Below are 57,671 nucleotides of genomic sequence, written 5' to 3' on the forward strand. Positions count from 1 at the left end.
GCGCAAGTTCGGCTGCCAGACCGACATGGCGATGGACCTGTTGATCCTCGCGCGCGACCTGGGCCTGGTGCCTTATGGCGTGTCGTTCCATGTAGGCTCGCAGCAACGTGACATCAGCGTATGGGATGCCGCGATCGCCAAGGTAAAAGTGATTTTCGAGCGCCTGAAAGAAGAAGACGGCATCGAACTCAAGCTGATCAACATGGGCGGTGGCTTCCCGGCCAACTACATCACCCGCACCAACAGCCTGGAAACCTATGCCGAGGAAATCATCCGCTTCCTCAAGGAAGACTTCGGCGATGACCTGCCGGAAATCATCCTGGAGCCGGGCCGTTCGCTGATTGCCAACGCTGGCATCCTGGTAAGCGAAGTGGTGCTGGTGGCCCGCAAGTCGCGTACCGCGGTGGAGCGTTGGGTGTACACGGATGTGGGCAAGTTCTCGGGCCTGATCGAAACTACCGACGAATCCATCAAGTTCCCGATCTGGGTGGAGAAAAAGGGCGAAGTGGAAGAAGTGGTGATCGCCGGGCCAACCTGCGACAGCGCCGACATCATGTACGAGCATTACAAGTACGGCCTGCCACTGAACCTGGCCAGCGGCGACCGCCTGTACTGGCTGTCCACCGGTGCCTACACCACCAGCTACAGCGCTGTGGAATTCAATGGCTTCCCGCCGCTGAAGTCCTACTACCTCTAAGCTTCGCTCGAAGCAGCTTCGGCCCAGCGCGCCGCCAACGCCCGAATTTCCGGCTGGCACGCCTGGGCCAACGCTTCGGCGGCTGTGCGGCGAAACCGCTCGTGACCACCGAGGCGGGCCTTCTCCAGCCAGGCCATGCCTTCTTCCAGCCTGCCCTGGGCAATCAGCACACCGGCATGGCTGAACTGCCCGCGAAAATCCCCGTTCTCGGCCGAACGCTGATACCAGCGATGAGCGGCTGCAACGTCCCGAGGCAATACATTTCCTTCTTCGAGATATCGGCCATACAGGTTCATGGACTTGGCATGCCCTTGCTCGGCCGCGCGGCGGTAACACGCCAGGGCGGCGGCTTCGTCTTTAAGCACGCCGCGCCCGGTGGCCAGCAGGTTGGCCAGGTTATACAGCCCCCAATCCAGCCCTTTTTCAGCACAGTCGCGGTACTCCGCTGCCGCCCGGGCCAGGTTTGGCACGCAGCCCCAGCCGTGTTCGCAACAACGCCCCAGCATGTTCCTGGCCATGAGGTGCCCGGCATCGGCGGCGATCTGGAACCAACGCAGCGCCAGGGCGGGGTCGCGCTCGATGCCACGGCCGTCCAGCAAGATCTGCCCCAGCAGCGCTTGCGCTTCCACGGCACCCGCACTCGCTGCAGCCAGGATGGCCTGTGCCGCGCGGGCAGGTGTATCCGCTAACTGGTCTTTCAACTGGGCGGCATCGAGGGTGTCTTCGCGGCGAAGCGTCCAGCTGCTCACACGTCCACCCAGCGGCGCAGGAGGTTGTGATAGCTGCCGGTCAGCCGAAGCAGCGCGGGATGGTCCGGCACGTCGGCGGTCAGGGACTGAATGGCGCCGTCCATCTCGAACAGCAATGCCCGCTGGGCATCTTCGCGCACCAGGCTTTGCGTCCAGAAGAACGCCGCATAGCGCGCGCCTCGGGTCACCGGCCGAACCTTGTGCAAACTGGTACCGGGATACAACAGCATGTCCCCGGCCGCCAGCTTGATGGCTTGGGTACCGAAGGTGTCCTGTATTTCCAGCTCGCCGCCGTCGTAGTCGGCGGGGTCGCTTAAAAACAACGTGGAGGACAGGTCGGTACGCAGGCGCTCGCCACCGCCTCGCGGCTGGCGCACGGCGTTATCAATGTGGAAATCGAAACTGCCGCCATCTCGGTAACAGTTGATCAGCGGCGGGAAAATCTTGTGGGGCAACGCCGCGGACAGGAACAGCGGATGGGCCCACAGCCGTTCTAGCAAGGCGGCGCCTATCTCCCGCGACAATGGATGGTCTTCGGGCAACTGAAGGTTGTGCTTGGCCTTCGCAGACTGGTACCCGGCCGTAAGCTTGCCATCCGCCCAATCGGTGGCGGCAAGCGCCTTGCGGATGCGGGCGACCTCATCCGGGGCAAAAACGGCGGGTATTTGAATGAGCATGGCGGCGCCTCGTGCGAACAGGGCGCAATGATATTGATTCCCAGTTCACAACCGCAAGCGGTCTCGCAGGGTGAAGCGTTTCGGAGGTTTCTGCTCAAAATGTAAAGAATGTAAATTTTTGACAAACAATATCTTTTCTCAATTGTTACAAATAATCATTTGACCTATCCTCCGCCGCCTCAAGACCCGGGGAGGGAATCCAATGTCACGCCATTTCAAACCATTCCAAGGCTCGCCACGGCTGATCGCCTCTGCAGTCGGGGTCGCTATTACGTCCCTTTCCGCCGCGCAAATGGCGCAAGCCGCGGAAGCTGAAGACAACGCAGTCACCCTGGGTGCTACCTCGGTTACCGAGAAGGCTCAAAGCGATTCGTATCAGGTGGAACAGTCGGCGTCGCAAAAGTATACCGCCCCCCTCCGTGACACCCCTCGGTCCGTCACTGTTGTTCCGCAGCAAGTCATCAAGGATACCGCTGCCTCTACCCTGCAGGACGCCTTGCGCACCGTGCCGGGCATTACCTTCGGCGCAGGCGAAGGCGGCAACCCTCAAGGGGACCGCCCAATCATCCGGGGCTTCGATGCCCAGGGCGATACCTACATCGACGGCGTACGGGATGCCGGCGCTCAAAGCCGCGAGATCTTCGATATCGAATCCATCGAAGTCAGCAAGGGCCCAAACTCCGCCATGGGCGGCAGGGGTAGTGCCGGCGGTAGCTTGAACCTGATCAGCAAGCTGCCCAAGGACTATGATTTCCTCGATGGCGGCTTCGTTTATGGCTCGGACCAGACCCGCCGTTACACGCTCGACGTGAACCGCAAATTCCTGGATACCGCAGCTTTCCGCCTGAACCTGATGAGCCACGAGCAAAACGTGGCCGGCCGCGATGCAATCGATTACGACCGTTGGGGCGTGGCGCCTTCTCTGACCTTTGGCCTGGGCACTGAAAACCGGCTGAACCTCAGTTACTACCATATGGAAAGTGACGATCTGCCGGACTCCGGCATTCCCTATGGCTACGCCTCTCCCACTGCTACGGCCCATGGTCATGACAAGCCTGATGACGGCGGCGACAGCAGCAATTTCTACGGGCTCAAGGACCGCGACTTCCGCAAGACCCGCGCCGACATCAGCACCATTGCCTTCGAACATGACTTCAGCGACACCATGACGCTGAAGAACACCCTTCGCCATGGCAACACCGGCCAGGACTACTTCCTGACCCAGCCTGATGACAGCAAGCGTAACGTGAGCCAGTACGGCACCGTGTGGCGCCGCGCCAATAGCCGTGTTTCGGTGACCGAAACGACCACTAACCAGACAGACCTGTTCGGCGAATTCCACGCACTGGGCTTCAAGAACAATTACTCCACCGGCCTGGAAATCACTCGGGAAAAAACCCGGGTCAGCGGCTACACCTACAGCACCAGCGGCCTGACCAATTGCTCCCCCACGGGTAACGGCAACAGTGTTGCTGGCAACTGCACCTCGTTGAGCGATCCCAATCCGAATGACGCCTACGGCGGCAGCATTACCCGCAACCGGGTAACCACCGAGACCGCAGCCAACACGCGCTCGCTGTATGCCTTCGACACCATCGAGCTCGACCCCCAGTGGCTGCTCAACCTGGGCGCGCGTTACGACAGCTTCGATACAACGGCCAATTCGCCAACCGCTCATGCGACCAACGACAGCAACTTCTGGAACTGGCAGGCAGGTATAACCTTCAAGCCAACGGAAAACGGCAGCATTTATGCGTCGTTTGCTACTTCGGCTACCCCGCCCGGCGGGCTGGTAGGCGATGGCTCCGAAGGCAACCCGCTCAGCGCCGGCACCGCTTCCAGCGAACTGGAACCGGAAACCACAAAGAACTATGAAATCGGCACCAAGTGGGATCTGTTCAACGAGCGAGTATCGCTGGCGGCCGCGATCTTCCGCACAGAGAAGGACAACACGCGCGTTCTGGTGAGCACCAACAGTTACCAAAACGCGGGCAAATCCCGAGTGGACGGCGTGGAGCTGTCCGCCAGCGGCAAGATCACCGATAAATGGCAGGTGTTCGCGGGCTACAGCTACCTGGACAGCGAACTGGTGGACGCAGGGCTGACCGGCCGTAACGGGGCCGTCACAGCAGGCGCCGCGCAGGCTTCCGGTAACGAGATGCCCAACACCCCGAAGAACAGCTTCAGCCTGTGGACAACCTACGAGCTGATGCCGAAACTCACCGTGGGTGGCGGTGCGTTTTATGTTGATGATGTGTACGGCGATACAGGCAATACCGTGTACATTCCTTCGTACACCCGTTACGACGCCATGGCAGCCTACAAGCTCAACAAGACCGTAGACTTCCAGGTGAACGTGCAGAACCTCACCGACAAAACCTATTACGACAAGGCCTACGCGTCGCACTTCGCCACGCAGGCCGCCGGCCGGACGGTATTGTTCAGCACAAACGTCCACTTCTAACTCAACCCGGCGAACCACCCCGCTCACTTCGGTCAGCGGGGTTTTTGCTGTTCGGGCCATTCGCAAATTGCAGCCAGCAGGCAGGCGTCGTGTTCAAGAAAACCATTTTTCAACTTCACTGGCTGTTCGGTATTACCGCAGGCCTGGTGCTTTCACTGATGGGCCTTACCGGCGCGTTGTATTCCTTCCAGGAAGAGATACTGCAGGCGCTGAACCCTGATACCTCGCAAGTACAGGCCCGGGAAACAGGCCTATTGCCCGCTTCCGAGCTGGTGCAGCGGCTTGAAGCCGAGGGCGCCGGCAAGGTCACCGGGATGTGGGTACATATCGGCACCGGGCCGGCATCACAGGCCTTCTACGCCCCGGCGCCCGGCCAGCGGCGCGGGCCCATGCGGTACTTCGACCCTTACACCGGCGAGCTGCAAGGCCGTGTAGTGGGCCAAGGCTTCTTCGGCTTTGTACTGCAGCTGCATCGCTTCCTTGCCATCGGTGAAACCGGCAAGCAAATCACCGCGGCCTGCACGCTGATACTGCTGTTCTTTTGCCTCTCCGGGTTGTACCTGCGCTGGCCGAAAAACCCGCTGCGCTGGCGTACCTGGCTCACGTTCAACTGGGCGAAAAAGGGCCGGGCCTTCAACTGGGACCTGCACGCGGTGGCAGGCACCTGGTGTTTGCTGTTCTATCTGATTGCAGCTGTTACCGGGTTGATCTGGTCTTACGACTGGTTCCGCGATGGGGCCTCACGCGTGATGACCGGTGCGGTGATAGCGCAACGTGGTGGCGAAGCCCGAGGCCGCCCTGCCCCGGGCCCCGCGCCACAAGTGAACTGGGATGCGATCTGGGCTTCGATCCAGCAGGCCGGTGGCCCCCACACAAGCAGCATCAACCTGCGCCTGCCGGCAGCGCCCGGCCAGCCCGCGAATGGCTTCTATCTGCTGACGACTTCACCCCATGACCGTGCCTTCAACCAAATGGTACTGAACCCGGTCACCGGTGCGGTGCTCAAGCATGAACGCTATGCCGACAAACCACTTGGGGAGCAGTTGTTTTCGAGCAACTACGCGGTACACACCGGCGCCTTCTTCGGCCTGCCTGGCCGGCTGTTGATGACCGCCGCCAGCCTGTGCATGCCGCTGTTTTTCATCACCGGCTGGCTGTTGTACCTGGACCGCCGACGCAAGAAGCGCCACATCCGCCTCAGCCAGCAAGGGCTGGACGGCCACCGGGAAGGCTGGCTTGTTGTGTTTGCCAGCCAGAGTGGCTTCGCCGAACAGCTGGCATGGCAGGCAGCGGCCAGGCTGCAGGCCGGAGGCCAGGGCGCGCGCGTTGTAGCACTGGCGGCCGTAAGCGAGAGCGACCTCAAAAGCGCGCAACGGGCGTTGTTTGTGGTGAGCACATTCGGCGACGGCGAGGCCCCGGACTCGGCTCGGCTATTCGAAAAGCAGCTGGCGGTACGTCAGTGGCCGTTGCCGCAACTGGAATATGCCCTGTTGGCGCTCGGCGACCGGAGTTACCAAAACTTCTGCGGTTTTGGCCGCAGGCTCGCAGGCTGGCTCGACGCCCAAGGCGCGCGGGCGCTGTTCCCAACGGTTGAGGTGGACAGCGGCAGCCCCGCGAACCTGGAGCAATGGAGCACTCACCTGGCGGCGTATTGCGCGGCCGACGCCACACAAACAGGGCCCGCCCCATGGCAACAGTGGCGGCTGGCCCAGCGTACATTGCTTAACCCCGGCAGTGCTGGCGCCCCGCTGTTCGAGCTGGAACTCGCGCCGCCTGCGCAAGCCACATGGCAGGCCGGTGACGTAGTGGAAATCCTGCCACCAGGCCAGGCGCTGGCTACCCAACCCCGGGCCTATTCCATTGCGTCGTTGCCGAGCGAAGGCTGCGTGCGACTGCTGGTGCGCCAGCATAGCCTGAGCGACGGCCGCCTGGGCGTGTGCTCCGGTTGGCTCACTACAGCAGCGCCTTTGGGCGCCGTGATAGAGGCCCGGGTACGGCGCAACAGCAATTTTCATCTACCCGAGGATGACCGGCCGGTGATCCTGATCGGTAACGGCAGCGGGCTGGCCGGTTTGCTGGGGCTGGCCAAGGCGCGTATCCAGGCTGCCCAGCGCCGTACCTGGCTGATCTTCGGCGAGCGCAACAGCGCTACGGATTTCTTCCATGAGGCCCAGCTCAAGGGCTGGCACGCCAGTGGCGATCTGGCTCGCCTGGACACAGTGTTCTCCCGCGATCAGGTGCAGAAACGCTACGTGCAGCATGTGGTGCGAGAGGCCGCCACCGGCCTTCGCCATTGGATTGCAGACGGCGCCTCGATCTATGTATGCGGCAGCCTGGAGGGCATGGCCCAAGGCGTTGACGCCGCCCTGCGTGAAGTACTGGGCGACGCCGAGGTAGATGCGCTCATCGCCAGTGGGCGGTATCGGCGGGATGTGTACTGATACCTGCCTCTGAGAAGCAGGCACTGCCCTAGAACTGGGTAGGCTGGAGTATAGGGGCGGTGCTTGCTTGACATACCACTTACAGGGCCTAAGGCATGCAGCCTTCGGCCGGGCCTGCAACGAATGATCGGAGTAGGTTGCTGCTGGCCCTCATACGGTTTTCCAACCGCTAACAATCTGGCTAGCATCGTTCATTGAAAACACCCACTCATTACCATATTTCTTCTTGCTAAAAAGCTTCAGGTCAACAAGGCCATTCAGCACCGCCGCCGCCGTATTATAGGCGCACCCCAGATTTTCTTTTACATTTGTTATGGTAAATTCCTGCGCAACTCCTGATTTCGCGACATTGAATACCACCCTCTGCTTCTCCGAAAGTTTTGAATACAGCCCGGACTGATAGAGAAACGCATTGAAATTCGCCATGCCTTCAACTGCCTTCTCATATGCAGTTCGGAATTGCGTTACCGCTCTGACGATAATCCTACATTGGTAATCTATAAAATAGGTCAGATCCATGTCGTCGGTTTCGGTATACAGATAACTCTTTCCATACTGTATCGGCGCAGACTTTAACAACGAACTGATAGCGATGTACCTGAAAGCACCAAAGCCACTCTTGAACAAATACCAATAAAAAAGTGCTCGCGCTACGCGGCCATTACCGTCATTAAATGGGTGCTCGTAGCCAATAATGAAGTGGATGACGATTGCCTTCACCAAAGGGTGAATGTAATGCTTGGTGTTCATATCCGTATGATTGAAATTTATCCACTCAATGACCGCAGCCAAGCGGCCGTCAAGGTTCGACACCGGTGGCGGTTGGTGAGCGATACCCCCGCTCCCATCCCCGACGACCACATCATCGTCAGTCTTGAATTCTCCCGGATGGTATTTCTCATCATCAATGCCTTCCACCCCCGTCTGATGAAACTCGGCTATCAATTCCAACGTAAGATCTTTGTTACGCGCCTCCCATGCGCAGTTCATCATTTTGAAATTTCCCAGGATCATTTTTTCGTCAGGAGTTCTAGGTCCTTTCGTTCTTTTCAATAGATCCTTGGCCGCCTTTGTTGTAGTTGCGGCGCCTTCAAGCTGACTACTACTTATAGCTTCGTCCTCAACGAGATCATTCAGCAAATATTGTATATGCTTGCGCTCACCAATATTAGAGCACATCCATTCCAAAGCGGCTGTGGTTGTATGCTGGTCGCATGCCGATATAGCCATATGAGTAGCGGGAGTATATAAAAAATTACACATCCGAGGGGGCTCACCCAGCTCTAATATCGGTGAAAGCTGTTGCCGCCTAGCCATCTTCGTAATAGACCAAGCAAGCTCTACATCGATATCCTTCTTGACCTTGAACCTAAATCTGTCGAAATGGAGATACCGACCCTTTGAGTCAAGGGGATGGCTAAATTCCATGTACTCCCCTAGCCGGCCCGGATACTTTTCCAGTAGCACACTGAAGGGGTTACCCAGTGGCGGTGGTGGCGATTTGATCAAGCTCATCTCAAAAATCCCTCGGTTTGAGACAGCGTAAGGCATAGCATTTCAATTTTCTAGAAAATTGAGACAGTGATTTGGGAACAGACTCGGCGCTACAAGCTTGGGCCGTAGGTGGTTTTGGAGCGCTGGGGGAGTGGGGTCTTCCGCCTTTACAGGCGGTCGACGCTGCATCCAGCTGCGCAATCAGGGAGGCTACTGATTCACGCGGGTTGCAATCTCTGCTCGAACACTGCCACGCCGTCCAGGTCGCGCAGGGTGACCGTAAGCTCGCCGCTCTGGGCTTCTATGTTCACTTCGCCGAAAAACTGGTACCCGGCAAAGGGCGAGGCGTTTTGTTTCGCGGGTGCCTTCTGAAACACCACTTCAGGGCCGAAGGTGAGGTCCAGCGGGTTGGGGCCGAAGCTGCCAGCGTTCAACGGCCCCGCCACGAACTCCCAGAACGGGTCGAAATCCTGGAACGCCGCGCGATCGGGGTGGTAGTGGTGGGCGGCGCAGTAGTGCACGTCGGCCGTCAGCCATACGGTGTTCTTCACCTGCTGTTGGCGCAGGTGGCCGAGCAGTTCGGCCATCTCCAGCTCTCGCCCCTTGGCCGGCCCGTTGTCACCGTTGGCGATCGCTTCCCAGCGCCCTACCCCGGGGCTTACCTCACCATCAGGCACACCCAGGCCAATCGGCATGTCGGCGGCGACCACCTTCCATTGTGCGCGGGATGCTGCCAATTCTGCCTTGAGCCAATCCAGTTGCTCGCGCCCCATGAACGCACTGTCGGCATTCATGGTTTCGCCCAGGTTGGCATCGTTGCCGCCGCGGTAGCTGCGCATGTCCAGCACGAACACATCCAGCGTAGGCCCGTACGGGATACGCCGGTAAACCCGCCGGCCCCCATCGCCCCGCTGCGGGCGCATGGGTGAATATTCCAGCCAGGCCTGGCGTGCCGGCGCCACCAGCTGCTGGATGTCACGCGTGCGGTAACGCTCGTCAAGCTGCTTGCTGGGTGACCAGTTGTTCACCACTTCGTGGTCGTCCCACTGCCAGATCTGCGGCACCTCGGCGTTGAACCGGCGTACGTTCTCGTCCATCAAGTTGTAGCGATAGTTGCCGCGGTAATCGCCCAGCGTTTCGGCCACCTTGCTCTTGGCTTCGCTGGTGAGGTTGCGCCAGATGCGCCCGTCTTCCGTGGTGAGCTGCGCGGGTACCGGGCCGTCAGCGTAAATGGTGTCGCCGCTGTGAATAAAGAAATCCGGCAGCCGCAGCCGCATGGCTTCATAAATGCGCATGCCGCCGATATCAGGGTTGATCCCGAAGCCCTGCCCCACGGTATCGCCGCTCCACACGAAACGAATGTTTCGCGGCTGGGCAGGCACGCTGCGCAAGTGCCCGAACCATGGCTCGCTGGCTACACCGGTGTTGCCGTCCTCGAACCACAGCCGATAGAAGATCGCCTGCCCCGCCGGCAGCCCGGTCAATTCCACGCGGCCAGTGAAGTCGCTGCTGGCATCTACCAACGCCGAGGTCACCCGCCTCGGCTGGCTGAACACGCTGCGGGTATCCCACTCCACCACGAGTTTGGCGGGGCGGTCGCAGCGGCTCCAGATCATGGCCCGATCACCGAGCGGATCGCCCGACTGCACCCCATCTGTCAGCTGCGGCCGATCCTTGACCGATGCCAGTACCGCCGGGGCGAGGCCAGGCAGCAGCAAGCCCGCGCCCACGCCTTGGAGCAGACGACGGCGGGCAATGGGGAATTCACTCATGGGGGTGCTCCTTCACGGGGTATGAAGGAGCCTAATTAACGGCACAAAGATGACAGCAACATGTACGGCCGGCCCAGGCTCGCCCAGGCCGGCCGTGGTTCATGCAGCTTCAGGCACTACCAAGGGGGCCGTTTCGGCTTTCTTGAGCAGCGCGTACACCACTGCGGTCAGCAGGCTGCCCGCCACGATTGCCAGCAGGTACAGCAGGGCGTGGTTGATAGCGTTGGGAATCAACAACACGAACAAACCGCCATGCGGCGCTACCAACTTGCAACCGAAATACATCGACAGCGCGCCGGTAAGCGCCCCGCCCAGCATCGAAGCCGGGATAACCCGCAGCGGGTCCTTGGCGGCAAACGGGATGGCGCCTTCGGAAATGAAGCACAGCCCCAGAATAACCGCCGCTTTGCCCGCCTCCCGTTCAGCCTGGGCGAACTTGCTGCGCGCCAGCAGGCTGGCAAGGCCCAGGCCAATCGGTGGCACCATCCCGGCGGCCATGGTCGCTGCCATCGGGCCGGTGGTCTGCCCGGCCAGCAGCCCCACGGAGAATGCATACGCGGCCTTGTTGATCGGGCCGCCGAGGTCGACGCACATCATCCCGCCCAGCAGAATGCCCAGCAGCACCGCGTTGGTGGTGCCCATGCTGTTGAGGAAGTCTGTGAGGGCATGGAGCATACCGGCCACCGGCGCGCCCACCACGTAGATCATGACCAGGCCGGTAAACAGGCTCGCTAGCAAGGGGATGATCAAGATGGGCTTGAGCGATTCCAAACTGGCCGGCAAGCGCGCCGCCCGGGTGATCCCCTTGGCGCTGTACCCGGCAATAAAGCCCGCCAGGATGCCGCCGATGAAGCCAGCGCCGAGCGTGCTCGCCAACAGCCCACCGATCAGGCCTGGGGCAAGGCCGGGGCGGTCCGCAATGGACCATGCAATGTAGCCCGCCAGCAACGGCACCATGAGGGTGAACGCGGCATCGCCGATCTGTTTCAGGGCTGCCGGAAGCGTACCCGGCTGCTTGAAGGCCTCGATCCCGAACACGAACGACAGCGCGATCAACAGGCCACCGGCCACCACCATCGGCAGCATGAACGACACGCCCGTGAGCAGGTGTTTGTACACGCCGCGTTTTTCCTGGCTGGCAGGCGCGGCGCCACCGGCCGCTGCGGTACCTTCCACCCGCGCTTCGGCCAGGGCCTTGTCCAGCATGGCCTTGGATTGCTTGAGAGCGATACCGGTACCACAGCGGAAAATCCGTTTGCCGGCGAAGCGCTCCGTGGCCACCTCGATATCACAGGCCAACAGCACCACGTCCGCCGCCGCTATATCCTCGGCGCTGAGCGGGTTACGCGCGCCCACCGAGCCTTGGGTTTCAACCTTCAGCGAATAGCCCAGCTGCGTTGCCGCCTGTTGCAGCGCCTCGGCGGCCATGAACGTATGCGCTACACCGGTAGGGCACGCGGTGATCGCGACCAGCCGAGGCTGCTCGGTAGCACTGGCCGCAGGGGCTTCGGCGCCGGGCTCATAGGGCCTCGCCTCGGCCATTGCACGGTCGAGGAAGGCGTCCACATTGCCCAGCGCTTCGGCCGGCGTGCTTTGAAATACGCGTTTGCCGCGCAGTCGGGCGAGGTCCACCGGGCCGGTATTCACCACCAGCACCCAGTCCGCTTCCTCGATGTTGAGCGGCGAAAGGTGCCGTTCCGGATGCTGCGGATCGTAGATTTCCACGCAGGTGCTCCAGCCCCTGCGCTGGGCAGCGCCATCGAGCAGGCGGGCGCTGAGCACGCTGGAAATACGCCCGTTCGGGCAGGCGGTGATAATGGCGAGCTTCATGGCGACACCTCCTCGACAGTTGCCAGGGGGCGAACGCTCACCCCGCTTTCCAGCCCGGCCAACGCCGCACGGTCAGCAATGCCGAACCCGATCTGGGTCACGGCCATGGCGGCAATGGCGGTAGCGGTGCGCAGCGTGTTCTCTGCGCTGGCCTCGGTCAGCAGGCCATGGACCATCCCCGCCAGCAGCGAATCCCCGGCCCCTACCGTGCTCGCTACCGCCACCGTGGGTGGCAAGGCATGCAGGGCAAGGCCGGGCCGGAACCAGCTCACGCCTTGGGCGCCCTGGGAAATCACCACGTGCTCGATACCTCGGGCATGCAGCGCCTTGGCGGCAGTGCCCTGATGGGCGAGGTTTTCGACGCAGGCGCCAAGCGCTTCGGCCAGCTCGTCCGTGTTGGGTTTGACCAGCCAGGGCTGGCAGGCCAGGCCGGCCTTCAGCGCGGCGCCGCTGGTGTCCAGCGCTACCCGGATATTCAGCCCGCGCAAAGTGTCGAGCAGTTGCTGCAACCATTGCACGCTCACGCCGCGCGGCAGGCTGCCGGCCACGATCGCCAGATCATGCCCTTTGGCAATATCGGGCAACCGTGCCAGCAGGTGCGCCTGGGCGTCGGCGGATACCTCCGGGCCGGTGCCGTTCACATCGGTCACGCGCCCGTCACGCTCGGCCAGCTTGATGTTGCGACGGGTTTCGCCGGGCACTCGAACGAAGGCATCGGTGAAACCGCGCTCGCGGAACAGCGTTTCGAAGCGTGCGCTGTTGTCATCGCCCAGAAAGCCGGTCACGGTGAGTTCATGGCCGAGGTCCGCCAGTACCTGTGCCACGTTCAGGCCTTTGCCGGCAGCGTGCACATGCAGTGCGTCGCCACGGTTCACCTCGCCGACTCGCAGGGTGGCCAACTCCACCGTGAGGTCCAGGGCGGGGTTGAGGGTAATCGTCAGTATCCTTGCCATCATGCATTCTCCACCAGGGCACGTACGTCGCCCGCGCTCGCGGCTGTCAGTGCCTGCCGCGCCAGCGCTTGGGCCTTGGTCAGGGTCAGGGCCCGTACGCCCGCCTTCACTTCGGCGATGCTGCGCGCCGACACGCTTAACTCGTCCACGCCAAGCCCCACCAGCAGCGGTACCGCCACGGGGTCGGCGGCCAGCTCGCCGCACACGCCTACCCACTTGCCATGGGCATGGGCGGCGCGCACGGTAATGTCGATCAGTTGCAACACGGCAGGGTGCAGCCCATCCGCCTGGGCAGACAGCGTAGGGTGGCCGCGGTCCATGGCCAGGGTGTATTGGGTAAGGTCATTGGTACCAATGCTGAAGAAGTCCACTTCCGTGGCCAGCACGGGCGCCAATAGCGCGGCCGAAGGCACTTCGATCATGATGCCCACCTGCAAATCCTCGACCGGATGTTCGAGGCGCAGGCGCTCCACCATGGCCCGCCCCTGGCGCCACTCTTCAGTGGTGGCCACCATCGGGAACATGATGCGCAGCGGGCGGCCTTGCCCGGCCTGCAGCAGGGCACGCAGTTGTGTTTCCATCACATCCGGGCGTTGCAACGTGAGGCGTATGCCGCGCACGCCCAGGAAGGGGTTTTCTTCCGGCGCGATAGGCCAGTAAGGCAACGGCTTGTCGCCGCCTACGTCCAGGGTGCGCACCACCAGCGGGCGCCCTTCCAGGCCTTCGAGCACGCGCAGGTATTCGGCGCGCTGAGTCGCTTCGTCCGGCGCTTGCGGGTGCGCCATGAAAATCAGCTCGGTGCGCAGCAGGCCAATACCTTCCGCCCCCTGCTCCACCGCCTTGGCCACGGCTGACGCCTCGCCAATGTTGGCGAACACTTCCACGGCATGGCCGTCCTGCGTGACCGCCGGTTCATGCCGGCGCTCGGCCGCCGCCGCCAACCGGGCAGCACGTTCGTCACGCTCGGTACGGGCACGCACCAACACCGCTTCGGCCGGGGCCACGGTCGCCAGGCCGCGCTGGCCGTCAAGCAATAGCGTGGTGCCCGGGGCGATGCGCAGTACGGTTTCGCCCGCACCCACCACCGCGGGAATGCCCAGGGCGCGGGCAACAATGGCGCTATGGGCGGTCGCGCCGCCACGGGCGGTGAGGATGCCCGCCACTCGGGCAGGGTCCAGGCGGGCGACGTCGGATGGCCCTACTTCGTCCATCACCAACACATACGGCTCATCCGGGGCCCGGCGGGCTTCTACTCCGCACAACTGGGCGAGTACCCGCCGGCCGATGTCGCGCAGGTCGGCGGCGCGCTCGGCCAGCAACGCATCGTGCAGGGCCTCCTGGCGCTTGGCGGCCGTTTCGATCACGGTTACCCACGCGGCCTCGGCGCTGTCCCCCTGGCGCAAGCGCTGGGCAACCTCCTCAGTCAGGGCCGGGTCATCGAGCATTTCCAGGTGGGTAATAAAAATATCGCGGATCGACTGCGCCGTGCCGCGCTCAACCAGCTGTTGAATGTCTGTACGCACCGCGCCGACAGCGCCTTCCAGCCGCTGCTGTTCAGCGGCCGGGGAAGCGCCGCGGGGTGCATAATCAAAGTGTTGTGGCACGTCCACGTGGGCGGGACCGATGGCGATGCCGGGCGCCGCCGCTACGGCGCGGAGGATAGAGCCCGCCGCAGGGGCGGGAACATCGACGCGCACACTCGGGGCTGCTTCCAGCGCGTCGGGCGTGGCGACCGGCAAGGGTTCCACCTCTTCACCCAGCCCTTGCTCGATGGCTGCCAACAACGCAGGCAAGGCATCGGCGGCAATGGAAGGTTCGGCCGCCAGTTCGAGTACCTGCCCGCGACGCGCGCCCAGGCTCAGCAGGCGGCTAAGGCTTTTGGCCGACACAGCCGCTTCGCCACTGCCCACCAGGCGCACGTGTATTTCGCCTTCGAAGCCTTTGGCCAACTGTGCGAGTTCTTTTGCGGGGCGCGCGTGCAGGCCATGGGCATTGGCCAGGGTTACCTGCACGCTGGGCCAATCCGGTGGAACATCGCCGCCCAACACTTCGAGCACCGCGCGGCTGTTGGCGGCATGGAAAAGCTCTTCACCTCTACCGGCAATCAACAGGGCACACAGCCGCTCAAGCAGCGCCTCATGGGCCTCACCCAGGCTGGCGAGGCAGAACAACCCATTCACCGGTTGCCCTTCGTAGGCCAGCGGCCGCTCCGGGGTTACAAAGGCAAGGCCGGGGCGGCTCACACCTTGCTCACTGTGCAACCACCACAGGCCCTCGCCCAGCGGCAAAGGCGCCAGCTGCTGCAGCACGCCGGCAAAGCCTGAGCTCACGCAATCGGCCTGGCGAAGCAAGCGAGCGCCGCGCCATACCAGCTCTTCGAAATCCTCGACGGGCACGCTCAGCCCTACCATCTGGGCATCCAGGGCCAGGGCCTGGGGCGCGCCCTGCAGCAGTTTGAGCAGCGCTTCAGGCGTGCTCGCACGCCGCAGCGCCTCACCCAGGTCGGTTTCACCCAGCGCGCGGGTCAGCAACTGCAGCAGGCGCAGGTGTTCATCCGACTTGGCCGCGATACCGATCGCCAGGTACACCTGCTGGCCGTCGCCCCAATCCACCCCTTCGGGGAACTGCAACAGGCGCACGCCGGTGGTGAATACCTGATCACGCGTGGCGGGGGTGCCATGGGGAATGGCGATGCCTTGGCCCAGGTAGGTCGACCCTTGCGCCTCCCGGTCTTGCAGGCCTTGCAGGTAACCTTCAGCAACCAGCCCATCGGCGACCAGCCGCTCGGCCAGCAGGCGCAACGCGGCAGGTTTATCGGCGGCAGCCTGCCCCATGGAAATCTGCTCTGAGGTGAGCTCGAGCATGCCTGACTCCTTTCATGCGCCGCTGGACGGGCGCTCAGGTATTGTTGTGAGTGTTTCAGTTCGCGAGGCTATTCTCATTGGTGAGCAATGCCCCGCCCTACCGCTGCGGCGTGCCGCTAAAGTTGAGACCCGCAGGACAGCATTTCATCGCGGACGCTCAAGCTGAAACGTTTAATCTATCAAGCAGCGAACGTTACTCGAATTCGCGCAGCAATGGAAAGCCCGCCGTCGGGCAGTATCGAATACGTGGCCCTGCCGCTCTGGCCCAGGATCAGCGACAATGCGGTCTGGCTCTGGCTTTTGAGCACAGGGGTGCCGGGGCCGTCATACAAGGAACCTTTGCTTGAAACTCAGCGATATTGCTCGGCTGGCCGGGGTCTCGGTGACCACCGCAAGCTACGTCATAAACGGCAAGGCTGTGCAGCAGCGCATCAGCCAGACAACCGTTGCCCGGGTACGCGCCGTCGTGGATGAGCACGGCTTCACACCCAACCCGCAAGCCGCCGGCCTGCGTAGCCAACGCACGCGCACGCTGGGCTTCATCCTGCCAGACCTCGAGAACCCCAGCTATGCACGCATTGCCAAGATTCTGGAGCAACAGGCGCGTGCCCGTGGCTATCAGTTGCTGATTGCCAGCTCTGACGATGACCCGGACAGCGAGCGCCAGCTGCAGAAGCTGTTCCGCGCGCGCCGTTGCGACGCCTTGTTCGTGGCCAGTTGCCTGCCGGCCAACGATGGCTGCTACCGGGAAATTCAAAGCCGCGGCACCCCGGTGATTGCCATCGACCGGCAGATGGACCCCGCCCAGTTCTGCTCGGTGATCAGTGATGATCGCGAAGCTTCGCGCCTGCTCACCGCCAGCCTGCTCAAGCCTGCGCCCAGGCATATCGCGTTGATTGGCGCGCGGCCGGAGCTGAGCATCAGCGAGGAGCGCGCGGGTGGGTTCAGGGAGGCGCTGGCCGACTTTTCGGGCAAGGTGCTGGTGCGTGAGGGCGAAGCCTTCAGCCGGGAATGCGGGCAGCGCCTGATGAACGAACTGATCGCTGAGCTCGGCGGCCTGCCGGACGCCTTGGTGACCACCTCGTATGTGTTGCTTCAGGGGGTGTTCGATGTTCTGAAAGAGCGAGCCCCCGCCGAGCGCGCGTTGCGCCTGGGCACCTTCGGTGACACTCAGTTGCTGGATTTTCTGCCGCTGCCGATCAATGCCATGGCCCAACAGCACGAACTGATCGCCACCCGTGCATTGGACGTCGCGCTTACGGCACTGGAAGAAAAGCAGTATCGGCCCGGCTTGCACGCCATTCCTCGTACCTTCAAAAAACGCATCGACGAGTAGCCTGTGAACCTGGTGGACACTCACACGCATCTGGATTTTCCGGATTTCGACGCCGACCGTGGCGCGCTGCTGGATGCCGCGCAAGCGGCGGGCGTGCAGCGGGTGGTGGTGCTAGGGGTTCATCGCGCCAACTGGGACCGGGTATGGAACATGGCAACGCAAGACCCACGCTTGTATGCGGCGCTGGGGCTGCACCCGGTATTTCTCGATGAACATACCCAAGCGCATGTGGATGAATTGCGAGCATGGCTTGAGCGGCTCGCCGGGCACCCGCGGCTATGTGCGTTGGGGGAGTTCGGGCTGGATTATTACCTCAAACACCTGGACCGCGAACGCCAGCAATGGCTGTTCGAGGCGCAACTGCAGATGGCGGTGGATTTCAACCTGCCAGTGCTGCTTCACGTTCGGCACTGCCACGCGGCGGTGATCGCCACGCTCAAGCGCTACAAGCTGCCCCGGCGCGGTGTGATACATGCGTTCGCTGGCAGTTGGGAAGAGGCCAGGGAGTACCTCAAGCTGGGATTCAAGCTGGGGCTTGGCGGCGCGCCTACCTGGCCCCAGGCGTTGCGCCTGCGCAAGGTAGTGCCCCGGTTACCGCTGGACAGCATCGTGCTGGAAACCGACGCCCCCGACATGGCGCCAAGCATGCACGCCGGTGTGCGGAACAGCCCGGTGCATTTGCCGGACATCTGTCGGGCGCTCGCCGAATTGCTCGGGATCAGCCCTGAACAATTGGCCGACGCCAGCAGCCGCAACGCTTATGAAGTGTTGGGCTGGGCGCGGTAGGGTTCTACCCCCGATACAACAACGTCCACAGCGCAAACAGCGCGTACCACAACACCGCCGCCCGCTGCAGCAAGGCCCAGAGCGCATCAAGGCCGGCCACCGGCTCGGCGTCGCTGGCGGGCGTAGCGAGGTCTGCGGCCAACCGGCCGGTGTGCGCCACAAACCTAGAGGCCGCGCCGTGCCAGTCCAATAGCTCATGGAGCATCCAGCGGCACACCGCTACAAAGTTGCCCACCAGCGCGAAGCTTGCGGCCAACAGGCGGGCCGGAAGCCAGTCCAGGGCATGCCGCAGCAACCGGGCCCGCTCTGTCAGGGCCGGCGTTTCGCTGTGCTCGGCAACCAGTGCCGTCAGCCGATACGCCAATGCAAGCGCAGGCCCGAGCAGGCTGTACCAGAACACCACCGCGAAGAAGCTTTGAAACGCCTGCCACAGCAGCCATCCCTCCACCTGCTCGGTCAGCCCCTGCGGGCTTTGCGCGCTTACGCCCAGATCACGTTCGGCCACATGCAAGGCCGCCTGGGCGTCGCCGCGGCGCCAGGCGTCACGCAGCGGCCCCATGGCGGCCTTGGGCTCACCCCGGCCCAAGCTGTAAAGCAGCACCAGCAAGTGCACCGGCAATGCCAGCCAGCCATAAGCAATCATGCTGAGCGCCCACAGCAACACGGCTATCAACGCCACTGGCAGGCCTACCAGCAATGCCAGCAGCCACCAAGGCCGTTGCTCAGCCTTTGGCTGGCGTTCCCGTGCTTTCAGTTCCCTGATCAGCCAGCCATCACGCTGAATGCGCGAGCGCCAGGCAGAAAACTTCTCGACCCATACAACGATCAGCAACACCAGAAAGCTCACGCGCGCCCCTCCTCGACAGGTGACAGGCTGGAAAGGTAACGGGGCCAGTCGAAAGCCGGCCCCGGGTCGGTCTTGCGCCCCGGCGCGATGTGGCAGTGGCCCTGGATACGCGAAGGCAGGATGGCCGGGTACACACTCAGCAACTGCTCGCTCAGGTGTCGCAGGCTGGCGTATTGGGCATCGGTATAGGGCTGTTCGTCCGTGCCTTCGAGTTCGATCCCCAAGGAAAAATCGTTGCAGCCCTCGCGGCCGTCGAACGTCGACACGCCCGCATGCCAGGCGCGGTCACGGCACGAGACGAACTGCGTGATCGCACCGCAGCGCTCGATCAAAAAGTGGGCCGAGACCGTCATGGCGGCGATGCTTTCGAAATAGGGATGCTCGGTAGGGTTTAGCTGGTTCTGGAAGAACTCGACCACCTTGCCCGTGCCAAACTGCCCCGGCGGCAAGCTGATGTTGTGGATGACCAGCAGCGACACTTCATCGCAGGGCCGCGTATTGAAGTTGGGCGAGGGGCAACGGCGCACGCCATCGCACCACCCGGTGACGGGATCCAGACGGACCTCATCGAGGCGCATAAGGGTTCCTTGCAGGGCTTGGTTCAGGCGCGCAGTATGCCTTGTTCGGGCAACGAACGCAGCGCGCCGACCAGCCGGGGCATCAACTTTTAAGCTGACGCAGCTTCCCTACCACGGCATCCAGGGCGCGATCGAAGAGCAGGTTGTCATCGAGCACGCGAATGCGGCCTTGCTGGAACTCCAGCGCCAGCCCCATGCGGGTCTTTTCCAGCACCTTCATACCGGTGCGGTTGACGAACACATACTTGCCCGTGCTTTCGATGATTGCCGTGAGCTTGCAGCGCAGGCGGGCATCGTCCTCTTCTTCCAGCTCTACCCACAGGCCCGGCCGCAGCGCGTCTACCTGTTGCAGCGCCGGGTCACCCTCGGCTACTTGCGTGTCCACCTCCCGAGGGGCGGAAGGCTCACTGCCCCCCAGCACGATCTCGTCCACCACTTGCACCATGGACGGATCGTTGGCCGGGTCCGGCAGGCTGGCGCCGAGCGTCTCGCGCTGGAACGCCTGTACATGGAGGCTTTCGAGCTGACTGAAAAACTGGCTGGTGGCAAAGGGGTCGAACGCCGAGCTGGTAAGGCCTTCACGCAGCGACTTGAGCAGCCCCGGCACCAGCTCCAGCAAGCGCAGGCGGCTCTGGGGGTCGTCGTGAGGTGCCACGCTCCAGATAAGTTGGTCCATGGTGGCCAGGCCAGCTTTCCATTCTTCCGAATCCGCCCCGTGCTTGAGCCAGGTCAGCAGCAGGAACTTGCTCCACGCCTCTTCCAGCAAGCTCACCACCATCTGCGGCAGGGTCTTGCCCATCAGCCGGCGGTTCAATTCGTGTTGCACCTGCATCCGGGCCATTTCGGCTCTCGCCCTGCCTTCCTCGGCATCGCGAGTGCGCTGCTCCAGCAACTCGCTGCGGCGGCGCTCTTCGCCGGTAAACGCAAGGAAGTCCACCAGCAGCTCGGAGAACAGCGCCGGGTCGTCGACAAAATCGTTGAGCAGGCGCTGCACAATCTGCTCGATGCGGGCATGCAGTGCATCGCGCTGGGATTCGTCCCGGGTACTCCAGCCCATGGCGGCACTGGCGATCTCGTTCAGCAAGCGCCTTGCCGGGTGAGCACCACGGCTGAAGAAGCTTTTGTCGAGCACCGCTACCTTGAGCATGGGGATTTGCAGGCGGCCGATCAGGGCTTTGAGCGAATCCGGCAGGTTACGGTCGTCGAGAATGAACTCGAACAACATTGCTACCAGATTGATGACGTCCTCATCCACGCCCCCAACCACGCGGAACTTGCCGCTTTTAACACTTACCCGCGTAAGCAGCTGCTCCAACTGGTAGCGCAGGTCGTAGTCTTCATGGCTGGTGGGGTGCGTAGGCACGTATTGCTGCAAGTGCGACAGCAGGCGAAGCAGGTCGTTGGTGGAGATGGGCTGCGCCTCTACCGGGGTATCGAGCTTGGGAGCGACGCTGCCGCGCACAGCGTGCAGCAGGTCCTGAAGGGCAGAAAACACCTCCCGAACGCTCTCATCCAGCGGCGCCTGGGTGTGCGCGGGCTGGCGGCCGACTGGAGCGTGGGGCGATGCATCCGCCTCCCGCTTTCGAGCACTGGCCGGGCGGTCTTCGGCGCGGCGGCTGGGTGCGGCCTTGAGCTCTGGAAGAATGCCCGTGGCGATCAGCAACTGGTTGGCGTCGGCGTAGAGATGATCGGTGTCGCTGAGCACGTACTTGTCGAACAGCTTGAGAATGATCAGCTTGACCTTTATTTCCACGCCCAGGCTACGCCCGGCCTGCAGGAAAAAGTCACACAACATGGCAGGGCCCAGCGGGTTGCTCTCGTCGTTCAGCTTGCGTGGCACCAGGGTATTCAGGCGAGTAGTGAGCTGGCCGAGGGCCAGGCCATCGCGGGCCAATACCTTGCCCACCATGGCATCCAGCGCCACCGTGCGCTCCAGTTCGTCGTGGGGGACCAGCGCCAGCTTGTCATAGGCCACTGTGGGCGAAGGCATGTCCCCTACTTCGTACTGGCCGATGCGCACGAACGATTCATAGAATTTTTCCAGAAACCCGCGCTCAATATTCTTGCGCTTGAGACGAAGGTCACGCATGGCTTCGAAAAAGGTGTTCTGGTCCACGTTGTTCTGGGCCTTGTCCGCCATTTCGAACAAGGTGTCATCCGCGTTATCGAACAACGCCTGCAGGCCGTCCTTGAGTTGCTGCGCGGCTTTATCGCGCACCTGCAACAATACGACCGGCAAGCGGGCAAGAGGGGTTACCGCCGCCTGGTCGGCAGGTACCTTGAGGGGTACCACTTTGCCATCTGTGGGCATGGCGGGCTCCTGGTAAGAAAGGTCGGGCACTCGATATACAAAATTGTCCAACGCACTGCCCCTGGCAGACTCATTGCGGCGTGGCTGTAAAGAAAGATGCCTGCCGAACTCAGCTACCACGAGCATGAAGCGCCAAAGTTGTGACGTCAATTACCAGACGTGCTGCGTTGTGAACTAGATCCCGAATGCCGAAGAGGGCGCTGATTCAACAATGGCTCAATGACGCATAGACCGCGCTGAATGGGAAAAGCTCCCAGCCACCTCCTAAAAAAACCAAATTGCCGCTCCGCCTGCTTGCGGGGTACGCAGCAGCAAGGCACTGCCCTATAATCGCCCCCGAATTTGCCCCCGGAGTGTTTCATGCCGAACGTACGGATCGCTGACCTGGTTGCGGAAATCGAAGCCAATGTGCGGCGAGCACTGCTTGAAGACGTAGGTGCCGGCGACATCACCGCGCAGCTGATTCCCGCCGAGCGCCTGGCACGTGCCAGCGTGATCACTCGCGAGGCCTGCACGGTAGCCGGTACGGCTTGGGTCGATGCGGTGTTTCGCCAACTGGACCCGCGCGTTGCGGTGCACTGGCAAGTAGTCGACGGCGACCGCGCCCTGCCGGGCCAAGTGTTGTTCAGTGTAGAAGGCCCTGCCCGTTCGTTGCTGACCGGCGAGCGCTCGGCGCTGAACTTCCTTCAGTTGCTGTCTGGCGTGGCTACGCGCGCACGGCACTATGCCGATCAGGTCGCTCACACGCAGGTGCGCCTGCTCGACACACGCAAAACCCTGCCTGGGTTGCGCCTGGCGCAAAAGTACGCCATCACGTGTGGCGGCTGTGATAACCACCGGATCGGCCTCTATGATGCTTTCCTCATCAAGGAAAACCACATTGCCGCCTGTGGCGGTATTGCTGCCGCCATCACCGCCGCCCGTGGCATTGCGCCAGGCAAGCCGGTTGAGGTCGAGGTAGAAAGCCTCGATGAGCTGAACCAGGCGTTGGCGGGCGGCGCGGACATCATCATGCTCGATGAGCTGAGCCTGGCCGACATGCGCGAGGCCGTGCGCATTGTCGCAGGCAAGGCCAAACTTGAAGCCAGCGGCGGCATCAACGACAGCACGCTGCGTGAGGTGGCGGAAACGGGGGTGGACTACATCTCCATCGGTACCCTCACCAAGGATGTGAAGGCGGTCGACCTGTCGATGCGCCTGAGCCTGTAAGCGGCCCCGGCCGCGTTTTCTTTCCCATCGATAAGGGTGCTATGGACATCGGGCCACGACTGAAAATGGTGCGTGAACGCCACCAGCTCTCCCAGCGAGAACTGGCCCGGCGCAGCGGCGTTACCAACGCCACGATTTCGCTGATCGAACAGAACCGCGTCAGCCCTTCGGTCAGCTCGCTGAAAAAGCTGCTTGAAGGCATTCCCATGTCGCTGGCGGACTTCTTCACGGCCGATGAAGTGCCTGTGGAAAACCCGCATATCTTCCGTGCAGCTACCCAGCCAGACCTCGGCCGTCACGGCGTACGCCTGCTGCTGGTGGGTGCAACCGTGAAAAATCGGGAAATGCGCATGCTGCGCGAACTGTACGCGCCTGGCGCAGACAGCGGCGAGCCCATCGTTCACCCCGAGGGGGAGGAATGCGGGCTGGTAACGCGAGGCACCATCGAACTCACCATCAATGGCGAGGTGAGCATTCTGCAGCCGGGGGATGGTTACTACTTCCCTACCACCCTGCCGCACAGCTTCAAGAACATCGGGCCGGACGAAGCCGAGATCATCAGCGCCAATACCCCGGCCAACTTCTGAGCGTGGCCGCGGGTCAGAAGTTGGCCAGCGGCAACCGGCCGATTTCCGGCTTCGCAAACAGGTAGCCCTGCATCAATTCGATACCCAGGCCGAGCAAGGTGTCGCGCTCGGCTTCGGTTTCCACGCCTTCGGCCACGATGCGGATATTCAGCTTGGCTGCGGCGAGAATGATCCCCGCAACGATGGCCTGCCGGACCACGTCGGTATCGATGCTGCGTGTGAGCACCATGTCCAGCTTGATCACGTGAGGCTGGAAAGTCGCCAGCAGGTTCAGGCCAGAATACCCCGAGCCGAAATCGTCGATGGCCGTGGTAAAGCCCTGGCGTTCGTACTCTGCGAAAATCCCCTTCAGGTGGTCAGGCTCCTCCACCCGCTCACCTTCCATCACCTCGAACATCAACCTGTTCAACGGGAAGCCGAACTGGCGCGAGGCCTCTACCGTGGCGCGGATGCAGGTTTCCGGGCGGTACACGGCGTTGGGGAAGAAATTGATGCTCAGCTTGCAATCGGGCAAATCCTGCAAGCGCAAGCTGGCCGCCTGTTCGATGGCCTTGATCCGACATGCCTGGTCGAACCGATAAAGGTTAGTGTCGTTCACCTGCGCCAGTATTTGCCCTGCGCCTTCGCCCCGCACGCCGCGAACCAGGGCTTCGTAGGCAAACGGGACCCCGCGGGGAACGTCCAGAATGGGCTGAAACGCCATGGTGAACTCGAAATCGAGCTTCTCGAGCGCACGACATTGTGCGCACCCGACCGGCACGAAAGGCTGTTCGAATAGGGGCCTGGCCATATGTTCCTCCAGATACAATCGTTCAATAGTGTCACTTAGGCATCATCTTGGCGAGCCCCTAGGGCGCTAAAAGCTTGCCCGCCTGCGTTCAGCTTTCTCGGCCGCAGCCGCGAGTTCTTGCATGCCGCCCGACAGGCGGGGGCTGTCGTATTAAAGCGAAACATCCTGTGGCCGATGTGGATAGCGAGGGACAAGGAGGGTCCGACTACACGAAACCGGCCCATGCTCCGCGCGAGAAACCACCATGTCTTTGAAGACCTCCCTGAAGGCCCAAATGTTGCTGCTGATTGGCAGCAGTTTGTTAGCGATCCTGTTGATTGCGTTGGGCTGTTTCCAATTCCTGTCTCACGCCGTACAGGATTACCGCGCCCTGGTGGATGGCCCCGTGCGGGCCGCCCAGCTTGTGGAAGAAACCAACCTGCAGTTCAAGGTGCAGGTGCAGGAATGGAAAAACGTACTGCTGCGCGGCAAGCAACCGGCTGACCTGGCCAAGTACTGGGGGCAGTTCGAGGACCGGGACCGGGCCGTGCAGGGGTTGCTCGCCGAGCTGATCGCCGAACCCGCTATGCCAGCAGCGTTGAAGCAGCGCGCCACCCAGGTGCGCGACGGCCACCAGGCGTTGTTAGCGGCCTACAGCAAAGGCCGCGATGCGTTTGTTGCCACGGGCGCCGACCCCGTAGCCGGCGACCGCGCCGTGCAAGGGATCGACCGGGCACTCACCGATCAGCTCAGCCAACTGGCAGAAGACATGAGCAAGGATGCCCGCACCCAAGCCACAGTCATCAGTGCCCGGGCCGAGCAAATCCTCTGGCTTGGCCTGACGATTCTTGTTGTGTCCACGCTGTTGGTCGCCTGCCTGAGCCTGTGGCTGGTGACCCGTCGGCTGGTAGCGCCGGTTACCCGGCTGATTGCATACGTAGCCGACCTGAGCAAAGGCAAATTCGCGGAACGCGTTCATAACGACCGCCAGGATGAACTGGGCCAGCTGGCGATCGCCGCCAACACTTTGCGCGATTTCCTCGATGAAACGTTTACCCGGCTCAAGCGCAACGCCAGCGAGCTCGACGGCGCCAGCTCCGCGCTCCACCAGATCGCCCGGCAGATGGCCGCCGGCACCGAGGAGCAATTCACCCGTACCGACCAGGTCGCCACGGCCATGCATGAGATGTCCGCCACCGCCCAGGAAGTGGCCCACCATGCGCAGGAAGCCGCTCGGGCGGCGGAAGATGCGGACCACTCCGCTCATCAGGGCGGCGAGGTGATGCAGGCGACCATCGAGGCGATCGACCATATGCGGCTGGAAATCGAAACCACGGCGTCGGTGATCCGCAAGCTGGAAAACGACAGCGGCCGCGTGGGCAAGGTGCTTGAGGTGATTCGCGGTATCGCTGAACAAACCAACTTGTTGGCGTTGAACGCGGCGATCGAAGCGGCGCGCGCCGGAGAAGCCGGGCGCGGCTTCGCGGTGGTGGCGGACGAAGTGCGCAGCCTGGCCCAGCGTACGTCCTCGTCGATCAGCGAGATCAACCAGATTATCGATGCCGTTCAACTGGGTACCACCGATGCGGCGCGGGCGATCGAGAGCGGCAAACAACGCAGCGAGCAAAGCGTGGAGCACGTGAACAAGACCGGCGCGATGCTGCAGCGTATTACCTCCGCCATCGAAGCGATCCGTGGCATGAACCAGCAGATTGCCACGGCTGCCGAGGAGCAGACCGCGGTGGCCGAGGATATCTCGCGCAACCTCACCGAGATCACGACCATCGCCGTGGCCAACCAGCAAAGCGTGCAGGATACGGAGGGCGCCAGTGGGCGGCTGCATGACTTGTCTGGGCAACTGAATGCCCTGACGGCACGCCTGGGTAATTGATCCCGGCCGGCCCTGCCGCCGCGAGCGCTGGCGGCGGCGGGCCGGGCGGCTAGACTTCCCCCACATGGAGTAAATCGGGGGCTGGCACGCGTGAAGATCCGCACAAAGATCATCGCTTCAGGCTTGATCACCTTGTTCTCGGTAGTGTTGCTGTCGGTGATCGGCACGCTGTGCTATCAGCAGATCATGGCCGCGCTGAAAGAGAACGAAACCAGCCTGTTGGCGATACGGCAGCACATGCAGGCGGACATGATGCATGACGCCATCCGCGGCGACGTGCTGGCCGCGCTGCTCACCGCGCCCGGGGATAACCAAGGCACCGCAGCGGTGCGCGAAGGCTTCAACGAACATGCGCAAAGCATGCGCGATTCCACCCGCGCCAATGCCCAGGCGCCCCTCCCGGCTGAACTTTCCACCGCGCTTCAATCATTGCCCGCGCAGGCCGAGCGATATATCCAGAGCGCCAGCGCATTGATCGACGTGGCGGTTTCAGACCCCGCACGCGCTCAGCCACTGCGCCCGGCTTTCAACGAGGCGTTTGAGGCGATGGAAGCCAACAACGAAAAACTCAGCGATTTGATCGAGGCCAATGCCAGCGCAAGCAGTGAGCGACAGACCGCCACCCTGCTGGCTGCGGCACGCTGGCTGGCGCTATGCATTGTGATGATTGTGGTGGCGCTGGGCTTTCTCTGCCGCCAGGTACTCAGCGGCGTACTGCGCCCGCTGGCCGGCATCATTACCTCGGCCAAAGCCATCGCCGGCGGCGACCTCAGGCAGCCACCGCCAAGGCACGCCAGCCAGGACGAGATGGGCGACCTGTTGCAGGCCATTGCAGAGATGCAGGGCAGCCTGCGGGAAATGATCGGCACGGTTCGGCACGAAAGCCAGGCGCTGCTGACGGCCTCGCGCCAGCTGGGCCAAACGGCGGAAGACGTGGTGGCCAGCGCGGACGAACAGGCCGATAACGCCACCAGCGTAGCGGCCAGCATGGAACAGATGATGGCGAACATCACACAGGTGGCGGACCATGCCGACACTGCCCGCGGCCTGTCGGCGCAATCGGAGGCGCTGGCCGGCAGCGGCGGCCAAGTCATCCTCGGGGTGGTGGGCAGCATGACGCGCATCGCCGAGGTGGTCAGCCAGTCGTCCAGCAGCATCGTTTCGCTCGACGCCTCCTCCGAGGAAATCCATTCGATCATCCAAGTGATCAAAAGCATTGCCGAGCAAACCAACCTGCTGGCGCTCAACGCCGCGATCGAGGCAGCCCGGGCAGGCGAAGCAGGGCGAGGTTTTGCCGTGGTCGCGGACGAAGTACGGGGGCTGGCGGCGCGCACCTCCAAGTCCACGCAGGAAATCACCGCCATGATCGAGCGCCTGCGTGGCAGCGCCCGCGACGCCGCCACCAATATGCAGGCCTGCGTGGCCCGTGTGGACGAAGGCGTTGCACTGGCGCAGGAGGCGGGTGTGTCCATCAACGAGATACGAAACGGCGCCCATAACGCCGCCGAGCGCGTCGAAGACATTTCCAGCACCATCAGCGAGCAAAGCACAGCCAGCGATGAGATGGCGCGCCGAGTGACCGCCATCGCCGAGCGCTCCCGCAGCTATAGCGCTTCGATGCATCTGCTGCAGGAAACGGCTGCGCAGCTGAATGCGGCGGCTGCGGCCATGCAGGCGTCGATCGGGCGGTTTGAGGTGTGAGGCGCAGCGATAGTTTTTTCAGCAATACAAAGCGGCGAGCAGATAGCGGCGCTTTCGTTTCACCTTTAATATGCGCATATCCGAATATGCGAATTAGCACACACAGGACGCCGACGTGAGCCTCTCCCCTTCCACTGTTTTCAAATGCCTGGGAGACGAAACCCGGGCGCGGATCATGCTGATGCTGTTGGCCCAAGGCGAGCTTTGCGTGTGCGAGCTGATCTGGGCGCTGGACGATAGCCAGCCAAAAATCTCCCGCCATCTCGCGCAGCTGCGTAATTGCGGCTTGCTCGAAGATCGCCGCCAAGGGCAGTGGATCTACTATCAGCTGCACCCCCAACTGCCCGCCTGGGTGCGGGAAGTGCTGGCTGTAACGCTAAAGGCCAATTCTGGCTGGATCGACCATGACGCTCACAGGCTTGCCTCGATGCAAAGCCGCCCCGTTCGCCAGACGTCCTGTTGCTGAGGTTTGACAATGCTGATTGCCGTAGCGATTTTTGTGTTCACCCTGGTGCTGGTGATCTGGCAGCCCAAGGGCCTGGGGGTAGGTTGGAGCGCGGCGGGGGGCGCTGTGTTGGCGCTGGTGACAGGGGTGGTGAGCCTGGGCGATGTGCCGGCGGTGTGGCATGTGGTGTGGAATGCGACGGCCACGTTCATCGCGATCATTATCATCAGCCTGTTGCTGGATGAAGCGGGGTTCTTCGAGTGGATTGCCTTGCACGTGGCCCGCTGGGGCCGGGGCAACGGCAGCCGGTTGTTCGCGCTGATGGTGATGCTCGGCGCGGCCGTGTCTGCGGTGTTCGCCAACGATGGCGCCGCGCTGATCCTTACCCCGATCGTGATCGCCATGCTCACCGCGCTGCGCTTTAGCCCGGCGGCTACGCTGGCGTTCGTGATGGCGGCGGGATTCATCTCGGACACGGCAAGCCTGCCCATGGTGGTATCCAACCTGGTGAATATCGTGTCGGCGGACTTCTTCAAGGTCGGGTTCGGCGAATACGCCTCCGTGATGTGGCCAGTGAATGTGGTGAGCGTGGCGGCTACCTTGCTGATGCTCTGGGTGTTCTATCGAAAGGACATCCCGGCCCGGTACGCCTCGGAGCAGCTGCGCAAACCCGCCGAAGCTATCCATGACCGCGCCACATTCGTGGCCGGTTGGTGGGTACTGGCGCTATTGCTGTTGGGCCTGTTCGCACTGGAGCCCCTCGGTGTGCCCGTGAGTGCAGTGGCTGCGGTGTGTGCGGTGATACTGCTGTTGATTGCCGGCAAAGGGCACCGCATTTCCACCCGCAAGGTGATCAGGCACGCGCCTTGGCATATCGTGGTGTTTTCGCTGGGCATGTACCTGGTAGTTTACGGCTTGCGTAACGCCGGCCTTACGGATGCCCTTGCCTCGGTGCTCGACGCGCTGGGCAAACAGGGGTTATGGGCGGCCACGCTGGGTACCGGCATGATCGCCGCGCTGCTGTCTTCGGTGATGAACAACCTGCCCAGCGTACTGATCGGCGCCCTTTCGATTCAGGGCAGCCATGCGACCGGCGTGGTGCATCAGGCCATGGTGTACGCCAACGTCATCGGCTGCGATCTCGGCCCGAAGATCACGCCCATCGGCAGCCTCGCCACGTTGCTGTGGCTTCACGTATTGGCGAAGAAGGACATCCGCATTACCTGGGGTTACTACTTCAAGGTGGGCAGCGTACTTACCCTCCCCATTTTACTGGTTACCCTGGCTGCGCTGGCGCTGCGGCTGAGCATCCACCCCTGAGAGCAAGCGATGAAAATTCTGTTCATGTGCACCGCCAACAGCTGCCGAAGCGTACTCTCCGAAGGGCTGTTCAATCACCTGGCGCCCTCCGGCATGACCGCCGTGAGTTCCGGCAGCTTTCCCAGCGGCCGGCTGAACCCGCGCGCCATCAGCACGTTGCAGGCATTGGGCGTGGACACAGCCCCGCTGTACAGCAAGGGCTCGGACAGCTTTCAGCACAGCCCGCCCGACATCGTGATTACCGTGTGCGACAAGGCCGGCGGCGAGCCCTGCCCTGTTTACTTTGGCCCAGCGGTAAAAAGCCATTGGGGATTGGAAGACCCCTCCGAGGTAGCCGGAGATGATGAGCAAGTGCAGGCAGCGTTTGATGAAACGGTGGCGCATATTCGCCGACGCTTCGAGGCGTTCTTTGCGCTGGACTTCACAAGCATGAGCTCAGCCGACTTGAAGCAGGCGCTGGATCGGATTGGGGCGTTATAACCATGGCCATTGATTGCCAGATCCGCGTAGCCACCCCTTCAGACGCTGCGGCCATCCAGGCGATCTATGCGCCCGTGGTGGAACACACGGTGATCTCCTTTGAACTGGCGCCACCCTCTGTCGAAGAGATCGCGCAGCGGATCACGGCTACGTTGCCGATGTTTCCGTACCTGGTTGCCGAAGAGGATGGCCACGTGATGGGGTATGCCTATGCCAGCGCACACCGGGCGAGGCTCGCGTATCGGTGGTCTGTGGATGTGACCGTGTACGTTGCGTCGAATGCCCACCGTAAAGGCATCGGCCGTGCGCTCTACCAGCGCTTGCTGCCCTTGCTGGAACGCCAAGGGTTTCATGCGGCCTATGCGGGCATTGCCTTGCCGAATGCTGGGAGCATCGGGCTGCATGAAGCGCTAGGCTTCGTGCATATCGGCACCTACCCGGAAGTCGGGTTCAAGCATGGCCGATGGCATGACGTAGGGTATTGGCGCAGGGCGTTGAATGGGGCTACGCCGCCGGGCGAGGTGGTTCCGTTTGCGGAACTGGCGATGGGATGAAGATTGGGCGTTGCGATTGCGAGCGAGGCCGCGGGGAGATGGTGCCGGAGACAGGAATCGAACCTGCGACCTTCGCGTTACGAGTGCGCTGCTCTACCGACTGAGCTACACCGGCGTGTTTCGGGTGTGTACGCTATCACCGCTCGGGCGCACGGGCAAGCCCTTGTAGCCGCTGACTTTTTCAGGCGCCCGGGCAGGATTTTGGAGCGTAGGCGGCTGGGGCGGTGGTAGCGCAGGTCCAGGCCGGCGTTGCGTCCCGTGTCCAGGTGATGGTTTGGCCATCCACCGATGCTGGGGCATTGGTAATAGTGCAGACAATAGTGCCAAGGCCAGTGGCGGCCGTACCGCTTGCGGCAATAGTGCCGCAGGTTCCGGTCGACGCCTGGCCACCGATCTCGCCTGGGGCGGTTACATTGCTGCCCGATTCGAGACGGTCCTGAAAACCCGCTTTCAGCGCGGACGTTTCCGCCACGCCTGCCAACACCTTGGCTCGGGCTTGGTGAGACGTATATGCGGGAATCGCGATCGCCGCGAGTATGCCGATTATCGCTACTACGACCATCAACTCGATCAGGGTAAAGCCTTTTGCGCTTTTCACGGCTGCGCTCCCTGCAAAGAATCAAGGCCCGGAAACGAGCCTTGATATCTGCCAGTTAGCTGCCGGTGCAGCCTTTAGGCCTGTATTCTTCAGCGATGCTGGTGTTGGTAGCACAGGTCCAACCCGCCGCCGCAGTACGGGTAAGCGTTATAGTACCGCCTGCAACTGCAGCTGGAGCGTTAAGCAGCGTGCAAGTGAGCGTTCCCGTTTGGCTGAAAGTGATCCCATAAGTACAGTTCGCGGACGAAGCTGCTACGCCTAACGCTGCCGCGTCGGCACTTGTTGCTCCGTTATTCAGCAGATCTTCGAAGTTAGTTTTCATGGCAGAAATTTCGGCAAACCCAGCCGAGACTTTTGCCCGCGCCTGATACTTCGAATAAGCCGGAATAGCAATCGCCGCCAAAATACCGATGATCGCAACCACGATCATCAATTCAATAAGGGTAAAACCCTTCTGATTCTTCATACTCGTTCTCCTAATGCGAGAAGGCCTTGTGACCTGAAACCCATGGAGCAACCGCCATGCCAAGCGCCAGAGGGCAACGTTTCCGGCCCAACACCGGCAATGGCCATCATTTTGCCCATGCCTCCGCTTCGTCGCTAACTGACGTTTTTTGTCACTTTGCCCCAATCATTTGGCACCCGCAGGTGGACTAGGCTATAAACGAGCGACCGAAGGAGTCTGGTTACCCATGAATGACATCGCCCTGACCGGCCTGGCCAAGCAGTTGGTCGTTGCAGAACTGTTGAACGAGAAAAACGCCCAGCAGGCGTTCCAGCAGGCCCAACGCAACAAGATCCCGCTGGTGCATTACCTCGTGCAAACGAAGCTGGTGCGTGGGCGGGACATCGCGGAGCTGGCGGCGGACCAATTCGGCATGGCGGTGCTGGATATTTCCACCATCGACAAGGACGCGTTCCCGCAAGGTGTAGTCAACGAGCGGCTGGTACGCCAGCATCGGGCCTTGCCGCTGTGGCGCCGGGGCAACAAGCTGTTCATTGCCCTGTCGGACCCTACCAACCAGCAAGCTATCACGGACATCCAGTTCAATACCGGGCTGAACGCAGAAGCCATCCTGGTAGAGGACGACAAGCTCAGCGACGCCATCGACCGCTTCTTCGAGAGCAACACGGGCCTTGAGGACCTGGCCGATGTGGACCTCGATGGCCTGGATATCGAATCCACCGATGACAAGCGCGACGACACGCCGGGTGGGGACGCCGACGACGCGCCGGTGGTGCGCTTCGTGAACAAGATGCTGTTGGATGCGATCCGCAGCGGCTCCTCCGACCTTCACTTCGAGCCTTACGAACGGGCCTATCGGGTACGCTTCCGTACCGACGGTATGCTGCGGGAGATTGCCCGCCCCCCTATCAGCCTGGCCGGGCGGATTGCAGCCCGCTTGAAGGTGATGGCCAGCCTGGATATTTCCGAACGCCGCAAGCCCCAGGATGGGCGCATCAAGATGCGCATTTCCAAGAGCAAGGCCATCGACTTCCGGGTAAACACCTTGCCCACCCTGTGGGGTGAGAAGATCGTGATGCGTATCCTCGACCCCACCAGCGCCCAGCTCGGCATCGACGCGTTGGGATATGAGGAAAACCAGAAGCAGTTGTACCTGGACGCGCTCAGCCAGCCTCAGGGGATGATCCTGGTAACCGGGCCCACTGGCTCGGGTAAAACCGTGTCGCTGTACACCGGCCTTAACATCCTCAATACGGTTGACATCAATATTTCCACGGCCGAGGACCCGGTGGAAATCAACATGGAAGGCATCAACCAGGTGAACGTGAACCCGCGCCAGGGGATGGACTTCGCCTCGGCGCTGCGCTCGTTCCTCCGGCAAGACCCTGACGTGATCATGGTGGGGGAAATCCGCGACCTGGAAACCGCCGAAATTGCCATCAAGGCCGCGCAAACCGGCCACCTTGTACTGTCCACCCTGCACACCAACAGCGCGGCGGAAACCCTCACCCGCTTGCAGAACATGGGTGTGGCCGGCTTTAACATCGCAACCTCGGTGAACCTGATCATCGCCCAGCGGCTGGCGCGCAAGTTGTGCCCGCACTGCAAGCAAGAGGCGGATATCCCCCGTGACGTATTGATCGAGGAAGGCTTCCCGCCGGAAAGCATCGGCACGTTCAAGGTGTACGAGCCCAAAGGGTGTGACCAGTGCAACAATGGTTACCGCGGCCGACAGGGTATCTATGAGGTGGTGAAAAACACCCCGGCGCTACAACGGCTGATCATGGAAGCTGCGAACTCCATCGATATTGCCGTACAAATGCGGGCGGAAGGATTCAATGACCTGCGCCAGTCCGGGTTAGCGAAGGTGATGCAGGGTGTAACCAGCCTGGAAGAAGTCAACCGGGTGACCAAGGACTAAGCCATGGCCGTGAAAGCAGTAAAGCCAATCAAGCCGTCCGTATTCAGCTGGCAGGGTGTCGACCGCAAGGGTGCGAAGGTCAGTGGGCAAATGTCTGCGGCCAGCGTCGCGCTGGTAAAAGCACAACTGCGGCGCCAAGGCATCAACCCTGGCAAGGTTAAAAAACAAGCGACGTCACTGTTCGGCAAAGGGAAGAAGATCAAGCCGCTGGACATCGCCTTCTTTACTCGCCAAATGGCGACGATGATGCGAGCCGGCGTGCCCATGCTGCAGTCCTTCGACATCATCATCGAGGGGGTGGATAACCCCAATATGAAGAAGCTGGTCGACGAACTGAAGCAGGAAGTTGCAGCAGGTAACAGTTTCGCCAACTCTCTGCGGCGCAAACCTGAATACTTCGACGACCTGTATTGCAACCTGGTAAATGCCGGCGAACAGGCCGGTGCGCTGGAAACGCTGCTGGACCGGGTGGCGACCTACAAGGAAAAGACCGAGGCCTTGAAGGCCAAGATCAAGAAAGCGATGACCTACCCTATCGCCGTGCTGGTAGTTGCCTGTGTGGTTTCGGCGATCCTGCTGATCAAGGTGGTTCCGCAGTTTAAAAGTGTATTTGAAGGGTTCGGCGCCGAACTCCCGGCGTTTACGCAGATGGTCATCAACCTTTCCGAGGCCTTGCAGGCGTGGTGGTATATCGTCCTGGCGGGTATCGTCGGGGTGATATACGTGTTCCGCCGTTTGCATAAAACCAATCAGCGGTTCCGCGATGGTGTGGACAAGTTCCTTTTGAAGATCCCAATCGTGGGCGGCATTCTCTACAAATCGTCAGTGGCCCGCTTCGCCCGCACCCTATCAACTACGTTCGCAGCCGGCGTACCCTTGGTTGAAGCACTAGATTCTGTCGCAGGTGCCACGGGCAACGTGGTGTTCAAGCGCGCGGTTTATCAAATCCGCCAGGATGTTTCCACGGGCATGCAACTCAATGTCTCGATGCGAAACACCGGAGCGTTCCCCAGCATGGCAATCCAGATGACGTCTATCGGTGAAGAGTCTGGCGCGCTGGACGGCATGCTGGATAAGGTTGCCAGTTATTTCGAAGGCGAGGTGGATAACGCCGTCGACAACCTCACCACCCTCATGGAACCCATGATCATGGCTGTACTCGGCGTACTCGTCGGCGGGCTGGTTGTGGCCATGTACCTTCCCATCTTCCAGCTCGGTTCTGTCGTTTAAATGCCTGTTTTCGACCTTCTGGCCAGCTCACCGCTGGCCACCTCCCTCTGCGCGTTGTTGTTGGGCCTGTCGGTGGGCAGCTTCCTCAATGTGGTGATTCATCGCTTGCCCATCATGATGAACGCCGACTGGCGCAAGCAGGCCCGGGAATACCTCAAGCTTGAAGAGGAAACCCCGGGGCCTGTGTATAACCTGATGGTGCCACGCTCGGCCTGCCCGCAGTGTGGCCATCGCATCAGCGCTGTGGAAAACATCCCCATCGTGAGCTACCTCTGGCTGCGCGGGCGATGCGCCGGCTGCCAGGCACACATCCCACGCCGTTACCCGCTGGTAGAGCTGGCGTGCGGGCTGTTGTCCGGCTTTATCGCCTGGCACTTCGGCGCTACCTGGCAGGCGGCGGCCATGTTGCTGCTCACCTGGGGCTTGCTGGCGATGAGCATGATCGACGTGGATCACCAGCTGCTGCCTGATACCTTGGTGCTGCCGTTGTTGTGGCTGGGCTTGATCGTGAATGCCCTTGGGCTGTTCGTGCCGCTGACGGATGCGCTGTGGGGCGCCGTGGCAGGCTACCTCAGCCTGTGGCTAGTGTTCTGGATATTCCGCCTGCTTACCGGCAAGGAAGGCATGGGCTACGGGGACTTCAAGCTGCTGTCGCTGATTGGCGCCTGGGGTGGCTGGCAAGTGCTGCCGCTGACCATACTGCTCTCCAGTGCGGTGGGCGCCGTGCTGGGCACGCTCATGCTGCGCGCCCGGGGTGCCAGCCATGCCACGCCCATTCCTTTCGGGCCCTACCTGGCGGTTGCCGGCTGGATCGCGCTGATCTGGGGTGATGAAATAACCACGTCCTATCTACAGTTCGCGGGGTTCGGCCAATGAGCGCAAGCAAATCGCACCCTTGGGTACTGGGCCTTACCGGCGGCATTGGCAGCGGCAAGAGCGCGGCGGCGGACCGCTTCGCCCAGCTGGGGCTGGAAGTGGTAGACGCCGATCAGGCCTCGCGCTGGGTGGTAGAACCCGGCCGGCCGGCGCTGGCGGCGTTGGCGGAGCACTTTGGCGAGGGCATTCTGCAGGCGGACGGCACCTTGCACCGCGCCGAGCTGCGCAAGCGCATCTTCGAAAGCACCGACGAGCGCCTGTGGGTAGAAAAGCTGCTGCACCCCTTGATTGCCACGGAAATAGCCGAGCGCCTGCAGGCGGCGAAGTCGCCGTATGCTGTATTTGTTTCGCCATTGATGATCGAGTCGGGGCAGTACCGCCTGGCCAACCGCCTGCTGGTGATCGACGCCCCGCGGGAGCTTCAGGTGGAACGAACGTTACGTCGGGACGGCAGCAGCCAGGCACAGATCGACGCCATACTGGCCGCGCAGGCTACCCGGGAGGATCGACGGGCCTTGGCCGATGATGTGATCGTCAACGACAATACCCTCGAATACCTCCAGGCGGAGGTAGACCGCCTGCACCTTGTTTACTTGCCTTTAGCTGGAATGCATTCATGACCCAACCCACCCTCGTCAACTGCCCCACCTGTGGGGCCCCTGTGGAATGGAGCAGTGCCTCCCCCAACCGGCCCTTCTGTTCGGACCGCTGCAAGCTGATCGACCTGGGCGCCTGGGCGTCCGAAGAGCACAAGATTGCCGGCCGCGAAGAATCCGAGGATGAGCTGTTTTCCGGCGATTTGCCGCCCAGCCATCACTAAGCCTGCTGTTCAGGGCTTGTCGTCCTTCGCCATGGCTGTTACGAATAGCCCAAGCCGCACATGAGGCAAGGCCATGGACGATTCCGACTACCTGCGCCTGTTGACCACCCAGGCCGAAGAAGCGAACGCGCTGCTCTCCAATGCGCGCAAGTGGGAGCGCGAGCGCTGGGTGTGCCAGCGGCTACTGCAGGGCCTGAATATCGCCTACAGCACGGAGGAGTTCCTGCCGGTAGGCCAGGAGCCGCCGGACGTGCTGTTTCGGGATGCCAACTTCGAAGTGTTCTTTGTGCTGGACGAAGGCCGCCGCCTCAATGATGAGTGGCGCGAAGAGTTGCAACGCCGGCGCAGCGCCTTCTCCCTCAGCCAGCTGGTGCGGCGCGAGGCCAGGCCCAAACGCATCCGCGCCCCGGAGCTGCTGACGCGGCTGGGGCCCACCTTGCGCAAGAAAGCCCACAACTACCTGGAACGCGGCCTGGACCTGGGCGAGCTGGACATGATCGCCTTCGCCAGCCTCAAGCGCGACGTGCTCAACCTCAACAGCCATTTCCCCCCACCCACGGAGTACCTGCGCCAGGGCTGGCGGTCGTTGTCGCTGGTGGGGCCCAACTTTGCGCGGGTGCTGTTCGCCCACCCGGATGCGCCCGACTTTCTGCGGGCGAACCTGGGCCGAAGCATTCTGTTCGACGTGGGGATAACCCTGTGACAACCGCGCCCATGGCGCCGCGCCCGGGACAGTGTTAAAACTAGCGCATTGCGTACACCTGCCGGCCTGTCGAATGCCCGCCCTTCGCCTTACCGCACCGCTGCCCTCCTCTTCCAGCCCTGGAAAAATGCCAGCTCGCTGCGTGCAACATTTTGCCCGGCGCCGCGGTCTATTCGCGCAACCTGAACACTGCCTTCGCCTGGATGGGCGCTCGAAGCTGCCTTGCGCTCGCCCCGTCCAGTCGCCCTCGCCGCCCATTGCGGCCAGGGAGCACGGATTTTTCAACCTTACGAGATACCTCCATGAAACATCGCATCGTGATCGTTGGCGGCGGCGCCGGCGGCCTGGAACTGGCGACCCGCCTGGGTAAAACCCTGGGTAAACGCGGCAAGGCCAGCGTTACCCTGGTAGACGCTAGCCTGACCCACATCTGGAAACCCCTGCTGCACGAAGTGGCGGCGGGCTCCTTGAACTCGTCCGGCGACGAGCTCAATTACCTCGCCCAGGCCAAGTGGAACCACTTCGAGTTCCAGCTGGGCCGTATGAGTGGGCTGGACCGCGCCAACCAGCGGATCACCCTGGCCGCTACGCTGGACGACAGCGGCACCGAACTGGTACCGGAGCGGGAACTGGCCTACGACACGCTGGTGATCGCCGTGGGCAGCACCACCAACGATTTCGGCACCAAGGGCGCGGCCGAGCATTGCCTGTTCCTGGACACCCGCAAGCAGGCCGAGCGCTTCCACCAGCAGTTGCTGAACGCCTACCTGCGCGCCCACGCGCAGGAGGACTCGCACCAGGAAGAGATCACCGTGGCCATCGTCGGCGCCGGCGCAACTGGGGTAGAGCTGGCCGCGGAACTGCACCACGCGGCCCACGAGCTGGCCGCCTATGGCCTGGGCCGTATTCGCCCGGAAAACATGCGCATCACGGTCATCGAGGCAGGCCCGCGGGTATTGCCTGCCTTGCCTGAGCGGATCAGCACGCCGGTACACCGCACCCTGGAAAAACTGGGCGTAACGGTACTCACCGGTGCCGCCGTAAGCGAGGTGACCGCCGACAGCCTGCACACCACCGACGGCAAGGTGATTCCGGCACGGTTGAAGGTGTGGGCGGCAGGCATTCGTGCTCCGGCCTTCCTGGAAAGCCTCGGCGGCCTGGAAACCAACCGCATCAACCAGTTGCAGGTGCGCCCTACCCTGCAAACCACCTTGGATGACAACATCTTTGCCTTCGGTGACTGCGCCGCCTGCCCGCAGCCCGGCAGCGACCGCAACGTGCCGCCACGGGCCCAGGCCGCGCACCAGCAAGCCTCGCTGCTGGTGAAGTCACTCAAGGCTCGGCTCGAAGGCGGCACACTGCCCGAATACCGCTACACCGACTACGGTTCGCTCATTTCCCTCAGCCGCTTCTCGGCAGTGGGCAACCTGATGGGCAACCTTACCGGCAGCGTGATGCTGGAAGGCTGGCTGGCGCGGATGTTCTACGTGTCGCTGTACCGCATGCACCAGATGGCGCTGTATGGCCCGTTCCGTACCGCCATGTCCATGCTGGGCAGCCGCCTGGGGCGCGGCACCGAACCACGGCTAAAGCTGCACTGAGATGTAGCAGGCCTTTAACTCTGTGGGAGCAGGGCGGAGCCGAAGGCGGAGCTCGCGAATAAGGCCCTTGAGAAAACGGCTCAAGACAGTTGCTTCCTACAAGGTCCGCTGTGGCACTGGGAACAACTCTGTTCCATGAGAGCCGGCCTCGCCGGCTCCTAATGCTTCGAGATATCCACTGGAAAAATGCCGCTTGCCATACCTGTATATACAGGTTTAGATAACAGGCATTGCCCACGTACCAGGATACTTCTCCATGCCTGCGCCCCTGACCATCCAGCCCGGCTCGTTCGACCTTGCTCAACTGCGTGACATCTACCATTCCCGGGTGCCTTTCGAGCTTGATCCGGGCGCCCGGGCAACCGTGGACGAAGCGGCGGCGACGGTTACCCGGATCATCGCCAGCAAGCGTACGGTGTATGGCATCAATACAGGTTTCGGGCTGCTGGCGCGTACTTCTATCCCGGAAGAATCCCTGACCAAGCTGCAGCGCAACCTGCTGCTCAGCCATTGCACCGGGACCGGCCCGCTGCTGGATGATGCGACCGTTGGCCTGATACTGGCGTTGAAGGTCGCTTCGCTGGCGCGGGGCTTTTCGGGCGTGCGCTGGCAGGTGATCGAAGGGCTGAGCGCACTCTATAACGCGCAGGTTTACCCCTGCGTGCCGTCGCAAGGCTCGGTAGGTGCTTCGGGGGACCTTGCTCCGTTGGCGCACCTGGCCGCCGTGCTGATCGGCGTGGGCCGGGTACGGCATGAAGGCCGTGAAATGGAGGCCACCGAAGGCCTGGCCATTGCCGGCCTGCAACCGCTGGAGCTTGGCCCCAAGGAAGGCCTGGCCCTGATCAATGGAACACAAGTTTCCACGGCACTGGCACTGCGTGGCTTGTTCGCGGCCGAGCGGCTGTTCAGCGCAGCGGTGGTGGCCGGGAGCCTCACGGTTGAAGCGCTCCGCGGTTCGGACGTACCGTTCGACCCACGCATCCAGGCCGTGCGCGGCCAGCCGGGGCAGATCGACGTGGCCGCCTTCTACCGCGAATTGCTGGCGAGCAGCGAAATTCGAGAGTCTCATCGGGATTGCCCGCGCGTGCAGGATCCGTACTCGTTGCGCTGTCAGCCACAGGTGATGGGCGCTTGCCTGGACCACATGCGCTTCGCCGCAAGCGTATTCCTGCGCGAAGCAAACGCCGTGTCCGATAACCCGCTGGTGTTCAGCGCAGACGGCGATGTGCTGTCGGGCGGTAACTTCCACGCCGAGCCCGTAGCCATGGCGGCGGACGTTCTGGCGCTGGCCATCTCGGAGATCGGCGCACTGTCGGAGCGCCGCACTGCTCAGCTGGTAGACCCTGCACTCTCCGGGTTGCCCGCTTTCCTGGTGAAAGAAGGCGGCCTGAATTCCGGCTTCATGATCGCTCAGGTGACCGCTGCGGCGCTGGCGTCGGAGAACAAGACCCTGGCTCACCCGGCCTCGGTGGACAGCCTGCCTACCTCCGCGAACCAGGAAGACCACGTGTCCATGGCCACCTTCGCCGCCCGCCGATTGCAGGACATGGCCGGCAATAGCAGCGCGGTGGTGGCCATCGAGCTGCTTGGCGCAGCCCAAGGCATCGACCTGCTGGCACCGCTGAAAACCTCGCCCCAGCTAGCGGCCGTGATGGAGTTGATCCGCTCGAAAGTCGATCACTACCACGAAGACCGCTACTTCGCTCCCGACATCGCCTGCGCTCGTGCCTGGGTGGAAGGGGGCGCCTTCGAGGCGTGGATGCCGGTGGCGCGGTTGTATAACGCCTGACGCTTACCGGGCCGGCACGCGAACCGCCGCCGGCTCGGCCTTGCGTTCGCGACCGGTTGCCAAGCGCCCTGATATTTGCCCAGCAGCCAGGTTGCGATCAGCGGTGCCGTGCCGCCAGCCAGCGCGGCACCGAGCTGATAGCCGAGCGTGATGCCCGTATAGCGCACACGGGTGCTGAAGATTTCGGAAGACAAGGTACCCAATACCGCAGTGATCGGCTCCCACAGCAACCCGAGGGCGATGACCGTGGCCGTGGTGATGCCCCACACGCTACGGGTGTCGAGCAGCATGAAATACGGGTAGATGAAGGCGGCGCTCAGCACAATCCCCAGCGTATACACCGTGCGGCGGCCGAGCTTGTCGGACAGCCAGCCCATCAGCGGAATCAACACGGAGGCGACCACCGCCGCGCACATCACCGCGTGCAGCGCATCCACCTTGCTGTAGCCAAGGTTGCCAGTGGCATAGCTGACCACGAACGTCGAGAAGATATAGAACGGTGCGGCTTCCACCACCTTCAAGCCCGCCGCGATCAGCACTTCACGCCAGTGATTGCGCAGGGTTTCCACGATAGGCATTTTGGCCACATTGCCAGTAGCCTTCGCGGCTTCGAAATCCGGGGTTTCGCCGATGCCCGAGCGAATCCACAGGCCGAGAAACACCAGGCCCGCGCTCAGCAGGAACGGCACACGCCAGCCCCAGCTCAGAAAATCCTCCTCAGGCAGCGGCGCCCAGTGCGGCGGCGGTGCCGTAAAGAAAGTAGTCAAACCATTCGATCGAGCTGCCGGTAAGGCTGGCGATCAATGCACGCCTTCCGCCTGCAAGGGCGGCTGTCGAATTTGGCAAGGCCATGGAGCACTCCGACTGTTATTAGTAATACCCTAGGCGCAACCTATCCTCTTGATCCAGTTGCACCCGAGGGCGCCGATGGTATTCATCCGTTTGCAGGCCCTGCAATAGACTGGAACGATAGTCCTGAAAATATTTTTAAAACAAGTGCAATTTATGGGTTTATGCACTGTTGTAAACCGTTAATTCCCGATTTAAGCCTGCCACGCACCAATTTAGCTCAGTAGAGCTGAATGGATTAAGCCGAAATTACCCCGAGCAACCGGGTTGCACCTTGTCGGTATTTACTTATAGGCTGATAAAAAATACGGCTACAGGCCGCTGGAGATCAGCAATGAACGTGTTGTTTTTGGGCTATGGCCGCATGGGTAGCGCGATGGGTGAAGCGTGGCTGGCAACCGGGCTGGCCAGTGATGTGTACGCCGTCGACCCCAGCCTTCCTGCCAGCAAGCAGGCCATGGTTGTGAGCAGCGCAGCCGAGCTGGGCAACATTTCGGTCGACTGCATCATCCTGGCCGTCAAACCCGCCCTGGCCGGAAGTGTGCTAAGCACGCTGCCCAAGCACTTGCTCACCGGCTCGGTCATAGTATCGGTGGCTGCCGGGGTCACGCTGCCGACCCTGCGTAGCGCCGTAGGCAATAGCTGCGATCTGGTGCGGGCAATGCCCAATACGCCGGTATTGCTGGGCGCTGGTTGCACTGGGCTGTTTGCAGAGCCCGGGCTGCCGGAAGCGAAGCGTGCACTTGTGGGCGAGCTGTTCCAGGCGGTGGGCAGTGCTTGGTGGGTGGAGCATGAGCATCAGCTGGACGCCGTGACCGCCCTGAGCGGCAGCGGCCCGGCGTATTACCACCTGTTCAGCGAAGCCTTGGCTGCGGCAGGCGTGGCCCTGGGCCTGGATGCGGAACTGGCCAAACGCCTGGCCGTGGATACGGCCTTCGGCGCGGCCACCCTGCAACGCCAGCCCGACGCGGACCTGGCTGCCCTGCGTCAGGCGGTTACCTCACCCAACGGCACTACCGCTGCCGCCATTGACGTTTTCGAGGCCAACGGCGCGCTGCGCTCACTGGTTCAGCAGGCCGCTACCGCTGCCGCCGCACGTGCGCAGGCGCTATCACGGGGCGAATGACCCACGTTCGGTGCGATAGCCGCGCCAATCGCCCGATTGGCGCGCGAAACCCTCGGACAAACCCACAGAAATCATTATTATCCCAAGGTGAAGAACGGTCAGTGGTGAGCGGGCCGAAATAGTCGATCGAGGGTGTCATGGGCAACGAAAGCATCAACTGGGACAAGCTGGGTTTCGAATACATCAAGACTGATCTGCGCTACCTCTCCTACTGGCGCGACGGTGCCTGGCAGCCCGGCGAGCTCACCGAAGACAACGTGCTGCATATCAGTGAAGGCTCCACGGCCTTGCACTATGGCCAGCAGTGCTTCGAAGGCCTGAAGGCTTACCGCGCCAAAGACGGCACCATCAACCTGTTCCGCCCGGACCAGAACGCCCTGCGCATGCAGCGCAGCTGCCAGCGCCTGCTGATGCCTGAAGTGTCCACCGAGCAGTTCATCAATGCTTGCCAGCAGGTGGTGAAGGCCAACGAGCGGTTCATCCCCCCGTTCGGCACTGGTGGCGCGCTGTACCTGCGCCCGTTCGTGATCGGCGTGGGTGACAACATCGGCGTGCGCACCGCGCCGGAGTTTATCTTCGCAGTCTTCGCCGTACCGGTCGGCCCGTACTTCAAAGGTGGCATGAAGCCCCATAACTTCGTGATTTCCGGCTATGACCGCGCTGCGCCAAACGGTACCGGCGCCGCCAAAGTGGGTGGTAACTATGCCGCCAGCCTGATGCCCGGCGCTGAAGCGAAGAAGCATAACTTCGCCGACTGCATCTACCTCGACCCGCAAACCCACAGCAAGATCGAAGAAGTGGGCTCGGCCAACTTCTTTGGTATCACCAAAGACGGCAAGCAGTTCGTTACCCCGAAATCCGCCTCGGTATTGCCAGGCATTACGCGCCTGTCACTGCTGGAACTCGCGGCCAGCCGCCTGGGCCTGGAAGTGGTAGAAGGCGACGTACATATCGACCAGCTGGACCGCTTCGCCGAAGCAGGCGCCTGCGGTACCGCTGCGGTGATCTCGCCTATCGGTGGCATCGAATACAAGGGCAAGCTGCACGTATTCCACAGTGAAACCGAAGTTGGCCCGGTCACCCAGCGCCTGTACAAGGAACTGACCGGCATCCAGACCGGCGAAATCGAAGGCCCACAAGGCTGGATCGTGAAAGTCGACTGATTTCAACCGGATACAAAAAAGGCGCCCGCAGGCGCCTTTTTCGTAGATGCGGTTTACATCACCGCCGCGAACGCCTCGATCACATGGTCGAGGTTGCTCGGGCTCAACCCTGCAATGCAGATGCGGCCGGTTTCCACCGCGTATACGCCGTGCTCGGCTTTGAGCTTGCGCACCTGGTCCGCGCTCAGGCCGGTGTAGGCGAACATGCCCTCCTGGTGAGCGAGGAAGCCGAAGTCCCGCTCTGGCAGGCGCTTGGTCAAACCTTCCACCAACGCGGCACGCATGGCCGTGATGCGCTCGCGCATTTGCGCCAATTCGCCCTGCCATTGCTTGTTCAGGGCTTCGTCGCCCAGCACACGGGCCACGATGCTGGCGCCGAACATCGGCGGGCTGGAGTAGTTGCGGCGTACATGCAGCTTGAGCTGGCCGAACACCTGCGCATGGCTGTCGCGAGCCGTGTGCACGCTCAACGCACCCACGCGTTCGCCGTACAGCGAGAACGTTTTCGAGAACGAACTGGACACGAGGAATTCCATGCCACGCCGCGCGCATTCGCGAATCAGCCAGGCATCGTCGTCCAGGCCTTTCCCGAACCCTTGATAAGCGATGTCCAGGAACGGAATGGCGTCTCGCGCCTGCAGCACATCAAGGATTTTCACCCAATGCTCGCGCTCCGGCTGGATGCCGGTGGGGTTATGGCAGCACGGGTGCAGCAACACGATGGCCTTGGCTGGCACTTTCTCCAGCGCCTCTACCGCGCCCTCGAAGTCGAACAGCTTGCGGTTGGGCTCGAAGTACGGGTAGCGGTTCACTTTGAAACCGGCGCCTTGGAAGATACCCAGGTGGTTATCCCAGGTGGGGTCCGATACCCATACTTGAGAATCGGGCCAGGCGGTTTTCAGGAAGTCGGCGCCTACCTTCAGCGCGCCGGAGCCGCCTACGGTCTGGATGATCGCGACGCTATGGCGGCTGGCGTCCACGCTACCCGCGAACAGCAGTTGCTCGACCGCTCGACGATAAGCCGGGCCGCCCTCCATGGGCAGGTAGCTACGTGGCTGATGTTCGGCAACGAGCAGCTCTTCGGCGCGCTGCACCGAGGGCAACAGCGGCACGCGGCCCAATTCGTCGTAATAGATGCCGACACCCAGGTTGACCTTGTTGGGCCGTGGGTCTTCAGCAAACTCCCCCATCAGCCCCAGGATCGGGTCGCCAGCGTACAGGGGCAAGTGTTCGAACATATCCACCTCAGGGGAAAAATACCCCCGGGCGCCGGTAATGCTGTGTTGGAGCCAGGCTCGGAATGCTCATTGACAGTCAGTCAACTCCGCTTCCTCGCCTGGCTCCGCCTTGCCTGACCGACGCTCGGTGGCATTCTAGTGATTTTGGTTGGCCGAAGCCGTGTGCGAGGGGAATTAGTTCACAGCGGTTCGCCGGGGTCAAGGCACAGAACGCGCCTTGCCCCGGCATACAGTCAGGCGACAGCAGGGCGCCCTTCAACGTCGGTGTGCACGGTGGGCTCCGGAGGCCGCACCAGTTCGCGCGCTACGGTCCACACGATGATGGCGGCGACGATGTCGAACACGGCCAGCACCACGAACAGAGGGCTGTAGCCGATCTTGGTCACCAGTACACCGAACACCATGGTGAACGCTGCGGCGCCCAGGTAGCCGAACATGCCGCCCATCCCGGTGGCGGTGGCCACTTCGTTTTTGCCGAAGGAGTCGGACGTGATGGAGTACAGCGCGCCGGAGAGGGTCTGGTGAGCGAAGCCACCGATGCACAGCAGCAGGATGGCTGTGTACGGGCTTTCCACCAGGCCAATGCAGGCCGGGCCGATCATGCAGGAAGCGCCGAACAGCAGCACCAGCTTGCGAGAGGTAAACAGGGACACGTTGCAACGCTTGTGGAAGAACGGGCTCAGGTAACCGCCGAGCACGCAGCCAAGGTCTGCGGCGAGGAACGGCAACCAGGCGAACATCGCGATTTCCTTGATGTTCATATGGCGCTCGGTCATCAGGTACAGCGGAATCCAGGCGTTGAAGGTCTGCCAGGCCGGCTCGGACAGAATCCGTGCCGAAGCGATTGCGTAGAAGTTGCGGCTGCTGATGATCTTTTTCCAGCTGCCTTTCTGCGCGGGTGCGTCTTTGAAGTGTGCTTCCTGGCCAGAAAGGATGTACTCCCGCTCGGCTTCGCCCAGCCGGCGCTGATCTCTCGGGTGCTTATAAAGCACCAGCCAGAGGAAGCTCCACACAATGCCCAACCCGCCAACAATAAGGAACGCCAGCTGCCAGCCGCTTTGCAGAATGGCCCACACCACCAGCGGCGGCGCGAGCAAAGCACCCACGGACGAACCGATGTTGAACCAGCCAATGGCGACAGAACGCTCCTTGGCAGGGAACCACTCGGTGGTGGCTTTGACACCAGCCGGCAAGCCCGCGGCCTCGGTAAGGCCCAGCAACCCGCGCAGGAACGCCATGCTCTGCCAGCCAGTAGCCAGAGCCGCTGCGGCACACGCGGCCGACCAGGCCAGGGCGAAGGTGAAGAAGCCCATCTTGGTGCCGATGGCATCGATGACGTAACCCGCCACCGGCTGCATGAAGGCATAGCACAGCTGCCACGCCACCACGATATGGGCGTATTGCTCGGTAGAAATAGTGAGTTCTTTCATCAGGGTGGGCGCGGCCACCGAGAGGGTATTACGGGCGAGGTAGTTGACGATAAGCCCGGCCGTCACCAGGCCGACCATCCACCAACGGATGCCTTTGATTTTCATAGGCTGACACTCTTTGTATTGTTTTGTCGAGGTAAAGCGTAACGACATATGTCGTCGTACTTGTCGGCATTTTATAGGGCTTACCCGTCAGGGTGTCAAACGGATATTAGGCGTGCGGCGCTACCGCCTGTACGATTTCATGATTGAGGCAGAGGGACCATGAAACGCCGTAAAAGCGGTGGTTTGCCTTGACCATGGCGCGGACTCATTGACACGCGGCAACCGCACTTTGATAATCTCGCCAAGTTGTACGACGACCTACCGCGACCTTAGAAAAATAATCGAGAGCACATCCCATGGCGCAAACCAGCACATCCGAGCGGCAAACCTTCAACCGCATCCTCTTGACAGGCGCTGCCGGTGGGCTAGGGAAGGTGCTGCGTGAGCGGATACAGCCGTTCACTGAAGTGCTACGGCTGTCTGACATCTGCGACATGCCCGCTGCGACCGGCCCACACGAAGAGGTTGTAACGTGCGACCTCGCGGACAAGGCTGCGGTAGATCGCCTGGTGGAAGGCTGCGATGCCATCCTCCATTTTGGCGGGGTGTCCACCGAACATGCGTTTGAAACCATCCTTGGCGCGAACATCTGCGGCGTGTTCCATCTTTACGAAGCCGCGCGCAGCCATAACGTGAAGCGGGTGGTTTTTGCCAGCTCCAACCACGTGATCGGCTTCTACAAGCAGAGCGAGCGCCTGGATGCGCGCAGCCCTCGCCGGCCCGACAGCTATTACGGTTTGTCGAAAGCGTTTGGCGAGGACATGGCCACCTTCTACTTCGACCGGTATGGCATCGAGACCGTGAGCATCCGTATCGGCTCGTCGTTCCCCGAACCGCAAAACCGCCGAATGCTGGACAGCTGGCTAAGCTATGACGACCTGGTTCAACTGATCGAGCGCAGCCTGTACGCCGAGAACGTCGGCCATACCCTCGTGTATGGCGCCTCAGCGAACAACAATGTGTGGTGGGACAACCGCTACGCCGAGCACCTGGCTTACCATCCGAAGGACAGCTCCGAGCCGTGGCGTGCCGCTATCGAAGCGCAACCGGCCTTGGCTGAAGACGACCCGTTGCGGATTTACCAGGGCGGTGCCTTCGTCGCGGCGGGCCCGTTCGAGGGCTGAAGCGCTGTTCAAGCTGCGCGCCTTTCCCTATAGTGCGGGCATTCCAACAAAAGCCTCCTTTCGCCCTGGCCTCCCAGCGGTGCACGGGGGCTTTGTGCCTTTTGCTTGATGGGGTTTTATGGCTTTCACTTCCCTGCGTCGCGACGCATTGGCCGGGCTGACCACGGCGTTCGCGCTGGTTCCCGAATGCATCGCCTTCGCGCTGGTTGCGCATCTCAATCCGCTGATGGGCCTTTACGGCGCTTTCTTTATTTGTACGCTCACTGCCCTGCTCGGCGGGCGTCCGGGCATGATTTCCGGGGCGGCGGGTTCGATGGCCGTGGTGATCGTTGCACTGGTTGTGCAGCATGGGGCGCAGTACCTGCTGGCCACGGTGGTGCTTGGCGGCGGGCTGATGATGCTGTTCGGCGCGCTGCGCCTGGGCAAGCTGATACGCATGGTTCCGCATCCGGTGATGCTGGGCTTCGTGAATGGCTTGGCGATTGTGATCGCCCTTGCCCAGTTGGAGCACTTCAAGGAGGGCGAGCACTGGCTGCAGGGCACAGCGCTATGGGTGATGATAGGGCTGGTGGCGGTCACCATGGCGGTTGTGTGGGTGTTGCCGCGCCTCACCCGTGCGGTTCCACCCGCGCTTGTGGCTATCGTGAGCGTAGGCGTGCTTACGGTAGGGCTTGGCTTGCCAACGCGCACGCTGGGCGACATGGCCCACATTGCCGCCGGCCTGCCGCAATGGCATTTCCCGGACGTGCCCCTCACATTGGAAACCCTGCGCATCGTGCTGCCCTATGCCGTACTGATGGCGGCGGTAGGCCTGCTGGAAACCCTGCTTACGCTTAACCTCACCGACGAGATCACCGAAACACGGGGCCAACCGGACCGTGAATGCGTTGCCCTGGGCGCGGCGAACCTGGCATCGGGGCTGTTCGGCGGCATGGGCGGTTGCGCCATGATCGGCCAAACCATGATCAACCTGTCTTCAGGTGGCCGCGGACGGTTGTCCGGGGTGGTCAGCGGCCTGATGATCCTGATGTTCATCCTGTTCCTTTCTTCGTGGATCGAGCAGATCCCGCTGGCCGCGCTGGTAGGCGTAATGTTCGTGGTTGCCCAGCAGACCTTTGCCTGGGGCTCGCTGCGGGTGCTGGGCAAGATCCCCCGGCAGGACGCCGTGGTGGTAGTGGCCGTGACCATCATTACCGTGTTCACCGACCTCGCCACCGCCGTGCTGTGCGGGGTGGTGATCAGTGCGCTCGGGTTCGCCTGGCAGCATGCGCACGAAATTCGGGCAGAGTTCGCCGATGGCGGCGAAGAGCGTTACTACCGCCTGTACGGCACGCTGTTCTTCGCCTCCACCACCCGCTTCCAGACCCTGTTCACGCCGGCCGCCGACCCGGCGCGGGTGGTGATCGACTGCGCCGGGCTCAGGGTGGCCGACCACTCCGGCATCGCGGCGCTTGAAGCGCTGCTGGGGCGTTACCGAGCTTTGGGGCGCGACGTGCAGCTCATCAACCTCTCCCAGCGCTGCGAAGGCTTGCTGGGCCGGGCAGGCGTGACGGCCGAGTGACAGTCCTTTGGCAATGGGTTTGTAACCGCTGACAGAATCTCGGCAACTTACCGATCTTCAATTTTCTGACTATAAACCCGCGGGGGCCATCCAGGCCTTCGCTTCCGCCTGCCTAGCAGTGGCTCGCTTCCCTCCTGAAATCCTCTTGTTCCCCGCGCTTGACCTCCTCACGCCTTGGCATAGCGCTTCGCTTTCCGCCGGCCCAAATGCGCCAGAAAAAGAATAAGCCGGCATAGGTTTATTTGACGCAACGCTCGGTATCGAGGTGCTTACAAAGGAGCCGTCGCCAACAAATCGACAGGAAACTGACGTTTTTACGAAATTTTCACTTTCTTCGACGGCAGTCGATGGAAGGGCGAATTGAGATATGTGAACTGTGTCATACAAATCCGGTACCACGCGCTGAGTTATTGGCATTGATACCAATTCCCTTCCCAGGACCGGAGCAACATCATGATTTTCAACGTAAAGGATTTTGGCGCTGTCGGTGACGGTGTCACGGACGATACAGCCGCTATCCAGGCAACTATTGACGCAGCAGCCGCAGCTGGGGGCGGAACGGTATTTGTGCCAACCGGGACCTTTATCGTCTCGGCCGGGGAAGAACCTTCGGACGGCTGCTTGATGCTCAAAAGCAACGTGTACATGGAAGGCGCGGGTGCTGGCAAAACCACCGTGAAGGTAGCGGACGGTTCCGATACCAAGATCACCGGGGTAATCCGCTCGGCCTATGGCGAAGAAACCCACGACTTCGGCCTGAGCAACCTGACCATCGACGGCAACCGGGACAACACCACCGGCAAGATCGACGGTTGGTTCAATGGCTACATCCCTGGGAAGGACGGCCACGACAGCAACGTCACCCTCAGCGGCGTGGAAATCAAGGACTGCTCGGGCTACGGCTTCGATCCCCACGAGCAAACGATCAACATGCTGATCGAGAATTGCGTGTCCCACGGCAACGGCCTGGACGGCTTTGTCGCGGACTACATGATCGACACCAAATATGTGAACAACGTGGCGTACGACAATGACCGCCACGGGTTCAACATCGTCACCAGCACCAACGACTTCACCATGACCGGCAACGTGGCCTACGGCAACGGCGGCAACGGTATCGTGGTGCAGCGCGGCAGCGAGAACATTCCCTCCCCGTACGACGTCACCATCGAAGGCGGCAGCGTGTATGGCAACGGCGCCGAAGGCGTGTTGGTGAAACTGTCCAGCGACGTGACCGTGACCGGGGTGGATATCCACGACAACGGCGGCGCTGGCGTGCGGATCTATGGCAGCACCGGCGTGGTAGTCAGCAACAATACCCTGACCAACAACGCGCTGAACGCCCCTGTGCCGGAAGTGATTATCCAGAGCTACGACGACACCACCGGTGTGTCCGGCAAGTTCTTCCCTGGCAGCGACAACCAGATACTGGGCAATACCATCACCGGCGGCGCCAACTCTACCTATGGGGTGGCCGAGCGTAATGAAGACGGCACCGATCACAACACCATCGTGGGCAATGCAATCAGCCAGACCACCAAGGGCTCGACGCTGACCTATGGCGACGGTACCTATGTAGGCGCAACCCTGCCCACCCTGACCATTGAAGGCACCAGCGGGGCGGACACGCTGACCGGCACCGCCAGCAACGAGCTGTTCCTGGCGGGAGCCGGCAAGGACACTATCAACGCCGGCGCGGGCGACGACATTCTGGTCGGTGGCGCGGGGGCGGACAAACTCACCGGCGGGGCCGGTGCGGATACCTTCCGTTTCACGGCCCTGACCGATAGCTACCGTACCGCCAGTGCCACCTTCAGCGATCAGATCACTGATTTTGACGTAACCAAGGACACCATCGATGTAGCAGACCTGGGTTTCAAAGGCCTGGGCAACGGCTATAACGGCACGTTGTTGGTGCAATACAACAGCAGCACCAACCGCACCTACATCAAAAGCTACGACGCCGATGCCAATGGCAACCGCTTCGAGCTTTCTCTGGAAGGCAACCTGGCCACCACCCTCAAGGCCAGTAACTTCGTGTTCCAACGGGTAATCGAAGGCACCAGCGGCAGTGACTCACTTACCGGGACCAGCGGCGCCGATACCCTCAACGGCCTGGCGGGCGCGGACAGCATCAATGCCGGCGCCGGCAACGACCGCATCAATGGCGGCGCGGGCGCGGACACCCTTACTGGCGGTGCCGGGGCCGACACCTTCATCTACACCAGCCGGCTGGACAGCTACCGCAACTACAACACCGGTGGCGATACCGTGACCGACCTGGTCACGGACTTCGATGTCGCCAACGACAAGATCGACCTCTCGGCGCTGGGCTTCACGGGCCTGGGCGACGGCAAGAACGGCACGGTGTACCTCACGCTCAACAGCGCCGGTACCAAGACCTACATTAAATCCCTTGAGGCCGATGCGTCGGGCAACCGTTTCGAAATCGCCCTGAACGGCAATTACACTACCAGCCTCACCGCGGCCAACTTTGTATTTTCCACGGTGACCCCTGTGAACCATGCGCCAGTGGTCGCAACCCCCTTGGCTGACCAGAACGCCAGTGAGAACACGCCGTTCTCCTATGTAGTGCCGGCTACGAGTTTCAGCGATTCGGACAACGACAGCCTCACCTATACCGCCAAGCTGGCGGACGGCAGCGCCCTGCCCTCCTGGCTGACCTTCGACGCTGCCACGCGCACTTTCAGCGGTACGCCGGGCAGCACGGCCTCGGGCACCTTCAACGTGACTGTCACCGCCAGCGATGGCAAGGCTGGAACCGCCAGCGACACCTTTACCCTGGCGGTTAAAGACGTGCCTCAGGGCAACGGCGTGATCAACGGTACCTCCGGCAAGGACACCCTCACCGGAACCGCCGCCAATGAGCAGCTGTTCGGCCTGGGTGGCGCGGACACGCTCAATGGTGGCGCGGGCAACGACATACTGGTAGGCGGCGCGGGGGCGGACAAGCTTACTGGGGGCGCAGGCGCGGACGTGTTCCGCTTTACCTCCACCGTGGACAGCTACCGCACCGATACCACCAGTTCCACTGACCTGATCACCGACTTCGACGTTGCCGCCGACAAGATCGACGTCTCCACTCTCGGCTTCACCGGCCTGGGCAACGGCTACAGCGGCACCTTGAACATTTCGTACAACAGCAGCACCGACCGCACCTACATCAAGGACCGCGACGCCGATGTGAACGGCAACCGCTTCGAGCTGGCCTTGCAGGGCAACTACCTGAGCACGCTGAAGGCATCGAACTTCGTCTTCAGCTCCGAAACGATCCCGCTCAACAACGCGCCGGTCGTCAGCGACCCCCTGCTGGATAACAACGCTACCGAGAACACGCCGTTCACTTACACCATCGCTCAAAGCGCCTTCACCGACGCCGATGGCGATGCGCTCACCTTTACCGCCACGCTGCAGGACGGTACGCCCCTGCCCTCCTGGCTGACCTTCGACCCCGCCACCCGTACCTTCAACGGCACACCGGATGACGACGCTGCGGGTGTGTATAACTTCCTGGTCACCGCTACCGATACCAAAGGCGCCTCGGCCAGCGATGTTTTCGCGCTTACTGTCGCCGATGCCCCGCCCACTACCGTCACCGGTACCGATGCAGGTGAAACCCTCACCGGCACCAGCCACAGCGATCTCATCCTCGGCCTCGGGGGCGCCGACACACTCAACGGCGGCGGTGGCTCGGATGTGCTCGACGGCGGCGCTGGCCGTGACAACCTCACCGGTGGCGCCGGCTCGGACACCTTCCGCTACACCGCGCTGAGCGACAGCTACCGGGACTACGACACCGGTGGCATCACCGCCAGCGATACCATCACTGACTTTACTGTGGGCGTGGACAAGATCGACGTCAGCGCGCTCGGCATTCTGGGGCTGGGTAACGGCAGCAACCACACGCTGTATATCACCACCAGCGACGACGGCAGCAAAACCTACGTCAAATCCGCCGAAGCCGACAGTGACGGCAACCGCTTTGAAATTGCACTGCAGGGCAACTACGGCAGCACCTTGAGCGCCAGTGACTTTGTTTTCGCCGAGCGGGCCCAGCAAGACATTCTGTTCCTGCCCACCCTTGGCCAGTCCAACGCTCGCCTGATGCGCATGACCGAGGACGACGACCAGTCCGGTATCACCGAGATGGTGAAGGACCTGAGCAAGTACACCGATTACGACGTACGCAGCCAGTTCACCGACGCCGATGACAATGGCATCGACGTGGCGGTAGGCGGCAGCACCGTCAGTGGTTTGTCCACGGGCACCCCCGAGGAGCTACGGCTGTGCTGGTGGCTGACCGACACCAACCAGCCAGGCCCTGCGCTGCTGCGCGCCGTTGGCCTGCTGCAGGAACAACTGGCCTCGCTCAAGGCCATCGATAACGTGACCATGGGCATCATCTGGGGCCAGGGCGAAGAAGCCGCGCAGGAAATCGGCCGCGCCGCCGACCCTGTCGCCTACGCCGCAAAATATAAGGCCGACACCCTGAAAGTGTTCGACTACCTGCACGCGCAGCTGGGCGACTTCAAGGTGTACATCATGGAAACCGGCCACTACGACGCCGATGCCGCGCGCGTACGTGGCTACGACGAGGCCAAGATCGCCTCGATCCAGAACGGCGTGGTCGCCGTTCGCGCCGTACAGGAAGCCATCGCCGCCGAGCGCGCTGATGTGGACCTGGCTGCCGACTACAACGACCTGCCGCTGCGCCAGGAAGCCGACCCTGTCACCTATCCCGATGACGTGTGGCACTTGCACGAAGAGTCTGCCGAGATCGTGGGCCAGCGCCTGGCCGATTACATCGCCGGTGACCTGGGCTTCCAGGGCGACCCGACCGACAATCGTACCGCGCAGGATGTGTATGACGAAGTGGCCAGCCAGAAAGGCGGCTATATCCTGGGTACCGACCAGGACGACACCCTGGTAGGCAGCGCCTACAACGACACCCTGGACGGCGACCTTGGCGCTGACACCATGAGTGGCGGGGACGGCAAGGATGTGTACATCGTCGACAACGCGTTCGACGTGGTGATCGAAACCAACGCCGCAGCCACGCAAATCGACACCGTGAAGTCCTCGGTCAGCTGGACCCTTGGGGATAACGTGGAGTACCTGGTGCTTACCGGTTATTCCGCCATCGACGGTACCGGTAACGGCCTGCGCAACTTCCTGACCGGTAACGATGCCGCCAACGTACTGGACGGTGGTACCGGCGCCGACAGCATGACCGGTGGCAACGGCTCCGATACGTACTATGTGGATAACATCGACGACACCGTGGTGGAGAAAAACAGCGACAGCGACATCGGCGGCATCGACACGGTGTACAGCAGCCTGGCGACCTTTACGTTAGGCAGCAACGTGGAAAACCTGGTGATCAATACCGATGGCGCCGCCAATGCCGTGGGTAACAGCCTGGACAACACGCTGTTCGCGGGCAGTGGCAACAACCTGCTCGACGGCCGCACCGGTACGGACACCGCGTCCTACCTGTATGCCACTGCGGGGGTGACCATCGCCTTGAATACCTCGGCGCAGCAGGACACCCTCGGTTCGGGCCTCGATACCCTCAAGGCCATCGAGAATGTGACGGGCAGCCACTTCGCCGACACCTTGACCGGCAACAGTGCCGCGAACGTGATCGACGGAGGCGACGGCGACGACACATTGGTGGGCGGCGGCGGTGACGACACCCTGATCGGCGGCGCGGGCACCGACTCGCTTACCGGCGGCACGGGTGCAGACACCTACCTGTTCAAAGCCCTTGGCGACCTTGGGCTGGGCAGCCTGCGGGATGTGATTGCGGGGTTCAAGACCACCGAGGGGGACAAACTGGACTTGACCGGCATCGACGCCAACGCCTCCACCGAAGCCAAGGAAAGCTTCACCTTCATCGGTAGCCAGGCCTTCGACAGCACCAACGCCGCCGGCCAGCTTCGCTTCGAAAACGGCATCCTGTATGGCAGCGTGAACGCCGACGCCAGCGCCGAGTTCGAGATCTCATTGGTGGGTGTGAAGGAGCTGCACCAAAGCGATTTCGTGGCTTAACCGCCGCGTTTGAAAGATGTGTGGGACCGCCGGTCCCACAGCATTTCTGATCACCCCCCCGGCACGGCCACGCGCGCCGGGGCGAAATCTTCCTCGTAAAACTCCAACGCACTCCGCCCCTGCGCCTGGCGGCGCTGTTCGCGTTGGCGCAGCTCAACCCTGCGGATTTTTCCGGATATCGTCTTGGGCAGTTCGCTTACGAACTCGATTCGCCGCACCCGCTTGTAGGGCGCCAATTGCTCGCGGGCAAACGCGAAGATAGCTTCGGCGAGCCTGACGTCAGCCAGCTGATCGGCGGCGATGATCAGGTAGGCTTTGGGCACATTCAGGCGTAGCGGGTCCGGGCTGGGCACCACGGCCACTTCTACCACTGCAGGGTGCTCGATCAGCGCGCTTTCGAGCTCGAACGGGCTGATGCGGTAATCCGAGCACTTGAACACATCATCAGCACGGCCCACGAAGGTCACATAGCCGTCGCTGTCACGCTGCGCCGTATCGCCGGTGCGGTAGTAGCCATCGCGCATCGCTTCGGCGGTTTTCTCCGGTGCGTCGGCATACCCCAACATCAAGCCCAGCGGCGGAGGCTCCAGCGGCAGCGCCACTTCGCCCTCGGTAACCAGTTCGCCATCGGCATCGAGCAGGCTCAAGCGATAGCCCGGCAGCGGCCGGCCCATGGAACCGGGCTTTAATACCTGCCCCGGGGTATTGCCGATGATTGCCGTGGTTTCGGACTGCCCGAAGCCATCTCGCAACCACAGCCCCCAGGCGTTGTACACCTGCTCGAGAATTTCCGGGTTCAAAGGCTCGCCTGCACCTACGAGTTCGCGCAGGGATAACCCGGCTTGCACCGTGGCCAGGTCTTCCTGGATCAGCATGCGCCACACCGTGGGAGGCGCGCACAGGCTGGTGATCGGGTAAGCCTGCAATACCGCCAGCAAGCCTTTGGCACTGAACCGCTCCACGTTGTGGATAAACACACAGGCACCAGCGTTCCACGGTGCGAAGAAGCAACTCCAGGCATGCTTGGCCCAACCGGGCGAGGAAATGTTCAGGTGCAGGTCCCCTGGCTGCAAGCCGATCCAGTACATGGTGGACAGGTGGCCCACGGGGTAACTTTGATGGCTGTGTAAAACCATTTTCGGTTTGGAAGTGGTCCCGGAAGTGAAATACAGCAGCAAGGGGTCTGTCGCCTCGGTCGGGCCATCCGGCTCGAATGCCTTGCTTAATGCATAGGCCTGTTCGAACGTGTGCCAGCCTGGTGACGCGCTTCCTACTCCAATCCGGGTACAGTGTTCCCCAAGGCCATTGAACTTGGCCGTGTGCGCCTCGGCCGCGACAATATGGCGGATGCGCCCCCGGGTCAGCCGGTCTTCCAGATCCTCCCGGGCGAGCAAGGCGGTGGCAGGCACCACCACGGCGCCAAGTTTCGCCGCCGCCAGCATCACCTCCCACAGCGCCACCTCATTACCCAGCATCAGCAACACGCGGTCCCCACGCTTCACGCCCAGCGAGCGCAGGTAGTTGGCCACCTGATTCGAGCGCGCACGCAACTGAGCGAAGCTATAGGTGTGATCGTTGCCGTGTTCATCGACGATACGAAGCGCCGGGGCCGGGTTATTCAGGGCCATCTCATCGAAGTAATCCAGGGCCCAATTGAAGCGGCCCAATGCGGGCCACTGGAACTCGGCGATGGCGGCGTCGTAGTCGGTGCGATGGCGCAACAAGAGGTCCCGGGCCTGAATAAAGGCGGCGGCCGGCGCCAAGGCTGGCGAAAGCGATGCGGATGCGTGCATGGAAAAGGCCTGCTTATTGTTGTTGTGTGATCGAGGTTGGCCAGAGTATAGGTAGGCCGCGCTTCACCGGGCGCGGCAAAAAGGCCGGTTGGACATGTAAAAAACCTGCACTTCAAGGAGCGAGCCGTTGTTTGACCTTACAGGGATGGGCCTTACCAGTTACCTGGTTATTTTCATTACGCTCACCTGCGGCTACGTGATTTTCGGCATCGCCGGGTTTGGCACTGCCTTGATCGTAAGCCCGGTACTGGCGCTGTATGTGCCCGTTCCGAAAATCGTGCCGCTGCTGGCGTTGCTGGATTTCTGCGCGGCGGTGGTGAACGTGGGCCGCGACGGGCGCAAGGCGAACTGGCAGGAGCTGCGCAGGCTGCTGCCGTTGATGGTGATAGGTAGCCTGGTTGGGGCGGCGATCCTGCTGCACGCCCACCCTGCCATCCTGCTGTTGGCCCTG

45 protein-coding genes, 1 tRNA gene and 2 pseudogenes (2 of these 48 cut by a window edge) are annotated in these 57,671 nt (G+C 62.0%); 30 read left to right on the forward strand and 18 right to left on the reverse strand.

The genetic code is table 11. The annotated features are described in order from the left end of the window. Positions 1-697, forward strand: the 3' portion of a protein-coding gene (locus G7016_RS14760; protein ID WP_181115551.1) for a type III PLP-dependent enzyme. It extends 467 nt beyond the left edge of the window; 697 of the gene's 1,164 nt are visible here — the last part of the coding sequence; its start codon lies off the left edge, out of view; it ends in the stop codon at positions 695-697. On the opposite strand, the gene G7016_RS14765 is transcribed toward G7016_RS14760, so the two are convergent. Then, positions 694-1,446 (reverse strand): tetratricopeptide repeat protein, encoded by a 753-nt coding sequence (locus tag G7016_RS14765; RefSeq protein ID WP_181115554.1) that lies wholly within the window; start codon positions 1,444-1,446, stop codon positions 694-696. The two genes, G7016_RS14760 and G7016_RS14765, sit on opposite strands and share 4 nt — an antisense overlap. After that, on the reverse strand, positions 1,443-2,123 hold the full coding sequence (locus G7016_RS14770; protein ID WP_181115557.1) for a Fe2+-dependent dioxygenase: 681 nt from the start codon (positions 2,121-2,123) through the stop codon (positions 1,443-1,445). The genes G7016_RS14765 and G7016_RS14770 overlap by 4 nt, the downstream gene beginning before the upstream one ends. Positions 2,124-2,325: 202 nt before the next feature. Between G7016_RS14770 and G7016_RS14775 the strand changes: the two genes are divergently transcribed. Then, positions 2,326-4,587 (forward strand): TonB-dependent receptor, encoded by a 2,262-nt coding sequence (locus G7016_RS14775; protein WP_181115560.1) that lies wholly within the window; start codon positions 2,326-2,328, stop codon positions 4,585-4,587. An 89-nt stretch (positions 4,588-4,676) separates the two neighbouring features. After that, positions 4,677-7,028, forward strand: coding sequence for a PepSY domain-containing protein (locus G7016_RS14780; protein WP_181115562.1), 2,352 nt, complete (start codon positions 4,677-4,679; stop codon positions 7,026-7,028). Positions 7,029-7,178: 150 nt separating this feature from the next. On the opposite strand, the gene G7016_RS14785 is transcribed toward G7016_RS14780, so the two are convergent. The 5 genes from G7016_RS14785 to ptsP all read right to left on the reverse strand — a co-directional run bounded on the left by G7016_RS14785 (position 7,179) and on the right by ptsP (position 15,941). After that, positions 7,179-8,537 carry a Fic family protein gene (locus tag G7016_RS14785; protein ID WP_181115761.1) on the reverse strand — a complete coding sequence of 453 codons (1,359 nt, stop codon included), beginning with the start codon at positions 8,535-8,537 and terminating at the stop codon, positions 7,179-7,181. Between the two features lie 203 nt (positions 8,538-8,740). Next, the gene (locus G7016_RS14790; RefSeq protein WP_181115564.1) at positions 8,741-10,294 is read right to left on the reverse strand and encodes an alkaline phosphatase D family protein; all 1,554 of its coding nucleotides are present in this window, start codon (positions 10,292-10,294) and stop codon (positions 8,741-8,743) included. 99 nt (positions 10,295-10,393) lie between these two features. Then, positions 10,394-12,124, reverse strand: a complete 1,731-nt coding sequence (locus tag G7016_RS14795) for a PTS fructose-like transporter subunit IIB (RefSeq protein WP_181115566.1) — start codon at positions 12,122-12,124, stop codon at positions 10,394-10,396. Then, positions 12,121-13,077, reverse strand: coding sequence for a 1-phosphofructokinase (gene pfkB, locus G7016_RS14800; RefSeq protein ID WP_181115763.1), 957 nt, complete (start codon positions 13,075-13,077; stop codon positions 12,121-12,123). Before pfkB ends, G7016_RS14795 begins: the two co-directional genes overlap by 4 nt. Beyond that, a complete protein-coding gene (gene ptsP / locus G7016_RS14805) occupies positions 13,077-15,941 on the reverse strand; it encodes a phosphoenolpyruvate--protein phosphotransferase (protein WP_181115568.1) in 2,865 nt (954 codons plus the stop codon). The genes pfkB and ptsP overlap by 1 nt, the downstream gene beginning before the upstream one ends. A 343-nt stretch (positions 15,942-16,284) precedes the next feature. On the opposite strand from ptsP, the gene cra reads away from it, so the two are divergent. Together cra and G7016_RS14815 are read left to right on the forward strand one after the other, a co-directional pair. Then, positions 16,285-17,277, forward strand: coding sequence for a catabolite repressor/activator (cra, locus tag G7016_RS14810; protein ID WP_181115570.1), 993 nt, complete (start codon positions 16,285-16,287; stop codon positions 17,275-17,277). Positions 17,278-17,280: 3 nt separating this feature from the next. Next, positions 17,281-18,063, forward strand: coding sequence for a TatD family hydrolase (locus G7016_RS14815; protein WP_181115571.1), 783 nt, complete (start codon positions 17,281-17,283; stop codon positions 18,061-18,063). Positions 18,064-18,067: 4 nt separating this feature from the next. Here the strand turns inward: G7016_RS14815 and ampE are convergent, their stop codons facing one another. The 3 genes from ampE to G7016_RS14830 all read right to left on the reverse strand — a co-directional run bounded on the left by ampE (position 18,068) and on the right by G7016_RS14830 (position 21,799). Further along, a complete protein-coding gene (ampE, locus tag G7016_RS14820; protein ID WP_181115573.1) occupies positions 18,068-18,910 on the reverse strand; it encodes a regulatory signaling modulator protein AmpE in 843 nt (280 codons plus the stop codon). Beyond that, positions 18,907-19,488 (reverse strand): 1,6-anhydro-N-acetylmuramyl-L-alanine amidase AmpD, encoded by a 582-nt coding sequence (ampD, locus tag G7016_RS14825; RefSeq protein WP_181115575.1) that lies wholly within the window; start codon positions 19,486-19,488, stop codon positions 18,907-18,909. The genes ampE and ampD overlap by 4 nt, the downstream gene beginning before the upstream one ends. A gap of 82 nt (positions 19,489-19,570) precedes the next feature. Continuing rightward, complete coding sequence (locus G7016_RS14830; RefSeq protein ID WP_181115577.1) at positions 19,571-21,799, reverse strand: DUF1631 domain-containing protein; 2,229 nt, start codon at positions 21,797-21,799, stop codon at positions 19,571-19,573. Between the two features lie 360 nt (positions 21,800-22,159). Between G7016_RS14830 and nadC the strand changes: the two genes are divergently transcribed. Both nadC and G7016_RS14840 read left to right on the forward strand, forming a co-directional pair. Beyond that, positions 22,160-23,008 carry a carboxylating nicotinate-nucleotide diphosphorylase gene (gene nadC / locus G7016_RS14835; RefSeq protein ID WP_181115579.1) on the forward strand — a complete coding sequence of 283 codons (849 nt, stop codon included), beginning with the start codon at positions 22,160-22,162 and terminating at the stop codon, positions 23,006-23,008. A 41-nt stretch (positions 23,009-23,049) separates the two neighbouring features. Continuing rightward, a complete protein-coding gene (locus tag G7016_RS14840) occupies positions 23,050-23,595 on the forward strand; it encodes a cupin domain-containing protein (protein WP_181115581.1) in 546 nt (181 codons plus the stop codon). 13 nt (positions 23,596-23,608) lie between these two features. On the opposite strand, the gene G7016_RS14845 is transcribed toward G7016_RS14840, so the two are convergent. After that, complete coding sequence (locus G7016_RS14845) at positions 23,609-24,385, reverse strand: EAL domain-containing protein (protein WP_181115583.1); 777 nt, start codon at positions 24,383-24,385, stop codon at positions 23,609-23,611. 748 nt (positions 24,386-25,133) lie between these two features. Between G7016_RS14845 and G7016_RS25585 the strand changes: the two are divergent. The 8 genes and pseudogenes from G7016_RS25585 to G7016_RS14875 all read left to right on the forward strand — a co-directional run. After that, positions 25,134-25,322: pseudogene (locus G7016_RS25585) on the forward strand (methyl-accepting chemotaxis protein); the annotation flags it as partial. Between the two features lie 228 nt (positions 25,323-25,550). After that, complete coding sequence (locus G7016_RS25590; RefSeq protein WP_375139699.1) at positions 25,551-26,255, forward strand: methyl-accepting chemotaxis protein; 705 nt, start codon at positions 25,551-25,553, stop codon at positions 26,253-26,255. 90 nt (positions 26,256-26,345) lie between these two features. Further along, positions 26,346-27,101 (forward strand): annotated as a pseudogene (locus G7016_RS25595) (HAMP domain-containing protein); the annotation flags it as partial. Between the two features lie 141 nt (positions 27,102-27,242). Further along, positions 27,243-27,956 carry a methyl-accepting chemotaxis protein gene (locus tag G7016_RS25600; RefSeq protein WP_375139700.1) on the forward strand — a complete coding sequence of 238 codons (714 nt, stop codon included), beginning with the start codon at positions 27,243-27,245 and terminating at the stop codon, positions 27,954-27,956. A gap of 115 nt (positions 27,957-28,071) precedes the next feature. Then, the gene (locus G7016_RS14860) at positions 28,072-28,422 is read left to right on the forward strand and encodes a metalloregulator ArsR/SmtB family transcription factor (RefSeq protein ID WP_181115589.1); all 351 of its coding nucleotides are present in this window, start codon (positions 28,072-28,074) and stop codon (positions 28,420-28,422) included. Between the two features lie 9 nt (positions 28,423-28,431). Then, entirely contained in the window at positions 28,432-29,721 is a 1,290-nt protein-coding gene (locus G7016_RS14865) for an arsenic transporter (protein ID WP_181115591.1), read from the forward strand. Positions 29,722-29,730: 9 nt separating this feature from the next. Then, positions 29,731-30,201: an arsenate reductase ArsC gene (locus tag G7016_RS14870; RefSeq protein ID WP_181115593.1), complete on the forward strand. Its 471-nt coding sequence runs from the start codon at positions 29,731-29,733 to the stop codon at positions 30,199-30,201. Positions 30,202-30,203: 2 nt separating this feature from the next. Beyond that, entirely contained in the window at positions 30,204-30,755 is a 552-nt protein-coding gene (locus G7016_RS14875; protein ID WP_181115595.1) for an arsinothricin resistance N-acetyltransferase ArsN1 family B, read from the forward strand. 39 nt (positions 30,756-30,794) lie between these two features. On the opposite strand, the gene G7016_RS14880 is transcribed toward G7016_RS14875, so the two are convergent. The 3 genes from G7016_RS14880 to G7016_RS14890 all read right to left on the reverse strand — a co-directional run bounded on the left by G7016_RS14880 (position 30,795) and on the right by G7016_RS14890 (position 31,819). Further along, positions 30,795-30,870: transfer RNA gene (locus G7016_RS14880), tRNA-Thr, on the reverse strand. A 66-nt stretch (positions 30,871-30,936) separates the two neighbouring features. Continuing rightward, positions 30,937-31,353 (reverse strand): pilin, encoded by a 417-nt coding sequence (locus tag G7016_RS14885; protein WP_181115597.1) that lies wholly within the window; start codon positions 31,351-31,353, stop codon positions 30,937-30,939. 55 nt (positions 31,354-31,408) lie between these two features. Beyond that, the gene (locus tag G7016_RS14890) at positions 31,409-31,819 is read right to left on the reverse strand and encodes a pilin (protein WP_181115599.1); all 411 of its coding nucleotides are present in this window, start codon (positions 31,817-31,819) and stop codon (positions 31,409-31,411) included. Between the two features lie 226 nt (positions 31,820-32,045). On the opposite strand from G7016_RS14890, the gene pilB reads away from it, so the two are divergent. From pilB to hutH, 8 genes are all read left to right on the forward strand, one after another. Beyond that, entirely contained in the window at positions 32,046-33,740 is a 1,695-nt protein-coding gene (gene pilB / locus G7016_RS14895; protein ID WP_181115601.1) for a type IV-A pilus assembly ATPase PilB, read from the forward strand. A gap of 3 nt (positions 33,741-33,743) precedes the next feature. Beyond that, positions 33,744-34,970 carry a type II secretion system F family protein gene (locus G7016_RS14900; protein ID WP_181115603.1) on the forward strand — a complete coding sequence of 409 codons (1,227 nt, stop codon included), beginning with the start codon at positions 33,744-33,746 and terminating at the stop codon, positions 34,968-34,970. Continuing rightward, positions 34,971-35,846, forward strand: coding sequence for a prepilin peptidase (locus G7016_RS14905; RefSeq protein WP_181115604.1), 876 nt, complete (start codon positions 34,971-34,973; stop codon positions 35,844-35,846). Next, positions 35,843-36,466, forward strand: coding sequence for a dephospho-CoA kinase (gene coaE, locus G7016_RS14910; protein ID WP_181115606.1), 624 nt, complete (start codon positions 35,843-35,845; stop codon positions 36,464-36,466). Before G7016_RS14905 ends, coaE begins: the two co-directional genes overlap by 4 nt. Next, a complete protein-coding gene (gene yacG / locus G7016_RS14915) occupies positions 36,463-36,666 on the forward strand; it encodes a DNA gyrase inhibitor YacG (RefSeq protein WP_181115608.1) in 204 nt (67 codons plus the stop codon). The genes coaE and yacG overlap by 4 nt, the downstream gene beginning before the upstream one ends. Before the next feature lie 73 nt (positions 36,667-36,739). Further along, positions 36,740-37,369 (forward strand): DUF1780 domain-containing protein, encoded by a 630-nt coding sequence (locus G7016_RS14920; RefSeq protein ID WP_181115610.1) that lies wholly within the window; start codon positions 36,740-36,742, stop codon positions 37,367-37,369. Between the two features lie 302 nt (positions 37,370-37,671). Next, positions 37,672-38,970: an NAD(P)/FAD-dependent oxidoreductase gene (locus G7016_RS14925; RefSeq protein ID WP_181115612.1), complete on the forward strand. Its 1,299-nt coding sequence runs from the start codon at positions 37,672-37,674 to the stop codon at positions 38,968-38,970. 256 nt (positions 38,971-39,226) lie between these two features. After that, on the forward strand, positions 39,227-40,759 hold the full coding sequence (hutH, locus tag G7016_RS14930; RefSeq protein WP_181115614.1) for a histidine ammonia-lyase: 1,533 nt from the start codon (positions 39,227-39,229) through the stop codon (positions 40,757-40,759). On the opposite strand, the gene G7016_RS14935 is transcribed toward hutH, so the two are convergent. Then, on the reverse strand, positions 40,666-41,526 hold the full coding sequence (locus G7016_RS14935; RefSeq protein ID WP_219856287.1) for an MFS transporter: 861 nt from the start codon (positions 41,524-41,526) through the stop codon (positions 40,666-40,668). The two genes, hutH and G7016_RS14935, sit on opposite strands and share 94 nt — an antisense overlap. Positions 41,527-41,562: 36 nt before the next feature. Here G7016_RS14935 and G7016_RS14940 point away from each other — a divergent pair, with 36 nt between their 5' ends. The 3 genes from G7016_RS14940 to G7016_RS14950 all read left to right on the forward strand — a co-directional run bounded on the left by G7016_RS14940 (position 41,563) and on the right by G7016_RS14950 (position 43,897). After that, positions 41,563-41,835: a hypothetical protein gene (locus G7016_RS14940; protein WP_181115773.1), complete on the forward strand. Its 273-nt coding sequence runs from the start codon at positions 41,563-41,565 to the stop codon at positions 41,833-41,835. 107 nt (positions 41,836-41,942) lie between these two features. Beyond that, positions 41,943-42,734 carry a pyrroline-5-carboxylate reductase gene (gene proC, locus G7016_RS14945; RefSeq protein ID WP_181115616.1) on the forward strand — a complete coding sequence of 264 codons (792 nt, stop codon included), beginning with the start codon at positions 41,943-41,945 and terminating at the stop codon, positions 42,732-42,734. 137 nt (positions 42,735-42,871) lie between these two features. Then, positions 42,872-43,897 carry a branched-chain amino acid aminotransferase gene (locus tag G7016_RS14950; protein WP_181115632.1) on the forward strand — a complete coding sequence of 342 codons (1,026 nt, stop codon included), beginning with the start codon at positions 42,872-42,874 and terminating at the stop codon, positions 43,895-43,897. Between the two features lie 53 nt (positions 43,898-43,950). Here G7016_RS14950 and G7016_RS14955 read toward each other — a convergent pair whose 3' ends face one another. Further along, positions 43,951-45,135, reverse strand: coding sequence for an amino acid aminotransferase (locus tag G7016_RS14955; protein ID WP_181115634.1), 1,185 nt, complete (start codon positions 45,133-45,135; stop codon positions 43,951-43,953). 233 nt (positions 45,136-45,368) lie between these two features. Then, the gene (locus G7016_RS14960; protein WP_181115636.1) at positions 45,369-46,670 is read right to left on the reverse strand and encodes an MFS transporter; all 1,302 of its coding nucleotides are present in this window, start codon (positions 46,668-46,670) and stop codon (positions 45,369-45,371) included. A 296-nt stretch (positions 46,671-46,966) separates the two neighbouring features. On the opposite strand from G7016_RS14960, the gene G7016_RS14965 reads away from it, so the two are divergent. The 3 genes from G7016_RS14965 to G7016_RS14975 all read left to right on the forward strand — a co-directional run bounded on the left by G7016_RS14965 (position 46,967) and on the right by G7016_RS14975 (position 55,427). Continuing rightward, entirely contained in the window at positions 46,967-47,794 is an 828-nt protein-coding gene (locus tag G7016_RS14965) for an NAD-dependent epimerase/dehydratase family protein (RefSeq protein ID WP_181115638.1), read from the forward strand. 118 nt (positions 47,795-47,912) lie between these two features. Further along, positions 47,913-49,355 carry a SulP family inorganic anion transporter gene (locus tag G7016_RS14970; protein ID WP_181115640.1) on the forward strand — a complete coding sequence of 481 codons (1,443 nt, stop codon included), beginning with the start codon at positions 47,913-47,915 and terminating at the stop codon, positions 49,353-49,355. A 453-nt stretch (positions 49,356-49,808) separates the two neighbouring features. Next, positions 49,809-55,427 carry a putative Ig domain-containing protein gene (locus G7016_RS14975; protein ID WP_181115642.1) on the forward strand — a complete coding sequence of 1,873 codons (5,619 nt, stop codon included), beginning with the start codon at positions 49,809-49,811 and terminating at the stop codon, positions 55,425-55,427. 50 nt (positions 55,428-55,477) lie between these two features. On the opposite strand, the gene G7016_RS14980 is transcribed toward G7016_RS14975, so the two are convergent. Next, complete coding sequence (locus tag G7016_RS14980) at positions 55,478-57,220, reverse strand: AMP-binding protein (RefSeq protein WP_181115644.1); 1,743 nt, start codon at positions 57,218-57,220, stop codon at positions 55,478-55,480. A gap of 127 nt (positions 57,221-57,347) precedes the next feature. Here G7016_RS14980 and G7016_RS14985 point away from each other — a divergent pair, with 127 nt between their 5' ends. Continuing rightward, on the forward strand, positions 57,348-57,671 hold the 5' portion of the coding sequence (locus G7016_RS14985; protein ID WP_258195199.1) for a sulfite exporter TauE/SafE family protein. 432 nt of this gene lie beyond the right edge of the window; 324 of the gene's 756 nt are visible here — the first part of the coding sequence; its start codon is at positions 57,348-57,350; its stop codon lies off the right edge, out of view.

Source organism: Pseudomonas japonica, from assembly GCF_013522925.1.
Classification (GTDB): Bacteria; Pseudomonadota; Gammaproteobacteria; order Pseudomonadales; family Pseudomonadaceae; genus Aquipseudomonas; species Aquipseudomonas japonica_A.

What these genes read in the sequence shown, in the direction of transcription:
- G7016_RS14770 (WP_181115557.1), bottom strand. Translation starts at nt 2,123, where the DNA reads ATGCTCATTCAAATACCCGCCGTTTTTGCCCCGGATGAGGTCGCCCGC.
- G7016_RS14775 (WP_181115560.1), top strand. Translation starts at nt 2,326, where the DNA reads ATGTCACGCCATTTCAAACCATTCCAAGGCTCGCCACGGCTGATCGCC.
- G7016_RS14790 (WP_181115564.1), bottom strand. Translation starts at nt 10,294, where the DNA reads ATGAGTGAATTCCCCATTGCCCGCCGTCGTCTGCTCCAAGGCGTGGGC.
- G7016_RS14795 (WP_181115566.1), bottom strand. Translation starts at nt 12,124, where the DNA reads ATGAAGCTCGCCATTATCACCGCCTGCCCGAACGGGCGTATTTCCAGC.
- pfkB (WP_181115763.1), bottom strand. Translation starts at nt 13,077, where the DNA reads ATGGCAAGGATACTGACGATTACCCTCAACCCCGCCCTGGACCTCACG.
- ptsP (WP_181115568.1), bottom strand. Translation starts at nt 15,941, where the DNA reads ATGCTCGAGCTCACCTCAGAGCAGATTTCCATGGGGCAGGCTGCCGCC.
- ampD (WP_181115575.1), bottom strand. Translation starts at nt 19,488, where the DNA reads ATGCGCCTCGATGAGGTCCGTCTGGATCCCGTCACCGGGTGGTGCGAT.
- G7016_RS14830 (WP_181115577.1), bottom strand. Translation starts at nt 21,799, where the DNA reads ATGCCCACAGATGGCAAAGTGGTACCCCTCAAGGTACCTGCCGACCAG.
- nadC (WP_181115579.1), top strand. Translation starts at nt 22,160, where the DNA reads ATGCCGAACGTACGGATCGCTGACCTGGTTGCGGAAATCGAAGCCAAT.
- G7016_RS14840 (WP_181115581.1), top strand. Translation starts at nt 23,050, where the DNA reads ATGGACATCGGGCCACGACTGAAAATGGTGCGTGAACGCCACCAGCTC.
- G7016_RS14845 (WP_181115583.1), bottom strand. Translation starts at nt 24,385, where the DNA reads ATGGCCAGGCCCCTATTCGAACAGCCTTTCGTGCCGGTCGGGTGCGCA.
- G7016_RS25590 (WP_375139699.1), top strand. Translation starts at nt 25,551, where the DNA reads ATGTCCGCCACCGCCCAGGAAGTGGCCCACCATGCGCAGGAAGCCGCT.
- G7016_RS25600 (WP_375139700.1), top strand. Translation starts at nt 27,243, where the DNA reads ATGGAACAGATGATGGCGAACATCACACAGGTGGCGGACCATGCCGAC.
- G7016_RS14865 (WP_181115591.1), top strand. Translation starts at nt 28,432, where the DNA reads ATGCTGATTGCCGTAGCGATTTTTGTGTTCACCCTGGTGCTGGTGATC.
- G7016_RS14870 (WP_181115593.1), top strand. Translation starts at nt 29,731, where the DNA reads ATGAAAATTCTGTTCATGTGCACCGCCAACAGCTGCCGAAGCGTACTC.
- G7016_RS14875 (WP_181115595.1), top strand. Translation starts at nt 30,204, where the DNA reads ATGGCCATTGATTGCCAGATCCGCGTAGCCACCCCTTCAGACGCTGCG.
- G7016_RS14890 (WP_181115599.1), bottom strand. Translation starts at nt 31,819, where the DNA reads ATGAAGAATCAGAAGGGTTTTACCCTTATTGAATTGATGATCGTGGTT.
- pilB (WP_181115601.1), top strand. Translation starts at nt 32,046, where the DNA reads ATGAATGACATCGCCCTGACCGGCCTGGCCAAGCAGTTGGTCGTTGCA.
- G7016_RS14900 (WP_181115603.1), top strand. Translation starts at nt 33,744, where the DNA reads ATGGCCGTGAAAGCAGTAAAGCCAATCAAGCCGTCCGTATTCAGCTGG.
- G7016_RS14905 (WP_181115604.1), top strand. Translation starts at nt 34,971, where the DNA reads ATGCCTGTTTTCGACCTTCTGGCCAGCTCACCGCTGGCCACCTCCCTC.
- coaE (WP_181115606.1), top strand. Translation starts at nt 35,843, where the DNA reads ATGAGCGCAAGCAAATCGCACCCTTGGGTACTGGGCCTTACCGGCGGC.
- yacG (WP_181115608.1), top strand. Translation starts at nt 36,463, where the DNA reads ATGACCCAACCCACCCTCGTCAACTGCCCCACCTGTGGGGCCCCTGTG.
- G7016_RS14920 (WP_181115610.1), top strand. Translation starts at nt 36,740, where the DNA reads ATGGACGATTCCGACTACCTGCGCCTGTTGACCACCCAGGCCGAAGAA.
- G7016_RS14925 (WP_181115612.1), top strand. Translation starts at nt 37,672, where the DNA reads ATGAAACATCGCATCGTGATCGTTGGCGGCGGCGCCGGCGGCCTGGAA.
- hutH (WP_181115614.1), top strand. Translation starts at nt 39,227, where the DNA reads ATGCCTGCGCCCCTGACCATCCAGCCCGGCTCGTTCGACCTTGCTCAA.
- G7016_RS14940 (WP_181115773.1), top strand. Translation starts at nt 41,563, where the DNA reads ATGCACGCCTTCCGCCTGCAAGGGCGGCTGTCGAATTTGGCAAGGCCA.
- proC (WP_181115616.1), top strand. Translation starts at nt 41,943, where the DNA reads ATGAACGTGTTGTTTTTGGGCTATGGCCGCATGGGTAGCGCGATGGGT.
- G7016_RS14950 (WP_181115632.1), top strand. Translation starts at nt 42,872, where the DNA reads ATGGGCAACGAAAGCATCAACTGGGACAAGCTGGGTTTCGAATACATC.
- G7016_RS14955 (WP_181115634.1), bottom strand. Translation starts at nt 45,135, where the DNA reads ATGTTCGAACACTTGCCCCTGTACGCTGGCGACCCGATCCTGGGGCTG.
- G7016_RS14960 (WP_181115636.1), bottom strand. Translation starts at nt 46,670, where the DNA reads ATGAAAATCAAAGGCATCCGTTGGTGGATGGTCGGCCTGGTGACGGCC.
- G7016_RS14965 (WP_181115638.1), top strand. Translation starts at nt 46,967, where the DNA reads ATGGCGCAAACCAGCACATCCGAGCGGCAAACCTTCAACCGCATCCTC.
- G7016_RS14970 (WP_181115640.1), top strand. Translation starts at nt 47,913, where the DNA reads ATGGCTTTCACTTCCCTGCGTCGCGACGCATTGGCCGGGCTGACCACG.
- G7016_RS14975 (WP_181115642.1), top strand. Translation starts at nt 49,809, where the DNA reads ATGATTTTCAACGTAAAGGATTTTGGCGCTGTCGGTGACGGTGTCACG.
- G7016_RS14980 (WP_181115644.1), bottom strand. Translation starts at nt 57,220, where the DNA reads ATGCACGCATCCGCATCGCTTTCGCCAGCCTTGGCGCCGGCCGCCGCC.